The organism is Halogeometricum pallidum JCM 14848 (genome assembly GCF_000337095.1).
GTDB classification, from domain to species: Archaea; Halobacteriota; Halobacteria; order Halobacteriales; family Haloferacaceae; genus Halogeometricum; species Halogeometricum pallidum.
This window is the reverse complement of record NZ_AOIV01000042.1, coordinates 1-55886: the sequence shown is the minus strand read 5'-3', so window position 1 is coordinate 55886 and position 55886 is coordinate 1. Positions and strand designations below refer to the sequence as shown.

Below are 55886 nucleotides of genomic sequence, written 5' to 3'. Positions count from 1 at the left end.
ACGAAGCCGCCCGCCCCGCGAACGTCGACCCGTGAACCACGGACGACGGCGGACCGCGACTCGTTCTCGAACGCGACGTCTCTCTGTCCTGAGTTTCCGGCCCGGCGTCCTAAATACCTTTCTTCACAGGCACGCACCGTCCCGGAGACGCCGGCGACTCGTACGCCGACGGGCGAACCGTTCACCTCGGAGATGCAGGCCAGCGCCGCTCGGGCCCGTCCCTCCCGCCCGCGATACGCCCGGACCACCGTCTCCCCGTCGCCGTCCGCGAACGCGAACGAGAGTACGGTTAGGTCGGACGCGGCGCTCCCGGCGTCGCCGTAGAGGTTCTGCGCGGCGTACCACAGTTCGCGCTGGAAGTCGCCCCTGTCGATGCGGGCGTCGGGGTGTGACTCCACCTCGACGGCGAGATAGCGCCACCGCGGTTGGAGATGCTTCGGGAGATGTTTCATCTCATTCCTCGACGGGGATTCGGTCGCCCGCGTCACCAGATTGCATCTGGTGGGCTGTCGAGCTTCGCTCGACAACGTCGCCGAACCGTTCGGCCACGAGGACGCCGACCTGGTCGTGGACGCGTTCAACGGCGGTGAGGACGAACCCCTCGTCGGTGAGGGCGTCCGCGAGTTCTCCCACCGTCGCCGGGTCGTCGACCTCGGGGCTGTAGAAGGGCTCTTCGGGGTTCGGTTCGCCGAAGAACATCACGTCGCCGAGGACGAACCGGTCGGGGTCGAGGTCCGCGATGACCGCGATGGCCTCGCGTTTCTCCTCGTCGGAGAGGTGGTGCATCGCGAAGTTCGTGGTGACGATATCGACGTCGCCGTCGTAGTTCGGGTCGCGGAAGCGGCCCTCGCCGAACTCCACGTTCTCGATACCCATCTTCTCGGCCTTCTCTCTGGCCCGTTCGAGCATCCCCTCGCTGATGTCGCGGCCGACGACGCGCTTCGCCGTCTCGGCGAGTCGGAGGGCGATGGCGCCCGTGCCGGTGCCGAGGTCCAAGACCACGTCCTCCTCGGTCGGCGCGGCGTGTTCGACCACGAGGTTCGCGCAGGCGCGGTACTCCTCGGAGTCCTGGTCGTCGTCGTAATCTGCGGCGGCGGCCGAAAAGCGGTCGGCGTGTTCCTCAATCGTCTTCTTCATACCGACCCCGTTTGACGCCCGGGGCTATGAACGACTCGGACAGTCGCTCGCGGTTGCGGGCGGCGACCCGCCCCCACTCGGCGAGGCCCCCGCGGACCCACTCGGCGCCGAGACCGATCTCCTCGCCCACCGCCGCGAGTTCGCGCGGGGCGCGGAGTTCGAGGTGCGACCGCGGGTTCGCGCTGACGACGTACGGGGTCTCGTAGTGGTCGAGGATGCGCTTCAGTTTCCGCAGGTCGTCGAGGTGGCGGACGCGGTGCCCGCCGGTCGCCCGGAGGGCGGGGGCGAGGTCGAACTCGATGCGGACGCCGTTCCGCTTTGCGGCCTTCGCCAGCACGTGATTTACGTCGCCGTCGCCCGCGAACGGCCGGGAGAGCACGTCCACGCGGTCCTGTTCGACGGCGAACCGGTTCAGCTGATTCGTACCGCCGCGGACGACGACGACCGTCCGGTCGGGTCGGAAGTTCCCCACCGCGCCGCTGGCCCGGTCCGGTCCGTCGGCGACGATTTCGACGCCGTCGACCACGTCGCAGTCGGCCTCTTCCAGACCCTCGTAGTCCGGTCGGGCGTCGTCGGCGCGGACGACCACGCCGTCGTACCCCTGCCGCGCGGCCGTCTCGGCGAACCGCGCCGCGGTGCTGTCGCCGTCGGGGTGGGCGTGGACCGCCTCGTACATACGGGACTCGACTCCGTCGACGGATATGGCAGTTACGCTTCGAGGAAGAACAACGTCTACTCGGCACCGACGAGTTCGCTCGCGGCGTCGGTCAGCGCTTCGGCGGCGCGGCGAACATCCGCGACGCGCACGTACTCGCGGTCGGCGTGAGCCACCGCCCCCTCGTCGTCGGCGAGGACGCCGGGCCCGAAGACGACGACGGGCGCCGGCGAGAAGTACGACGCCTCCGTCGCCGCCGCGAACGGTCGGACGGCGCCGGACCCGCCCGCGCGCCGGGAGGCCGCGGCGAGCGTCGAGACCAGGTCGTGGTCCTCGTCGGTGGCGAACGCCTCCAGGAACGGCGTCTGACGCTCCGTGAGGGCGAACTCGACGCCCACCTCGTCGGGGACGGCCGCCCGAACGGTCGATTCGAGCGACGACCGGAACCCCTCGGCCGTCTCAGGCGGGACGCTCCGCCGGTCGAGCACGAGGCGGCACGCCGCGGGCACCTGATTCGTCGAGTCGCCGCCCTCGACGACGGTGGGCGTGAGGGTCGCAGCGCCCAACTGCGGGTGTTCGTCGCGGCCGTCGTCGAAGGCCCGAATCGCCGCGAGTACCGGTTCGAGGGTGAACACCGCGTTGACGCCGGCGTCGGGTTCGGCGGCGTGGGAGGCCACCCCGGAGAGCGTCAGCGTGCCCTGAAACCGTCCCTTGGCGGCGGTGCAGACGTCCAGCCCGGTCGGTTCCCCGACCACGTACAGGTCCGCGTCCAAATCGAGCGCCGCCGCGCCCGTCGACAGCACCTCCTCGTCGGGCGTGACGGCCAGCGTCACGCGGGCGTCTTCGGCCGGGTCGGCGGCGAAGAACGCGGCGAGGAGGGCGGCGAGCGGTCCCTTGGCGTCGCAGGACCCGCGACCGAGAATTCGGTCCCCGTCGTCGGAGCGCTCGAAGGGGACGTGCGGCGAGACGGTGTCGATGTGCGTGTTGAACGCGAGGTGCGTCTCCGGGTCGTCGGCGCCCTTCGAGGCGAGCGTGTTGCCCGCGTCGTCCACCGTCGCCTCGACGCCGTTGGCTTCGAGCGTCTCGAGGAGGAACCCGCGCATCTCTTCGACGCGTTCGTTCGAGGCGAGTGGGACGGCGGCTTCGAGGAACGCTATCGGGTCGAAGTCGGCCGTCGTCCTCGCAGTCGTCGCTCCGTCGGCGTCGGCGTCCGAGTCGGACCCGGCCATCTACCGCGAGCGGACGGTCACGTCGAGTTCGGTCTCGAACTCGTAGGCGGCGGGGCCGGCCAGCGTCGCCGGTCCGACGTCCGGGACGGTGATTTCGAGGTCGCCGCCCGGCGGCGAGACGACGACGGAGTCGTCGCCCCCAACGCGGCCGAGGCGCTTGGCGGCGGCGACGACGGCGACGGCACCCGTGCCGCACGAACGCGTCTCGCCCTCGACGCCGCGTTCGAAGGTGCGCTGTCGGAACGTCCCGTCGTCGCTTTGGGAGGCGACGGTGACGTTCGCCCCCTGCGGGAACGCGTCGGCGTGGCGGACGGCGGGCGCGACGGCGTCGAGGTCCACGTCGTCCACGTCGTCGACGAACGCCACTGCGTGCGGGACGCCGGTGTTCACGGCGGTGACGGTCAGTCCCTCGACGTCCGCCTCGATCAGTTCCTCGTCGCCGGCGAGGGGGACGTCGCGGGGGTGAAAGGAGGGGACGCCCATCTCGATGGTCACCCGGCCGCCGTCGACGGTGGCGCGGCGGGTGCCGGCGGGCGTGTCTATCATCAGTTCGTCGCTACCGGTGCGCTCGGCGGCCCACGCGGCGGCGCAGCGCGCGCCGTTGCCGCACATCGCCGCGACGGAGCCGTCCGGTTGGACGAGCGTCATCACGACGCGCGGCGGCGAGTAGCGGCCTTCGAGCGCGAGAAAGAGGACGCCGTCCGCGCCGCGCCGACCCGAGTCGTCGGCATCGACGGTATCGGCGCCGTCGACGTCGACGCTCGCGCCGTCGACGCCGGACTCTCTGCTGCAGTGCGTCTTCGCGAACGCGGGTCGGTCGGGGACCGACTCGTCCGCGTCGACGACGATGAAGTCGTTTCCGGTTCCGTGGTACTTTGCTACAGGTATCTGCTCTTCGAGTACGCTCATTGTTCTAGCTCCGTGAGGTCAGTCAGGGTCTCGCGCCGTCGCACGAGGCGGGCGTCCCCGCCGTCGAGCGCGACTTCGGCCGGTCTGGGCCGCGAATTGTAGGTGCTCGCCATCTCGTATCCGTAAGCCCCCGCGTTTCCGACGGCGAGGTACGCCCCCCGCCGAGGGTTCGCAAGGGACCGGTTCTCACACAGTACGTCGGCGGACTCACAGATAGGACCCGCGACGGTGGCAGATATCGCCTCATCACTCTCGTCGGCTGATAGATTACGAATCTCGTGGTAGGCGTCGTACATCGCCGGGCGGAGTAGAGTCGTCATCCCGGCGTCGACGCCGACGACGGTGGCGTCGGCCGCCTCCTTCACGGTGTTAACCCGCGCGAGGAGGACGCCCGCGTCCGCGACGACGTACCGTCCGGGTTCGACCGCGAGCGTTCCCGACACGTCGCCGAGGGCCTCTCGCGTCGCGTCGGCTACGTCCGCCAAGTCCAGGGGCGGTTCCTCCTCTCGATACGGAACGCCGAACCCGCCTCCGACGTCGACGAACTCCAGGGGGCCGACGCGCGACTCCACCTCGCGGGCGAGGGTGCCCATCCGCTCGACGAGTTCGCGGTGGTTCGAGAGGTCCTCGCCGGAGATTCCGCTCCCGGCGTGGGCGTGCAGGCCGACGAGTTCGAACGCCTCGGCGACGGACGCCGCGAGGTCGGCCACCTCGTCGTAGGGGACGCCGAACTTCGCGTTCGCGCCCGTGCGGACCTTCTCGTGGTGGCCCGCGCCGACGCCCGGGTTCGCGCGGATGCAGAGGCGGCCGTCGAACCCCCGTTCGCGGAGGCGGTCGACGGTGTCGGCGGCGCCGACGGTGATTGTCATCTCGGGGTGCTCGCGCCAGCGGTCGACGACGTGGTCGAGGTCTCTCGCGGGCGGGTTCACCGCCGTGTACTGCACCTCCCGGCCCTCGTACCCGGCGGCGAGGGCGCGTTCGACCTCGCCCGCGGAGGCGCACTCGGCGGCGAAGCCGGATTCGCGGACCGCCTCCAGGACGGACCGCCCGGTGTGGGCCTTCACGGCGTAGCGGACCTCGGCGTCGGGGAACGCCTCGCGGAGGCGCGCGCAGTTCTGTCGGACCCGGTCGCGGTCCATCACGTAGAGGGGCGTGCCGTACTCCTCGGCGAGGCCGCGGAGTCGGTCGGCGTCCCACTCGGAGAGGCGCCGGACCGACGGGTTCTCGGCGTCGCCCCCGGCGACCGTCATTCCCGAAGCGCCTCCTCGCGCCGCGTGTTGTCGAGGGTGTCCTCCTCGATGTCGAGGGCGACGACGGCGGGTTTGTACGCGCCGCCGGCGAACAGGTCGTGGTCGCCGAGCGAGGACTCGACGTAGCGCGTGAACGCGCGGCGCTCCGGGGGCAGGTGGCCGTACAGCACCTCGTCCTCCACGAGGTCGTACACCGGGATGCGCGGCGACAGCAGCGTGTTCTCGCCGACGACGGTGTTCTCGCCGACGTGGAAGCCGGAGGTGACGCGACAGCCCGCGCCGAGGGACACGCCGTCCTCGACGATGACGGGCGCGTCCTCGACGGGTTCGAGCACGCCGCCGATCAGCGTGTTCGCGCCGAGTTTGACGTTCTTGCCGAGTTGCGCGCAGGAGCCGACGGTGTCGCAGGAGTCGACGAGGGTGCCGTCGTCGACGTGCGCGCCGACGTTGACGAACGAGGGCGACATCATGATGCAGTCGGAGCCGAGGTAGGCCCCCCGGCGGATGGTCGTCCCGTCCGGCGTGTTCCGCGTTCCGCGCTGGCCGAGGTCGGTGGTGTCGCGGAGGGGGAGCACGTCGTAGTAGCGCACGCCGCCGTACTTCCGGGCGGTCGTCTCGCGCAGGCCGAAGTTCAGCAGAATTCCCCGCTTGACCCATTCATTGACGGTCCAGCCGTCGGGGCCGGACCCGCCCACGGGTTCGGCCGCGCGCTCCTCGCCCTGTTCGAGGGCGACGAGGAACGCGTCGAGCGTCGCCAGCGTCTCGGAGCCGGCGGTGTCGGCGGAGAGTTCATCGTCTTCGTAGCGCTGCCACAGGTCGTCTATCTCGGTCTGGATGCTCATGCGTCGAGTACCTCCTCGAAGTCGTAGCGGCCGGCGTCCCGTCCGGAGAGCCAGACGGCGGCGTCGAGGGCGCCCGCGGCGAACACGCCGCGGGAACCCGCGCGGTGCGTCAGGCTAAGCGTCTGGTGGTCGTCCGCGAGGAGCACCTCGTGCTCCCCGGTCACGCCCCCGGCGCGGCGGGCGTGGACGCCGATTTCGCCCTCGCTCCGGGGCTGGTCGCCCTCGCGACCGTACACGCGTCCGGCCTCCCCGCGCACGTCGTCGATGTCGTCCAACAGCGTGTTCGCGGTGCCCGAGGGGGCGTCGCGCTTGCCGTTGTGGTGCGTCTCGGTCAGTTCCACGTCGTAGTCGGGGAGAGCGGCGACGGCCTCTCGGACGGCCCGCCGCAGGGCGGCGATGCCGCGCGAGAAGTTCGTCGCGTGCAGGAGGGGAACCGATTCGGCGGCGTCGTCCAACGCGGCCCGGCCGTCCTCGTCGAAGCCGGTGGTGCCGACGACGACGGCGACGCCCATCTCGGTGCAGGCGGCGACGTAGTCGACGCTGGAGTCGGGACCGGTGAAATCCACCAGCACGTCGGGGTCGGTCTCACCGAGGTGACCGGACAGGTCGCCGGCCTCGCGCACGTCGACGCCCGCCACCGGGTCGACCGGACTCCGGTTGACGGCGAGAACCACTTCGACGTCGTCGCGGTCGGCGGCCACGTCGAGCAGTTCGCGGCCCATCCGACCCGCTGCGCCCGTGACGGCGACGCGGACGGTATCGCCCATCTACGCGCCCTCCGCGGCTTCCAAGCCAAGCGACTCCGCGCGGCTCTCTTCGAGGTCCGCGAGGAGCGAGTCGAGCGTCTCCCGGTGCTCCGGCGAGAGGTCCGTGAGGGGCGAGCGAAGCCTACCGGGTCCGTAGCCGCGAATCTCCGTGGCGGCCTTCACCGGGATGGGGTTCGTCTCGACGAACAGGTGACGGTTGAGCGGGGCGAGTTCGTGGTGGAGTTCGCGGGCGCGGGCGTAATCGTCCGCGGCGGCGGCCTCGACCATGGCGACGGTTCGCTCGGGTTCGACGTTGGCGGTGACCGAGATGGTGCCGTCGCCGCCGACGGACATGACGGGGAGGGTGAGGGCGTCGTCGCCCGAGAGCACCGAGAACTCCTCGTCGCGCGTCCGCTCGACGACCTCCGATATCTGGCCGAGGTCGCCGCTTGCGGCCTTGTAGCCCGCGATGTTCTCGTGACCGGCGAGCAGTTCGACCGTCCCGGGTTCGATGTTTCGCCCGGTGCGCGACGGGACGTTGTAGACGATTTGGGGCACGTCGACGGCGTCGGCGATGGTGCGGTAGTGCTCGACGAAGCCCGCCTGCTCGGGCTTGTTGTAGTACGGCGAGATGAGAAGCAGGCCGTCGGCGCCGACGTCGACGGACCGCCGCGAGAGTTCGAGCGCCTCGCGGGTGGAGTTCGAGCCCGCGCCCGCGATGACGGGCACGTCGACGGTGTCCACCACCGTCTCCACCACCTCGACGTGTTCGTCGTGGGTGAGCGTCGCGCTCTCCCCCGTGGAGCCGACGGGAACCAGTCCGTCGACGCCGGCGCGTTCGAGTCGTCTGGCGTTCTCGGCGAGCGTCTCGTGGTCGATTCGTTCGTCCGGGGCGAACGGCGTCGTCATCGCCGGGAACACCCCTGTCAGGTCGAAGTCTGTCATGTGCTGTGTGTCGTGTCTGTGAGTCGGTCGGTTACCTGCGCACCGCGTCGGTCCAGGGGTCGCCAGAGACGGGTCGCCACTCCCGCCTAGAGCGTCAGGGCGCGCGTTTTTTCGGTTTCAAAAGAGCGCCACGCGTCGCTACCGGCCGGCGAACGGCGGACGGGGACGACGTGGTGTTCGTCACGTTCGACGGACGGCGCTACGCGGGCATATAGCTTACGTCGCTCGCAAGAACCGCCGCGCGCGGGTCGCTCCGACGCGTCACGACGCTCCCTCGCGGGAAGGAGTCCGCGTACGAGGGGTCAGACACCCCCATTGATAAGGAACCACGCCCGGGATTGTACTATGACCGACATCCACCCGGGGCAGCGCGTCGCCGTTCTGGCTGACGCGCAGAACCTCTATCACTCCGCACAGAGTCTCTACTCACGGAACATCGACTACTCGTCGCTGTTGGACAAGAGCGTCGCCGACCGGAATCTGACGCGCGCTATCGCCTACGTCGTCCGGGCGGACTCGCCCGACGAGGAGACGTTCTTCGACGCCCTCGTCGACATCGGCTTCGAGACGAAGATACGCGACATAAAGACGTTCGGCGACGGGTCGAAGAAGGCCGACTGGGACGTGGGAATGAGCCTCGACGCGGTGACGCTGGCGAACCACGTCGACACCGTCGTCCTCTGCACCGGCGACGGCGACTTCTCCCGCCTCTGCTCGCACCTCCGACACGAGGGCGTGCGCGTCGAAGTCATCGCGTTCAAGGAATCGACGGCCGACGAACTCGTCGAGGCGGCGGACAACTTCATCAACATGTCCGACCGACAGGACACGTTCCTGCTGTAGACCGGGTCAGAACCGGTCGTCAGAGCGGTCGTTCTCGGACCGGCGGACGGAGCGGTCCGCGTCGCCGTCCCGCTCTTCCGACCAGCCGTCTTCGGTCGTCTCGTCTACTCGGTCGGCGGACCAGCCGCCCTCGTCAGTGGCGTCGGTCGTTCCGGGCGTGCCGGCCACGCCCGTCGCGGACTCGGGGTTTTCCGGTCCGAGCGGCGGAACGTGGTCCCGGTAGAACGCCGTCGCGTACGTCTGCCGGAAGGTGAACACGAGCATCATCGACGCCAGCGAGATGACCGAGAGGAGGAGAATCTCCTGCGTGGAGAACTGGAACATCTCCATTCCGGTCGGCATCCCGCCGGGCCCGACGCCGGTGCCGGCGCCGCCCTGCGGCATGTCCTGTAACTGACTCAGCGTCTGGAACTGCTGGTAGTAGATGGGGCCGGCGGTGACGAGGGAGACGGCGGCGGAGACGAGGAACGTGAGGACGGTGTAACCAAGCGTGCTGAGGAGGTTCTCCCGGACCAGTCGGAGGCTCACGCGGAAGCTGTCGATGGCGTCCGCGTCGCCGAGGGAGACGGCGACGGGGAAGAACTGGATGAAGAACTGGAGAATCAAAGCCCCGAGGAAGAACAGCGCGAGGGCGAGGACGGCCAGGAGCGGCACACCGGCGGCGAATCCGATGGCGGCCACGATGAGCGCGGCGATGCCAGCGGCGATGGCGTACGCGATGTAGACGCCTATCTGGACGAACTTGGCGATGAGCAGGGGAACGTACCGGTCCTTCCCGACGCGGGTGAGTGTCGACAGCGACGTGTCGCCGCCGGCCGTCGCCTCCGCTGCCATGCCGATGATGCCGGCGATGAGGAACGGCGTGACGAAGAACGTGAGAAACTGGAGCGCCGTCCCGGCGAGTTGCATCCCGGCCAGCGGGAGCACCGACTGCGGGAGCACGACCACGGCGTACGCGAGGCCGGCGAGGAACAACACGGGGTTGCTCGCGAGCGACCCGAACGCGGTTCGAAGCGATTGGAGAGCGGACATGAACGCAGGGTTTGTCAGACACCTTGTTAAAATCACACGTCTCCCGCGCCGGTTCCGTCGCTCGATTGGGCGGGGAACCGACCCGCCTCGGGGAGTCCGCGCTCGGCCGGTCGGCGTTCAGGCGGCCCGGCCGTCGGTGCCGCCGAGGAGGCGGACGACGGCGAGGCCGAAGGCGCAGACGCCGATTCCGACGAGGAGGGCCGAGACGCGGCCGTCGATGCCCGTCTCCAAGAAGAGGGCGCTGCTGGCCAACAGCAGCGAGGTTCCGAGCGCGACTTGCCGCACGTCCGTCGACATACTCGTCTCCGAGTACCGTCCGTTACTTATCCCTTTCTTCGTGAACCGAGCGTGATAGCAGTTCGCAACCGGCCGCCGCGGACCGCGAGTGACTTCACGGACCGACCGAAAGGGGCGGGCATGAGCGACGACACCGACGGGAGCGGCGACGGCGGCGACGCGACGCTGTCGGACCTCCGGACCGTCGCCGACTACCAGTTCGGCGCGGGGGCGGGGCGGGCGCTGTTCCCCGACGACGACCTGACCGTTCGGCGGTCGACCAGCGGTCGGCCGCGGCAGGTGCTCGACGACGAGGGCCGCGTCGTCTCCTACGGGACGGACGGCCGGTTCACCCTCGGCGTCGAGGGCGGGCGGCGACTGACCGAGGCGTTCCCGGCGCCGGCGAACCGCGTCGCCGTCGGCGAGGAGAGCGAACCGTTCGTCCGCGACGGCAAGAACGCCTTCGCGAAGTTCGTCACGGGCGTCGACCCGGCGGTCCGACCGGGCGACGAGGTGGCCGTCGTCGTCTCCGAGGACGAGGTGGTCGGCGTCGGCCGCGCGGAACTCTCCGCCGAGGCGATGGACGACTTCGAGTCGGGGATGGCCGTGTTCGTCCGCCACGGGGCGGGCGAGACGGAGTAATTAGAGGCCGAGCGCCGTCAGCAGCGGCACGCCCGAGAGGAGGGCGCCGACGAGGTAGCCGCCGATGGTGCCGCCGTTCAGGAGGGGGAGGCCGGCGTGGGCGCGCCCCTTCAACACCAGCCACAGCAGCGCGAACAGGCCGGCGAACGTCCCTATCATCGCCGTCAGGGCGGGGAGCGTCAGCGCCGGGAGGAACGAGACGCCGAGCGACGGGGCGAGCGACCGCGGCAGGAAGAACGCCCCGCTGGCGACCATCACGGTCGGCATCACGGCGTCGCCGAGTCCGATGAAGAACGCATCGCGCACGTCGCCGTCGTCGGTCAGGTCCTCGTCGATGTCGGCGCCGGCGCCGCGGCCGCCGTCCGCGTTCGCGCCGGCGTCGCCTCCGTCCCCGTCTTCGTGGACGTCGTTCGCGCCGGAGAAGTCGTCGTCGAGCAGCGAGTACGACAGCGTCGTCGGGATGACCAGGACGACGGGGATGCGCAGGTCCATCACGCCCTCCGCGAGGTCCAGCATGTGCTTGGTGCCGTAGACGCTGACGGCGTCGTAGACGGCGAGGGCGACGAGGAGGACGACGGCGGGCAGGAGCCCGAAGCTGATACCGAACAGGGCGGCCGCGCCGGCGCCCATGAGGACGCCCGCGGCGTCGATGACGTACCACTCGGGGTACGCGAGCAGGGCGCCCGAGACGCCCGCCGCGGCCGCGACGGCGACCGCTCCGGGGAGGAACACCGAGAAGACGTACCACGAGAGCATCCCGCTGGTGACGACGACGAGCGCGCGGACCGCCCAGTCGAAGTCGTACTTGAACGCCGCGAGCATCACGCCGGTGGCGACGAGGATGGCGGCGAGGTAGGCGAGGCTGTTCGTCGGGTCCGTCGGGTCCTCGACGGTCTGGTAGCCCGCGTCGTAGAACGTGGGGACCAGCGCCAGCGCCCCCAACTGGACGAGGAGGAAGACGAGTGCGGCGAGACCGACCGCGAAGGCGACGCGTTTGCGCATGTCCGTGCGTTTCGCGTCGGGGGCTATGGGGATTGTGTTCTCGCGTTATCGCGCGTACAGCTTCTTCCCGACGAGCGTCGCAGGCGCGATGCGGTCGTCGGTCGTCACGGCCACGTACGGGCGCTCGACCGGTCCGAACACGTCGACGACGCGACCGACCGTCGAGAGCGATTCGTCGACGACTTCCCGACCGATGTCGGGGTGCTCCGCCCCCTCGCAGCGGGCGATGGCGAGGTTCTGGGCGGTCCGGGAGACGGTGCCGACTCGCTGCATCGCTATCAGTCCCGCAGGATGCCGACGTAGGCGGCGACGGCCTGCACGAGGTCGTTCTTCGTCGAGTCCTCGGCGCCCTTGACGACGACGCGGCCGCGCGTCTCCCACTCCCGGGGGTGTCTCACGTCGCGTTCGATGACGGCGTCGTAGCCGATCTGCTGGACCGCCTCGGCTATCTCGTCTATCGTCGGTTCCACGACGGCGTCGTCGAGCGGCACACGACGGCCCGCCGAACGCGACATCTCCGCGTCGAGGTAGCGAGGCCAGATGACGTTCTCCACAGCCATAGTCGAACGACCGCGACGCGCCCGTAATACGGTTGTGGTCCGCGATTATCGTTCGATTCCGGTTCTCCGGTCGCGGGCGTCGGCCTCAGTCGCGCCCGACGGGCGACGCCGCGAGCGAGGAGAGACGGAGCGTCGCTACCGGCGCGCCGCCAGCATCGCGGCGCCGACGAGGGCGACGAGGCCGGCGAGGACGCCGAATCCGGGCGAGTCCGCGTCCGTCTCGGTCCCGGTTCCGGTCTCGGCCCCCGTCTCCGGAGGCGTGTCGTCGACGACCACGGTGGTCGTCGTCTCGGCGGCCGTCGTCGACTCACCGGTCGCCGTCCCGTTCTCCGCCTGCATCGCCCGGTACTCCTCGTACGCCTCGGGGTGGACCGCCTGCATGATGGTCTCGGCGGCGTCGACAGAGCGCGGCGCGGGCTGTTGGAGGTAGTTCGTGTCCACACGGATGACGTTGTTCTCCCGAATCGCCGTCGTGCTGTTCCACGCCTCGTTCGCCGGGACGGGCGACTCCTCGGGCGCGACGACGTACTCGGGGTTCATCTCCACGACCGTCTCGTCGTTGATCTGCGCGAATCCAGTGATGTTCGCCTCCGCCGCGCCGTTGCGCAGGCCGGCGGTGGTCATCACGTCGCCGATGAACGTCTCCGACCCGGAGGTGTAGCCGTAGAAGTAGTTGAGACCGACCGGCTTCTCCGCGCCGGCGAGGACCTCGCGCATCTGGCTGACGGACTCGCGGATGTCGTCGGCGGTCGCCCGTCCGGCCTCGCAGTTACCGGTGAGCCGACCGATCTGTTCGGTCTTGTTGGCGACGTACGCGAGGGAGGTGCCCTCTCCGAAGACGAACACGGGGACGCCCTGCGCGCGGAGTTGGTCGACGCGCTCTTTCGAGGCGCCGTAGGAGGAACTCGGGACGAGGACGAGGTCGGGGTTCGCCGCGAGCACCTTCTCGACGTTCGCGCCGTTGGCCCCCGAGACGTTCGCCTTCTCGGAGGCGCCGTCGAGGTAGGCGGCGTACTGGGAGACGCCGACGACTTCGTCCCGCGCGCCGATTTCCCACATCGTCTGCGCGGCGCTGGGGTTCAGCGTCACGACGCGTTCGGGGTCCGATTCGAGCGTCACCTCCGTCCCCGTGGCGTCCGTCGCCGAGTACGGGAACGAGCAGGCCTCGGCCTGCGTGGTCGTCGACTGCTGTTCGACCGCGCTCGCCCCGGCCGCCGCGGCGCCCGAGATAGGCGCGGCGGCCGCAACGAGAAGGAGCGTCACGAGCGAGAGTGTCCTGAGTCGCATGTACTCCGGCGTGCGCCCTATCGCAACAAGTATTTACCTAAACCAACTGCGATTGCATACCCACATGACCGTTCGAACGCGGGCCCTCGCGTGGTGCGGGGGACTGTGCGTCCTCCTCGTCGCCGTCGTCCTCGGGAGCGCCGGCGTCGGACCGGTCGCCATCCCGCCCGCGACGGTGGCGAAGGCGGTGCTCGGGGCGTTGGTCCCCTCGATCGGGTACGCCGTCGAGCGGACCGTCCGCATCATCGTCGTCGACGTCCGCCTGCCGCGCATCCTGCTGGCGGCGCTCGTCGGGTTCGCGCTCGCGACCGCGGGCGTGGTGATGCAGGGGTTCTTCCGCAACCCGATGGCGGACCCCTCCATCATCGGCATCTCCTCGGGCGCGGCCGTCGGCGCTGTCGCCAGCATCGTCTTCCCGTTCGTCCTCCCGTTCGGTCTCCAACTGCAGGGCGCGGCGTTCGTCACCTCGGTTCTGACGGGGTTCGGCGTCTACCTCCTCGCCACGCGCGACGGGCGCACGCCGACCGCGACGCTGCTCCTCGCGGGCGTCGCCGTCCAGACGTTCCTCGGCGCCGTCATCTCCTTTATGATGCTCAAGAGCGGCTGGAGCCTCCAGCGCGTCGTCTTCTGGCTGATGGGGCATTTGAGCGGGACGACGTGGCGCGAGGTGAGCGTCGTCGCCGCCGTCCTCCCGCCCCTCTTCGTCGTCCTGCTGTTCTACGCCTCCGACATGAACGTCCTCCTCCTCGGCGAGGCGGACGCCCACAGCCTCGGAATCGAAGTCGAGCGGACGAAGCGAATCCTGCTCGCGGTGTCGAGCGTCGTCACCGCGTCGGCCGTCGCCGTCTCCGGCGTCATCGGCTTCGTCGGCCTCATCGTTCCACACGCGATGCGCCTGCTCGTCGGCCCGGACCACCGAATCCTCCTGCCGACCAGCGCCCTCGCCGGCGCGTCGTTCCTCGTCGCCACCGACACGCTCGCCCGGTCCGGCGCGGCGGAGGTGCCCGTCGGCATCGTCACCGCCGCCATCGGCGCCCCCTTCTTCCTCTATCTGCTCCGCACGCGGGAGGTGCATCGGCTGTGAGTCGGGGAGAGCGAGAGCACGCAGAGCCGCTGATTCGGGCGACGGACCTCTCGGTCGAACTCGGGGGGAACGCGATTCTGGACGGTATCGACCTCGCCGTCGACCGGGGGACGTTCGTCGGCCTCATCGGGCCGAACGGCGCGGGGAAGACGACGCTTCTCAAGACCGTCAACGGGTCGCTCACTCCCTCGCGCGGGCGCGTCGAAGTCGACGGCGAGAACGTCCACGCGCTCTCCTCGAAGGCGACGAGTCGCCTCGTCGCCACCGTCCCGCAGAACACCTCGCTCACCTTCGATTTCGACGTGCGCCAGACCGTCCGCATGGGACGAACGCCCCACCGGTCCAGACTCGGCGGGTGGCGCGGCGGCGACGAGTCGGCGGTCGAACGCGCCCTCGAACGCACGCGGACGACCGAGTTCGCCGACCGGACGGTGAGCGACCTCTCGGGCGGCGAGCGCCAACGGGTGCTCATCGCCCGCGCGTTGGCGCAGGAGACGCCCCTCCTCCTCCTCGACGAACCGACCGCCAGCCTCGACATCAACCACCAGGTCAGGACCCTCGAGCTGGTGCGGGAACTGGTTGGGGAGGGGAAGACGGCCGTCGCCGCCATCCACGACCTGAACCTCGCCGCCCACTACTGCGACGAACTCCTCTTGCTCTCCGGCGGCCGCGTCGTCGCTACCGGCCCGCCGGAGTCGGTGCTCACCGAGGCGCATCTGGAGGACGCCTTCGGCGCGAACGCCGTCGTCGCGCGCCACCCGGTCACGGGGTCGGTGTACGTCACCGCCCTGCCGGACCGCAGCGTCAGCGCCGGCGGCGAGTCGCGCGGCCGCGTCCACGTCGTCGGCGGGGGCGGTACCGCCGCGCGCCACCTCTACCTCCTCTCGGCGGCGGGGTACGACGTCTCCGTCGGCGCGTTGAACGAGGGGGACACGGACACCGAGACGGCGCGGAGTCTGGGGATAGAGGCGGTGACCGTCGACCCGTTCTCCCCCGTCGACGACGAGGCGGAAGCGAGCGTGGCCGAACGCGTCGCCGCCGCGGACTGCGTCGTCGTCGCCGACGTGGAGGTGGGAATGGGCAACCTCGCCAACCTCCGGGCCGCCGCGGGCGCCGAACGCCTCGTCCTCGTCGAGGAGCGACCGTTCGCCGAACGCAACTACGCGGGCGAGGCGGGCGAGGAGGCGTACCGGACGCTCCGCGAACGCGGCGTCGTCGTCTCCTCGAAGGACGTGCTCGCCGCCGTCTCGAACCGACTCGGCGGCCGCGGGGACGGCGGAGACGGGACGTCCCGCGACGCGGGCGAAGACGGCGAGCGGAGAAACGGCGAGTCGACGCCGGCGTCGGACGGGGCGTCCGTCGACTCCCCCTTCTCACGGTGAGGGCGGGACGCGTTCGCCGCGACCCGGGGTCACGACGCGGAGCGTCTCGCGAGCGGGCGCGGGAGAACCGGCGGGCGTCGCCGACGTCCTCGACTTCCGTGCCGCCACCACCAGAACCGACCGCTGCACCCCCTCTCACCGGCGTGCGACCGCCGCCGACGGCCGTTCGTCGCCTTGATTATACTTGCCCGAGTTAATTAATGAGAATAATGTCCTGTCGGTGCCGACGCATTTTTGTGCGCGCGGCCGTTACGTGAATACGAGTGAGGGTCGGGACCCCCGTTCTCCCCGACCTGCGACCTACTAATGAGTGACTCCGTCACCGAGCGCGCGCGTCAGCGCGTCCCGACCGACTCCCAGGAGCGACGAACGGAGAACACACGCGACGAGACGGAGGACGAACGCGAGCGACCGGACGAGGAGACGTTTCGCTGCCCCGAGTGCGGTTCGACCGATCTCGCCACCGACGAGGGACGCGGCGAGACGGTGTGTGAGAACTGCGGCCTCGTCGTCGATGAGGACGCCGTCGACCGCGGTCCCGAGTGGCGAGCGTTCGACTCGAAGGAGAAGGACCAGAAGTCCCGCGTCGGCGCGCCGACGACGAACATGATGCACGACAAGGGGCTGTCGACGAACATCGGCTGGCAGGACAAAGACGCCTACGGCAACTCCCTGTCCTCGAACCAGCGTCAGAAGATGAAGCGGCTCCGCACGTGGAACGAGCGGTTCCGCACCCGCGACTCCAAGGAGCGCAACCTGAAGCAGGCGCTCGGCGAGATAGACCGCATGGCCTCGGCGCTCGGCCTCCCGGACAACGTCCGCGAGACGTCGTCGGTCATCTACCGCCGCGCGCTCGAGGACGACCTGCTGCCCGGCCGCTCCATCGAGGGCATCGCGACGGCCTCGCTGCACGCGGCCGCGCGGATGGCGCAGGTGCCGCGCTCGCTTGACGAGGTGGCCCGCGTCTCCCGCGTCGACGAGGACGAGTTCGAACGGGCCTACCGCTACATCGTCCGCGAACTCTCGCTCGAAATCAAGCCCGCCGACCCGGTCGAGTACCTCCCGCGGTTCGCCTCGGACGTGGAGGTGCCGAAGGAGACCGAACGTACCGCGCGGGAACTGCTGGAGAACGCGAAGCGCGAGAACGTCCACTCGGGCAAATCGCCCGTCGGCCTCGCGGCCGCCGCGCTCTACGCCGCCGCGCAGTTGACGAACGAAGACGTGACCCAACACCAGGTCAGCGGAGTCACGGACATCTCGGAAGTGACCATCCGCAACCGCTATCAGGAACTGCTCGAAGCGTGGGACGCGACGCCGTTCGTCGGCGGCGGCGAGTCCGGCGTCGAGGCCTAAGCCGAAACTCGGTCGCCCGGTGACGAGTCGCCTTCTCTCCGCCGTCGCCGTCTCGACGGCCGAACCGACGCCCGACGCGACCGCTTTTTGGTGCCCGCCCGTCGACAGGAAGGTATGACCGATGGCTCCCGCGAGGGCGTCGTCCTCTGCGGCGGGTACTCGACCCGTTTCGGCGACGGCGACAAGGCGCTGGCCGACCTCGCGGGGACGCCCCTCGTCCGCCGCGTCGCGGACCGACTGGCGACGGTCTGTGACCGACTGGTCCTGAACTGCCGGGACGAGCAGGCGGAGGCGCTCCGCGCGGCCGTCGATGGCTGCGGCGTCCCCGTCTCCGTCGCCACCGACCCCGTCCCGGACCGCGGGCCGGCGGCCGGCATCGCCGCGGGACTCGCCGCCGTCGACGCGACGCACGCCGCCGTCGTCGCCTGCGACATGCCGTTCGTCGACCCCGCGTTCGTCGCGTATCTCTTCTCGCGGGCGGACGGTCGCGACGCCGCGGTGCCGCGACCGGACGAGTGGTACCAGACGACGCAGGCGGTCTATCGTGCCGACGCGATGGTCTCGGCGTGCGAACGAACCCTGAACCAGGGAGAGTCGCGAGTCGTCGACGCCCTCGACCAACTGGACGACTGGGTGACGGTGACCGAGGAGGAGGTGCGGGCGCACGCGACGCCGGAGACGTTCGAGAATCTGAACACTCGGGCGGAGTTGCGCGCGGCGGCGCGGCGGTTCGAGTCGTCCTGACTCAGTCGCGTTCTAGCACGTCGACGACAGGGTCGTCGTGGATGAGTCGCGTCACGAGGACGCGCGGGACGGAGCGCGCTCGTTCGAGGACTCCCGCTGCGATTTCACGCGCCGTCTCGACCGTCTCCTCCGTGTCGGCCATGTTCACGACGGGGACGGCGTCGGCGCCGTCGGGGACGTTCTTCAGGCCGCCGTCGGGGTGTGCGAGGACGTCCGCGACGTGCTTCGGGCGTATCTCGTTGCCCGCGGCCACGTCCGTGAGTTCGGCGACGCGCTTGGGTCGGTGGACCGCCTCCTCCGTGAGCGGTTGGCCGACGACGCGGACGGAGGCGAGGGGGGCGACCACCGTGGCGGCGTTCGGAATCGGCGGTTCGCCCTCCTTCGGCGCTTTGAGAAGCCGAGTCCGCGCGCCGTCGCCTTTCACCAGCAGGGGCGTCGCCCCCGACGCGGCGAGGTCGTCCACGACTTCCGGGTCGTAACCGAGATACCGGTCGCTCCGGTCGCCGTCGCGGGCGAGTCCGAGGGGTCGCTCCGTCGCCTCCCGCGCGGCCGAGACGGGGTCGTCGGTGAGGACCGTCCGTTCGACGTGCCCGCCGAACTTCGGCATCTTGACCGTCGCGGTGACGACGGCGTCGGAGAGTTCGTCGGCGAGAGCGTAGATGAGCGTCTTCTTCCCGCCCGCGCCGACGGCGACGAATACGGAGTCGCCATCGACGCCGAGGGCGTCCGAGAGCGTGGGTGGCATAGTCGGGGTGACGGGTGGCGCCGGTTTCAACGCCACGGCCCTCCCGTTCGTGTTCGGGTGGCGCGGGCGGGCGCCGGCTCGGTCGAGTCGCCCGGAGGCGGCGAAGCGTCATGCTTACTCGCCCGCGCGGTCAGCATCGGACATGAACGTCCCCTGCGTCCGCGTCCCCACGAGTGAGGGGGAGGCGACGCGGCGCGCCCTCGCCGAACGCGACCTCGTGGACCGGACCTACGAGATAACCGTCCGCGAGGGGTCGCTGTACATCCCCGTGACCGACGCCGCGGCCGTCCGCGCGGAGTTCGACGTGGTCGAGTTCGACGCGGAGGCCCGCGAGACACAGACGATGCCCGCCGACGTCCTCGGCTTCGACCCGACGTACGAGCGACTCGGCGACGTGGTCATCCTCGACGAGGACGACCCCGACCGCGCCCGGAGAATCGCCGACGCCATCGCGGAGTCTGACCTCCGGGCCGAGACGGTTGTCAACCGCGCCTCGAAGGTGAAAGGCGAACTCCGCGTCCGCGAGTGGGACGTACTGATCGGAGATTCGACGGAGACGGTCCATCGGGAGTACGGCTACGAGTTCCTCCTCGACATCGCCGAGGTGTATTTCTCCCCCCGCTTGGCGACCGAACGGCACCGCGTCGTCGAGCAGGTCCGGGAGGGCGAACGCGCCTTCGATATGTTCGCCGGCGTCGGCCCGTTCGCCGTCCCCATGGCCGGGCACGGCGCGGAGGTTATCGGCTGTGACCTGAACGCCGCCGCCGTCGACTATCTCCACGAGAACGCCCACCGAAACGGCGTCGCGGACCGTCTGACCGCCGTCGAGGGCGACGTGCGCGAGGTGGCCGACGAGTACGAGAACTGGGCGGACCGACTCGTGATGAACCTCCCGCACAGCGCCGACGACTTCCTCGACGCCGCCGTCCGCCTCGCGAGCGAGGAGTGCGTCCTCCACTACTACGACATCCAGCACGAGGACGACCCGTTCGGACCGGGAATCGAGTCCGTCCGCGAGGCCGCGGAACCGGCGTACGACGTGCGGGTAGACACCGAGCGAGTCGTGCGGTCGTACGCGCCCCACGAGTACAACGTCTGCCTCGACGTGACACTCACCGCGCGCTGATTCGGAAGCCTTTTCTTCGTCATGCGAATACGGTAGGATGCGTTCGACAGCACCCCGCGCCGGTGTAGCTCAGCTGGCAGAGCGATTCCTTCGTAAGGAATAGGCCGAGGGTTCAAATCCCTCCACCGGCTTTCTACTTCAGGTTTACATCCCACAGAGACATTACTCTGTGCGGGATTTGACCGCGACCCTGTTCGGGGGTGGTGCGCGTGACGGTCTTCGTCGAGACCGCACCCCACGAGTTCGCTGCAAACTTCCTATTCAACGAGCGAGGGCTGTTTCCGTTCTTCGCCGCTGATAGGCGCGTGAAACGTGGCGGAGGCTCCGCGACGGGGACATTCACCTACAACGGCGAAGAGTGGCAGAGCCGTCTGTCGTACCAGGAGAGCGGTATCAAACATCCGGGAGAGCAGACTCCCGAAGGGACGCGCTTCGAGATCGACACGATTCGTGAGTACCGTCTGAATGTTCGGAGTCTCGATGACGAGGTGGGACAGCGGAAGTTCAACGTCCACCTCGCTCCGCGTTGGCCCGGAATGCGGTCAAAGGGTGGTAAGGAGATTCCCGTTCCGGAGGGTTTCGGGGAGGGTGTCAATCTCCGCGTGACCGGAGCGAACATCGAGTTTACTGACTACCAATTCCTCATTCGCCGCGGCTTCGGCGCGGTCGACGTGCAACCGGAGTACTTCACGGAGCCTCATCCGTACAGTAACGTACAGGATGCCGAGAGGTACGTCCGACTTCAACGGGATGTCAGTGGACCCATCCATGCGAGGAGCGGTCCTATCGCTCAGCTCGGCCATCTCCTCGAAAACGACCGGAGTGGGTACCGAAAGGTGGTACAGAACGATCAGGCTGGACGAGGAGAATCCCTCCCAGGTTACTACCACACCGTCACACTCGGACAGAAGCGTATCCAGGAGGCGCTGCCTTCTCACGAACTCCCGAAGGAGATCAAGCACTACTACGCACGGGAGGCACAGGCGTTTCCCGACGATCACCCGCTAAGCCACCCGAAGGTCGGAGCGTCCTATCAGGTCAATCGATGGGACGGTAAGATCGGAGTCTCCGCCGAAGAACTCCACCGACTTGATCGGGAGCTCGACGAGACCGTACTCAGTACATTAGCAAACGCCGGTCTCGATATTCGGACCGGAGGGAACACCTACGTCTCGGATGCTTACTTCACGGCTTCCGAAAGCGAGCGAGACCGCGACATCATCGATCTCAACACGACGCGAATCCGTCAGACGCAGGAGAGCGTCGTGATCAAGCACATATCCGATGGTCTGAGTCCGGTCGAATGGGAGAGTTTGGAGCAGCTGGTTTCGGACGGTGGCAAAGTGTCACCGACCGATATTGCGGAGGAGTACGGTCGCCATCCCGATAGCGTTCGGCGCGCACTCGATCGGATAGACGATCTCGTGAGTCGTGAGTACGGTCAGGTGAGCCTACAGTCAACGTACATTGCGGAGCTAGTCCATGATGCCGTAGAGGAAGCCCGGAGTGCAACCCGGCGAGCGACGGAAGCCGCTGCAAAGGCGGTCGAAGCCGCGCAACGAGGAATTGACGAGCGTACCTCCGCGTTCATCGCGTGGGCTGCAAAGCACGACATCAACTTCGAAGAGCGAGGTGACGGAGTAACACTCCGCTTTGGAGAGCTCGAAGCGGAGGATCACCGTGAGGAGGTTCGCCGTCTGCTCCGGGAGGGTCTAGATCTGTGGGAACGGGCGAACCGTGATCCAGCTAAGTACCGGTGTGGTCGATACCGGTACCACTACCGAGAGACAGCGCATTCGCTTCGGTCTCTCGATGCAGATCTAGTCACCAAAACGGTCGGTGGGAGGGTGTGGGAAACTCTCAGATAGAGCACGACTGCTGAGTGGCAACACTACCGAGTAGGTCAAATACCGGCATTTTCTGCGGGTGTTCCTTGGTTTTGTGAGTACGTTTGGGGCTGAGTTCGGTGTTCCGACGCTACTCGTCAGTCACCGTCGAGAGAATCCGACCGCAAGGCTCGGATTCTCTGTTAGAGGTGTGCCTAAGGGCACGAATCCAAAACACCCTCACCCCTCCAGGAGGACCCGGTGCCTCTGCTGTACAAGACCGTCTAAGCGGACCTCAACAGTTGCCGAAGATTCAGAAATCTCAGATCGACCTTCGGTACGCTGAATTTGCATCTCCAGTGTCATACCAGCATCAGGCTGAATAGGCATATATGGCTGCCAAACCCTGTCATTTACCCTTCTGGCACCATCAATGTCAGTCACCTCTATGCCAGATTCGGTCCAGATCTCTATTTCGACGTTAGTCGGATCGATTTGATTTGCAGTAGGGTTCTCAATCCGGAGAGGTAGAGAGCTGTCGCTACTTCCGCTTGTAAACGTGAACCGCACTTCCGGGACTCCGGATTCGATAACGGACATTGATTTGCCACTTCTCCAAGCGTACCATCCACTCGATACGATTATGAGTAGAGTGTAGAGGTTGATCAATCTGTCTTTGTATAAATATGCTCTGACGAACTCAGAGATTTGGCTCAATATAACCCCTAACACCGGTGTGGGAATTTCTACAAGAGTGGCGAATAAGAGCCCACCACTACCGAGAAAACTGCCCGCAAATAAGAACGGCAGTAGCACGAAATCTACTCTCTTAAGCCAAATATTGTCGTAAAAGGGCCTCAGTGTAGCTAAAGTCAGCTTGCCGATCAGGAATAGAGAGGGCACAACCGTAACCAACCTAAGTGGATATCCCTGTGGAAATATTGGGTTGCCAGCAGATACACTGCTTAGGTAGACAGATATTATGACGGTAGTTACAGCAAGCTGTAGATTTTCTACTCTGGTTCGGTCTTCTTTCGACGGAATCTGTCGTAGTTTGACGAGAATTTGATCTGCTTCTTCGGACGATTCCCCGCGACGAATCAAATCCGATATCAAGCCATCCATCAGGATTCATTGATCGGATTTAAGTTTTAGCATATTATCAGGTAGATCAATGAGTGGCTATGGTTCTCGCGCTATGACGATTGTCGGTGATTACGTTAAACCGAATTCAACTCTGACAACGATGAATCGTATCCACCGAGAACTGACCGGGACACAGGGCGAATTCGGCCGCTGGCAACAGGTGCAGGAAGAATATGGTTCGCAAGAGTGGGACGATAACTCATTCGAGGAGTTTCTCCGGGTTTGTCGCCAATACGTGGAAGGAGATATCGAGGAGATTTCTGAGGCGTATCTCGACATACTCGAACCAGAAGAGCTGTCACAGGACCTGATCACAGACACTCTCAAATCAAATTTGGCAGGAGACGAGGTCAATCGCAGAGAAGGGTTTCAGTATCGTAGACGTGATGATGGACGTGTTAGCGCTTCTTACTACTATTTCACCACCGATATTGAGATAACGGAGAACCTAGAAATTGAAGATATACCAAATCAGAAAAGGATTCCGCTGAAATTTGATCCGGAAAGGCGGTTGATCATCGTAGAGACAACCATGCCAGCAAGAGTGCAGAAGGCGAAATCAGTAATCAACGAAAAGACGATTCTGGACGTAGCAACGACAGGGAATCTAAACCTAGTTGAACAAGAGGCAGAATCCAGAGTCCGTTCGTTTATAGACTCTTTTGAGCGTGCGGATACCGATTCAGCGGAGGAACAGAATGAGTGACGAAAAACCAGAGCCTGTAATAGAAGAGATTAGTGAAGTGAAGATGTACAACCCACAAACTGACCAAGACCGACCCATAAAAAGAGCGGATTTCGAGGGAATATCAGATATATTCGAAGATGACCAAGTGGAGGATCTGAGAGACGAAGGGTGGTTTACACGAGGAATAGGTGCGAAGGTGTCCTACCGAAATAGAATATACAAGGTCACAGTGTCAGGAAACAGCCGTATCGGATACGTGAAGGTTGAAGACGTGGAGGACGCAGAGATTGGGCGGGAACTACACGACATCATCAAAGACCGCTATCTGGATAATTTCCGAATCTATCCGCAGGTACAGTAGCTCGCACTTTCCCACGGGGTCAGACGCCAATGTATTCAGTGGACCCGATGTATGCACGTTTCCGTATGCAGTGGCGGGTCCGATGTGCATAGATTCGGGTAGTGGAGAGACAGTAATCGAGAGTGCTTTGCCCGGATTGGCTGGTACTATATAAACAAACTCGCTTTGAGTACCCTGAGCGCAACGCTTTCGAAGGTGGGGGCATACATCAGTACTTATGGGGAGCACGAAACGGACAACAATTCGCCTCAGTGATGAGCGCCAGCGACTCTTGGAGAAAGCAGAGGAGATCGTTGCAAGCGGACCAAACGATAACCCACCGACCTCCGACGTGATCGATGCCGCGCTAACCCACCTCATCGAATCGGAGGAGAACATCCGAAAACTACGTGAGGAGCTCCCACCGTCGACGGTACAGAGATTCAATACATCAGTACTCGGTCTCCGCTACAGAACCGCGATAGAGAGTCAATGGCGATAGACAGAGTAAGAGCGGAATCACCGGGGGTCAGTGTTGAACCGACGTCCCACGATGGCTGTGCCCATCTTGACACCCGGTCCGTTAAGTATACTTAGTGCGGCTCACAGATGGAGTGCTTATGTGATCCCCCCGTCCCTACGTCGACGAGGAGGAAAGCGCATGACTCGAAAAGAGACACCATACCGATACCAGTCACAGTGCCAAGAGTGCAACCGCGACTACACCTCAACCGTCGAATATACCGAGTATAGGGCCATGTACGGGGACTACATCTCGGTCGCAGGCTATACCGTTCCGGCGTACTGTCCAACATGCCGCGAGCAACCCGGCAATTCGAAACACGACCGTCGCGAGGTCCGCCTCTCCTCCGGCGCCGAGCTCACGGGGATCGGATGGATCATGCGCCTCCTTGATCGTCTTGAGCATCCTAAGGACCCCGTACCGCCGCAGGAGGAACAAGTTGAGATATTCCTCGATATGGTTGCCGAGTTGGAAGACTCCAGCACTGGAGAGTTTGATATCAGGGGCTTCCACGACCGCGATGCCGCGCCGTTCTATTATGCCTACTGTCGGCTTGATGAGTGGCATTTCAATAATCTGTGTACTCGAGCTCAGGAGGAGTACCAGGTCCAAATCAAGGGGCTCGCGTATCGTGGTGAGCAGTACATGCGAGAAAACAGCCTCATAGAGGAGATGGAGATTGAGCCCAAACAGTGTCCCCAGGGCTACGATATCGTGCCGCATGTAGACTTCCTCGATCAAATGGGGGCCTACATAGGAGTCCTACACCATCACACCGAGGTGACGGATGACGGGCATGAGTACACCGTGAATGAAGTGATCTTCGACGGAGAGCCTATCCCACACGTTGCTTATACCCCTTCGTCCGAGGACGACTTGACCTGGGGATACAATGGAGCAGGGCCTGCAAACACTGCCCGGTCAATCCTTGAACACGCGATTACCGTCTCAGAGGATCCGCCAGATGTTGACCCGGCTGCGGCGTGGAGAGACCTCCTCGGATTTGACGCGTATAGGGAGCCAGCGGCCAGTGGAAAAATCATCACGTACGATGAGGTGATGGAGTTCCTGCGGCAACATGAGGCCGAATCCGAGGATTAGGCTTGCGTCGATGAGAACCGTAGCTCTTTCGAGCCATTTTCGATTACTCTACGATAGCAAATACGCCTCTTTTTCCTGTACGATAGCTTTCCCTTCCGTACAAGATGGAGCATGCAGCGACCGCCACACTCAGGGGCACCTAATCGCAACTCACGCACTGTTCTCTCAATCTATAGATTCATTATCTATAGGGAGAAGACGAACCGGTGTGAGCTACAGGTCTATACGCTCTAAGCTGAGCAGGTTCTCCCTCCCAAGTCGAAGTTTGTAGAGTTGGCCTGATCTGTCCATATCTGAAACCACTCGACTAACCTTCGTATCCGACCAGGGAATCTGACTGACAACAGATTGTTGCCATGCGCTACCACCCTGACTCCGAAGTATCCGCACGACTTCCTCGAAGTCGGACTCAGAAGGCACAGCCACTACCCCTGACAATCGCGCGAATAGCTTTGTGCACACGAGCAGGGAACTTTTGTCCCCACGCAGTCTGTCGATTCCTCTCTAAAATAGTCGTAAGAAAGGAGGAATTGACATTCTGGTATAAACCTCGTGTGCAATTTCGACCAGCAGCGGAGAGAAAATAACTCTCCAAAGCGCTGATCGTACCTCCGTCTGCTATTTTTCTCGTGTGCACAAAATCACACCCAACACGCCGCTGTCTGTCGATTTTCCCGGTATCTACTTGTAGCATGCGTCTCTTTTGGCGACGTAAGGAGTAGAGAACTCTAACCAACGAGACAGCCCGCCGGGGAGCGGTGAACGTGCCAGCGTACCACGCTCCATACCGGCGGTGGAAAACCCGACGCAAGCAGGGAGAACTGCCTGCGCCTGAGTGGTAGGGAGTACTGTTCCCTGCGATTTAGTCGTTTTGATAGTTCACACCTCTGCTTCATCGGGCCTGTCGCGTCGAAATCAAAGAACGCGAACCGATGCATACGACCCACCTACAGATCAGGGGCACAGTGGAGCAGACCAATGGCTGAGGACGGAGTTCCTCGTGAGCTACGGAGCTACGTCGAAAATCACCGAGAGGAGCTCGCGTACGTACTCAAACATGGAGAGGATGAGACGGTCCGAGGGCTGGCCTTGGCCGTGCTCCTCCGAGGCGGAGACGAACGCGACCGCGAGGAGGTAAAACGTGAAATCGACTCCTTGGAGGGGAAGCTCGATCTATGAGCTCAGCCGTCATTCAGAGCGGCGACAAACCTCTCGGCATCGTCGAAGAGTCCGGGGTATTCGTCTGCGAGAGTCATAAGGTCACTAATGCGCTCTCGTTCTGTGAGGATTCCGGGGTCCTCCTCGACCAGGTGGAACACCGCTTCCCGTACCTCCCGCTCTCGCTCTTTGACCGTCTCGACCGCACCAGGTTCGAGGGCCTGTCCGCACCAGACGCAAAATTCCTCGTGACGGGGAGTTTCCCGCTGGCAACGGGGGCATTCGTTCGGAGCGATGGGGTCGGGAGTTTCGTCTTCAACGTCGAGACCGTGAGCACGCGCGAGTGCACGGTCACTCTCTCCGCCGAAGATGGCAATGTAGCGAGAAGCCACGCTACTCCCACGAGTCCATCCGTGGTGATCCTCAATGCGGGCCTGATTCACGTTCTGGCTAGCGAGGAAGGACGCCGACGACTTCCGGAAGTTCGTGATCGTGACCGGTTTGGTAACGCCAGCTCTGTCAGCGGCTTCAATGAGGAGTTTCCGGAACATCTGATAGGACATCTCCTCACCGGATTGGAGCTTGCACCACAGGGGAGCCCCCGAGTCGCCTTTTCGTGGATGGTCCTGAAGCCAGCGCTGGAGGTAGGGGACGCTGGGGATGAGGGTGATAGTTCTCTGCCCCGTCTTTCCGTCGACGGTGATCTGGAGTCCGTGCTTGTGGTCGGTTACGTCTCCAACACGGAGTTCTCGGAGCTCCCCACTGCGTGCACCCGAGTCCCAAGCAACCGCGATGAACGCGGCATCTCGGGCGTTCATCGTGGCGTCGATCATGGGGAGGATATCTCCCTCCCAGCGGAGCATTTCGCCGGGGGACGGCTTCGGATCGTAGTTGCGACTCGTGTCGGCGGGCACCCACTCGATACTCGGCGGAATCTCGTCGTCTTCCGTGACGCGCTTTGCGAACATTCGGAGCGCAACGCGGTAGTCGCGATTAGTCTCCTCGTTGTCGTAGTTTCGGTTGATCCATCCCACGAGGTTCTCCGCAGCGTTGCGACTCTCCAGAGCGTCCGTAAGGCCACCTACCTCCTCGGCCATGCGAGTGCAGTGACGGAGGAGCTTCACGTGCCGGTGGAGCCCGTACTCAGACTTCAAGAGGTACATCTGATCGCTAAAGGCGATCAGGCGTTCCTGATCGTCCGACGAGATTTCGTCGGAAGTCGTGACCCGATCACGGAGACGGTCGACTTCTTGTTTGGGCTTCACTCCCATAGTGCTCTGAACGCACAGATAACTTATGGGGATGTAAACCTTAGGTTATCCGCCCTCCACCGGCTTGCGCTTCGCGCATACCGCTAATTTCTACACAGCACCTCTGTACCATAAGTATTCGGTCGATTATCGGCCTGATTTGTTGCGCTCTGACTGCGTACTTTGCCGGTAAGTCTCTCGTTCAATTGGTTGCGGTGACCGACGTACCCCGTCGACGTATGTATGTTAGTTTAATTTACACAGTATTCCTGTCATTTTTGACGAGAATTCAACGCAGTCGAACGTATAATCGGTGCAAGATAACACATGACAATACTATTGAACCGTCTCCGACAAGAGTTAAGTAGTATATGACAATCAGTAGTGATTCAATCGCATCTGCAAATCGTCGTCTTTTTGACGCGAACAAGCGACTGGCCCAGGTCGACGAATCAATCAGGAATTCCACGGAATCAGATTTTCAAATCGTCATTTCGACAGGGGGCGAGCTACAGAAATGTCAAAGAGCAATAGAACTGTACGCAAAGTCAATATTAGAGCTATCAGGGGTATATTACAAGCCGACCCACGATTTTCAGCTCAATGAGGAGTACATCTCTGACTGCGTCAAAGCCATAGACAACAATTTGGGCTCATCGTACGGGGATGCTGCTTGTCGAGCTTTTGCAGTAGCGAATATCTGGAGTGGCGCATATCCCGCAACCGAATACGGTTTTGCTAACCGAAGTCCTGATTCAGTGTTCTCCACTGACGATTCTGTCGTGGCCTCCGCCTACGCTAAGGAATTGAAAGAAAAAGTGACAGAGATGATAGACGAAGCAGAGTCACAGTATGGGCCAGCGAACTCTGATTCCGATGCATAGCTCCTCACACGATTAAGACTACGAAATGACTCATGGCGACCGAGTCAACCCTCTAAAAGGTGAAAAGAGCACCAGGGGGAGACCTCAGTTAGTGCAGATGAAAGTGCTAATGCTAATCAAGTGAATTTGGACCAGTCACTATACTCCGTTTCTCCGGTTCTCACAGCGGCCATGCAGAATAAAATCCAGTGGCTTCGCGCGAGTTCTATCGAGGCGTCGCTCCGAGTATCCGATCGAAGGCGGGCACGAAACGACTCACGGCAAATCGTAGTCGTACTCGAACTGGACAGTCGACTCGTCCACCCGCACGTATCCGTCCTCGTACGGGAAGGCGATATCAACGTCCGTTTTCGGCTCCGTGAGGAGCGTTTCGAGGGATTCGGGGTCAACCACCTCCGAGACGGGTCGAAGCGACAGGGGGTCATCCTCCTTCACCTCGGCGACGAGGGTGATAATCTCGTACAGCACGTTCTCTCGGGAGGGCTCTCCGAGCGAGCGTTCCGCCGTACCGGCGCGTGAGGTTTTTCCGGGCATTTGTGTCACCGCATCCCATCGTCGGTCCGTCGTCTCCGACGCGATGGATCTTCCGACCGTGCGTGGTAGTACCTGTCTTACTTTGGTAAACGCTTCGGCCGGGTCAAAAACGCGCGATAGGCGGGGCTCGTAGCCCGCGCCCCATCCGTCGCGGCAGGACACGGCACTTATCGGGCGGGCCGGCCGAGGAGTGGTATGCTCACCTTCATCGGACTCGGTCTGTACGACGAGCGGTCGATAACCGTCGAGGGGCGCGACGCCCTCGCCGACGCGGACCGCGCGTTCGCGGAGTTCTACACCAGCCACCTCGTCGGCGCGACGGTCGAGGACCTCGAATCGTACCACGGTATCGACGTCGAGGTGCGGGACCGCGCGGGCGTCGAACAAAATCCCGAGGACATCCTCGACGCCGCCGAAGACGGGCACGTGGCGTTTCTCACCGCCGGCGACACGATGATATCCACGACGCACGTCGACCTGCGACTCCGGGCCGTCGAACGCGGTATCGAGACGCGACTGATCCACGGCGTGACCGCCCAGTCGGCCGCCAGCGGCCTGACCGGACTCCAGAACTACCGGTTCGGGAAGGCGGTGACGCTGCCGTTCCCGTACGCCCACGGCGCGGACGGCGTCCCGAAGAGCGTCACCGACTCCATCGAGGCGAACCGCGAACGCGGCCTGCACACGCTGGTCTATCTCGACATAAAGGCCGACCGCGAGGAGTACATGACCGGCGATTACGCGGCCGAGATGCTCGCCGAGGGCTGGGAAGACGTGTTGGGCGTCGTCGTCGCGCGGGCGGGTAGCGAGTCGCCACTCGTCGCCGCGGACCGGTTGTCCGCCCTCGCCGAACGCGACTTCGGCGACCCCCTCCACATGCTCGTGATTCCCGGCGACGTCCACCACGTCGAGGCCGACGCGCTCAGAGCGCTCGGCGGCGCGCCGGACGACATCGTCGAGGAGAACGAGGCGTAGCGGAACGCGCGCTCAGACGCTTTCGCCGCGACCGGGTTCCTCTAAGTCCAACGCCTCGCGGAGGTCGTACTCGTCGCCGGTGACCATGTAGAGGACGTCCTCGATGATGGTGAGCAGTTCCGGCACCTCCTGGACGACGAGGTAGGTGATACCCACGAGTGCGAGGACGGCGAGGAACTGACTGATGATGCGGTCGGAGATGAAAAAGGACACCATGTACGGGTCGCTCGACCCGAACAGCAGGAGAATCTCGTCGACGAAAAACTGCATGTACTGCTCGCCGAACGCGATGGTGATGAACGTCGTCCGCGCGAGGTTCAGCGCGTAGATGATGGGGACGGCGATGGCGAGCGCCCGAACCTTGCGTCTGATGGGAGCGTCGACGGCGGCGATGAGACCGCCGAAAATGGCCATGCTGCCGAGTCCCGTGCAGGCGAGGACGACCGAGACGGTGATGCGGTGGGTACCCTCCATGAACACGAACATGTTGTGGTAGCCGAGGTCGCCGGTCGTCATCTCGGGGTAGTAGCCGAGGGCGTTCACGAGGAACTGGGTCTGAGCGGCGACGGTCTCCATGAGGACACCCCTCGGCGCTGGGACGGCCAGTCCGAGGAGGGTGAACGCGGGAATCGTCTCGAACGGGAGGTAGATGACCCCCATGGCGGCGACGGCCTTCGAGAGGACGAACAGGCTGTCGCGTCCCGAGTACAGCAGGTACCCGGCGTAGAGACACGCCGGAACGGCGGCTAAGGAGAGGAATCCCTCGATGTAGCTCTTGTGCTCGAAGGCGAAGTGCGGGACTAACTGCAGCCAGAAGACGGCGAAGAGGCCCCACGCGGCGGCGGACACGTACCGCGCCAGGCGGTCGTTTCGGCGGTACAGGAGGGCGCCGGCGACGAAGGTGAGGATGGACACCCACGCGAGGAGATCAGAGAGCAGTCCGGGCATAGACGATAGATGGGCGTACCGGACTAAATTCCTTGTCGTTCCGTGCGTCCGTCAAATCGAGGCGCCGGAGTACCGAGAAAAGCGTCGTAGCGGTTCAGATCAGAAGTGCAACGGGTCTCGGTCGAACGCGGTCGATGCAGTCGTCGCGGTTAGCGCGACTGAAGACGATCACCGCGTCGGTGACGCGACGACCCGCCCTGAGACTCGCAGAACTAGCAGTTGCGTCGAACCGCGAGAGCCGCGAGCGACGCGCCGAGGAACAGCGCTGCGGCGGCAGCGCCGACCCCGAATCCGGGTACTTCGGTACCGGTCGCCGTGCCCACACCGGATTCGGACGGCGTGGCGGATGTCACCGCAGGGGAGGTCGCCGCGTCCGTAGCAACGCTCGCCGTCACGGACCGCGTCCTCTCCGCCGCGCCGGATGCCTCGTCAGCGGTCGTCTTGTTTTCCGCCACACTCCCGACATCTGACGCGTCGTTCGCGGCCGTCCCGCCCGACGACTCCGTAATCGGACCCGCATCGGCGGTCGGTCGTTCCGTCGACGACGGTGTCGCCGTCTCGGTCGGCGTCGGGTCGCGGTAGTCGCCGTACTCCGAATCGCCGTCGCCGTCGTCGCTCGGCGGTCTCGAGACGGCAACCGGACCGCTCCGACTCTTCGCACCGGACGCGTCGTCGACCGCGACGACCGCGTAGTCGCCGGTCGCGAGACCGGCCGCGTCGAACGCGTAGTCGTACTCACCCCGGCCGTCGAGGAGGGCGACGTCGGTCGCCACCATGTTTTCGCCCGCATCCCGAAGTTCGACCGCAACCGACCGCCCGCCCGCGTCCGCCGAGACGGTCCCCGCGATGACTGCGCCGTCGTCGTTCGTGACTGTCGCGTCGTCCACGCCGACCGCGAGACCGAGGCTCTCGACGTCGAACGTGGCGTTCCGGTCCCCATCGCCGCCGTAGACGACGTCGTACGCACCGCGGTTGAGCGTCCCGGTATCGAGGAGGAACACCTTGCTGTTCGCGCCCGTCGACTCGGACCAATTAACCGAGTCGTTCGCGACGTCAACGCTCGCGTTCGTCCGATCCGTCAGGACGGCGAGCGTCGACCCCTCGTAGACGGTGTCGTCGTCGCCGACGCGCGTCGTCACGGCGGCCGACTGGACCGCCGCCGTCGGGTCCGCCGCGTACCCGTTTCCGACCTCGTCGACAACGTCGTACGTGACCCGCAGGTCGTCCGCGTAAGCGCCGTTCAGCGTTGCGACGACGCGTCCCTCGGAGACGCTGACGGACTCCGTGAGGTTCGCGTCGCCGCCGACGGTCGAGACGTTCAGCGTCCGAACGACCGAGACGTTCTCGTCGAAGGCGAGTTCGACCTCGGCGTCGGTACCGTTGTCGTACCGTACCGCTGACCGAAGTTCTGGTGCGACACCCGGGACGACTTTCAGTTGGTCTTCGACGGTTTTGTTGGCTGAGAGCCCTTCCGTAATGGGGTCTGCTGTTTCTACAGCAGATACATTGTATGTATTAGCAGATAATGTCGAGAGATTGAAATTTACGAGTAGTATTTCAGATATCTCACTTGATCCCATGTTGTACGTTGTGTTCGGCTCCCCAATGTCCCAAACACTGTCTCCATCTTTGTCGATCCAAACTGCATAGTTATCATTCGATTCAGAATTGTTGTCCTGAACGGTCGCGTTAATCACGACGTCAGAACCCGCTTCAACAGTTACCTGCGTTCCGTTCCCCGCCCCGAGGTCGATTTCGGACGCGTCCGCGGCGGCAGTCCCCGTGAACGCGACGGTGCCGGCGACAGTCGAGAGAGCCACCAGTAGGGCGAACGTGACAGCACGGAACCGTTCTGATTTACCTTTCATTTTTGAGTTTGCGCTCGCGGCCGCGGGCGAGGAGACTCACAGAGATACCTCTCAACCCCTACTCGGGGTGTTCTCGAACAGTCTCGACCGCGCCGTAGCGCAGTTGCACCAATTATCGTTCCTAATAAATGTCTTTCTTTCCTGTATTTGTGGACGGACCGATACAGTCGTTAGCGACCGTAGTACCCGGTTATCGTCGTCGGTCGTCCGACGTTGGCATAACTATCACATTCGATAACAAACGCCCGGCTCGGGGGAGTTGTCGCCTTCGCTCGAAGAAAAACGGGCTTGCGGCGTTCTCAGTCGTCCGTGACGATCTCTATCTCGTGGCCGTCCTGGTCCTTCGTGAACGCGTAGCGGTTGTCGCAGGACTCGGGGTCGCGGTAGTCCTCTGCCTCGCGTTCCATCAGCGTCTCCCAGGCCTCGTCCAGGTCGTCGGTGCGCACGGCGAGGTGGCCCCAGGCGTCGCCCAGGTCGTACGTCTGACCGCCGTAGTTGTAGGTGAGTTCGACGGTCATCGCGTCCTCGGAGGCGTCCGACGGCGCCATGAAGTAGTTCGCGAAGGAGTCGGACTCCCAGCGACTCGTGTGCTCGTACTCGAACTTGCGGGTCCAGAAGCCGAGGGCCTCGTCGGCGTCCTCGACGCGGATCATCGTGTGGTCGAGACTCCACTTCGCGCCGTGGTCGCGCTTGACGATCTCTATCTCGTGGCCGTCGGGGTCCTTGACGAACGCGTAGCGGTTGTCGTTCGACTCGGGGTCGCGGTAGTCCTCGACTCCCTCCTCCATCAGTTGGTCGTACGAGGACTGGAGTTCGTCCTCGGGGACGCGCACGGCGATGTGCCCCCACGCGTCGCCCATCTCGTACGTTCGGTCGTCGTGGTTGTACGTCAGTTCGAGCAGCGCGTCGTCCTCGCCGGCGTCCTCCGGACCGAGGAAGACGTTCGTGAAGCTATCGGCCTCCCAGCGACCCTTCTCCTCGTAGTCGAGGTGCGTGGTGTACCACTCCAGCGACTCATCGAGGTCTTCGACGCGCATCATCACGTGGTCGAGTACGTCGGACATGTGCGGGTGGTGGGTCGGCGCGTCGAAAAGCGTACCGAACGCGGAAGGCCCTCTCGACGGTGACGGCGCGCGAACGACACCTCGTTTCGACACGCACAAGACGGTCGACTCGGAAGGGAGGGTATCGAATCGAAATAGGTGTCCCCGTTCCCGTGTCAATCGTCCCCAACCCAGTCAGACGCTGCATCCTCTCGGTCGGTCTCCTCCTCGCCCACTTCGGTCTGGTCGACCGCGACAGAGCGGTCAGAACCGCCGAACTCGCGTGGCCCCGCGTCGTCACCGGTATCGCCCGCATGTCGAAGAACGCCGTCGACGTGGCGATGGTCGGTAGCGCCGTCGGCGTCGCCGCTATCAACGGCGTCGGGTTCGCCGGTCCCTACTGGGGCCTCGCGTTCGCCCTCGGCGGCGGCGTCGCGGCCGGGACGCTGGCGCTCGTCTCCCAGCGCTACGGCGCCGGTCGCTCCGACGGCCTCGGCGTCGCCGTCCGGTCGAGCGCCGTCCTGACGGTCCTCGCGACGCTGCCCGTCACGGTGGTCTTCTGGTTCTTCTCGGAGCCGCTCATCTCCGTGCTGACAGACAACCCGGAGGCGATAGCCCTCGGCGCGCGCTACCTCCGAATCGTCGGCCTCGGCGTCCCGTTCGCCGGCCTGAACCTCGTCGGGAGCCGTACGCTCGTCGGCGCCGACGACGCCTACATCGCCATGGTGCTCCGCGCCGGCGGCGCGGCCATCAACGTCGTCGTCAACGCCGCGCTTATCTTCGGTCTCGGACTGGGCGTCGAGGGAGCGGCCGTCGGCACCGTGCTCTCGAACGTCGTCGTCACGGCCGCGTTCGCCCTCGGACTCGCGCGGGGCGGCCTCCCTGGCGTCGGCGCGTTCCCCGTCCAAATCGACCCGTTCGGCCGCTACGCCGCCGTCGATGCGATGAGCGACATCGTCTCAATCGGCCTGCCCGTCTTCGGCCGGTCGCTCGTCTGGACCGTCGCCGAGTTCCCGATGCTCTTTTTCGTGAGCGCCCTCGGGCCGAACGTGACGGCCGCGTTCATCATTGCGCGGCGTATCTGGGGCATCATGAACACGCCCGGGTGGGGCTTCGGACTCGCCTCCTCGAGCCTCGTCGGCCAGTCGCTCGGGCGGAACGACGAGGAGACGGCGGAGGCGTACGGCCGCGAAATCGTCCTCCACTCCGTGGCGACGTACGTCGTCTCGGCCGCGCTGATCGCCGCGTTCGCGGAACCCATCGTCCGCCAGTTCGCCGAGAGTCCGTCGTCGCCCGCGGTTCCCATCGCGGTATCGTTCGTCTACGCCGCCTGCGTCGCGGTCCTCATGCAGGGCGTCTCGGGCGCCGCGGCCGGACCGCTGGACGCCAGCGGCGACACGCGCGTCCCCTTCCTCAGCCAACTGCTCGGCATGTTCGGCTGTTCGATTCCGCTGGCGTACCTCGCCGCGCAGACGAATCAGATCGAACTGCTGTACCTCTCCTTTCTCGCGGAGACGACGATTCCGGGGGTCATCAACTACTACCGGTTCTCCACGGGCAAGTGGAAATCCGTGAGCCAGCAGTACCGCCCGGACGCCGCGTCGAGCGACTAGCGCTCGGTTGATGCGTCGTTCGACCCGCCGAGGTAGACGTACGCGGCGACGGCGAGCAGAAGCGCCGTCCCGACCGGCCACGCCGTCCGACCCGGTTGCACCGAGAATCCGCGCGCTAAGGAGAGTTGCGCGACGCTCGCGGCGGCCAGCAGACCCGCGACGACCCGTCCGTCCTCGTAACCGAGGGCCGGGCCGACGGCGGCGACCCCGAGCGCGGAGAGATAGAGGAGGACCGAGAGCGGCCACGCGTAGATGTAGTCGGGCAGGCCCGCGGTGTAGACGAACAGGAAATCGGAGAGGGTGGTCACGCCGAACGGGTCGAGGTTGAGGAGGCCCCACGGGAAGATGTACGTCGAACCGCCGCGGACGAACGTCTGCACCGACCACGGGACGGCGAGGAGGCAGAGGAGGAACGGAACGGTGAGCGGGGGGACCGACCGGACGGGTCGGGACGCGCCCCGAGAACTAGACACGGCGTGTCACTTCCGCGCGATGACTCGGAGGACGTCCTCGTCCATCAGTTCGTGGTCGCGGCCGACCTGCTGCTCGTCGTGCTTGGCGCTCGGGCCGGTGACGCGGGCGAAGCGGAACCGCTCGTCGAGGGTGCCGCCGAGGTTGTGCAGGGCGTCGTCGACGGTGTTCTCTCCCTCTTGGAGGACGAGCGGTTCCTCGTAGTCGACGCCGCGGCCGGGTTTGTCCATGTAGACGCGAATGAGACCCAGCCGCTCCCACATCGTCTCTTTGAGCCCTTCGAGGCCTTTCTCCGTCTCGGCGCTGATGAAGATGGCCTCGTCGGGGTCGATACCGAACTCGCGGAGGTTCTCCTTCACCGTCGGGAGGTAGTCCTTCTCGATGAGGTCCGCTTTGTTCACCGTGACCATCGACGGCAGATACTCCCGATTGTCCATGATGCCGTCGATGAGTTCGTCGATGGTCAGGTCGCCGCGGATGGTCACGTCGGCGTTGACGTAGCCGTACTCGCGGAGCACCTCCTTGATGGTGTTCTCGTCCAAGGACACGTCGTCGGTCGCCGTGACCTGGATTCCGCCTTTGTGCTTCTTGGAGATGGAGAGACTGGGCGGCGTCGTGTCGAGGCGTATCTTGTTCTCGTACAGTTCCTCGCGCAGTCGCTCGTAGCGCTCTATCTCGAACACCGAGAGCATGAACACCACGAGGTCGGCGGTGCGGACGACCGACAGCACCTCCTTGCCGCCGCCGCGACCGCTCGCGGCCCCCTCGATGAGGCCCGGCACGTCGAGAATCTGGATGTTCGCGCCGTTGTAGTGGAGCATGCCGGGGTTGACGTCCAGCGTCGTGAATTCGTACTCGCCGACCTCGCTGTCGGCGTTCGTGAGGGCGTTGATGAGCGTCGATTTGCCGACGCTGGGGAATCCGACGAGAGCCACCGTTACGTCGCCCGTCTTCTCGACGGCGTAGCCGTGGCCGCCACCGCTGGAGGATTGGTTCTCCAGTTTCTCCTTCTTCTCCGAGAGCTTCGCCTTCAGCCGACCGATGTGCGACTCGGTCGCCTTGTTGTACGGCGTGTTCGTTATCTCCTCTCGGAGGTCGTCTATCTCCTCCTCCAGTCCCATCGCCTAAGCCTCGGCCACGTACGTCGAAAAAGTTGTTCCTTCCGTCCGCCCGACCGCGACGTGTTCCGTGACAAGCACTTCGATACCGTTATCAATCGAACTCGTGAGGGACGCAGTGAGGAGTATGCCCGACCCGTCCAACCTTCGGGACAGCACCCAAATCGTCGTTCCGTGCGCTTCGCTGGAAGACGTTCGCGAGGAGTTGGAACGGGAGTTCACCGTCACCGTGTTCCCGAACGACGGCATCTGTAAGATAATCGGGAGCCCAGTCGAGATAAAGACGGTCAACGATTTCCTCACCCGGCACGGCGTCACGGTCCCCTGACCGCTCTCTCGCATCGGTTCATCGCTCCGTGACCGGGGGAGGGACGCTCGAATCCTTCCGAAGCGCTTTGTACGACGGACCACCAACGGTTCGTATGGACGATACGCCGGGACTTTCCGACCAGTACCGGACGGCAAGCCCGTGGCCGATATTCGTGGCACTCGGCATCCCCGTCTCCGAGATCGGAATCCTGTTCGACCTCTTTCCCGTCGCCGTCGGCGGCCTCCTCCTGTTCTCGGGGAGCGTCGCCGGGATGACCAAAGAGTCCGGCTACGCGGAGACGCCGTGGGGTCCGCTCGCCGTCCTCGGGGGCGTCTTTCTCGTCCTCGGCGCCGCGTTCGCGTTCGCGGCCGCGAACCTCCAGACGCGCGGCTACGCCATCATCGCCGCCGCCGTCATCCTCCTGCTGGCGGGCGCCGCCGGCCACCTGTTCGGTCCGCGGGAGGAACCGTCTCTCTGAGCGCGCCGGACGGACGAACCAACAACCTATTTGATTCCGCCCCGAAACGAGCGACCATGGCGAACGAGATATTCGACAGGGAGACGCTCCTCGACCTCACGGTCAACATGATCCCGCTGTTCATCATCGCCTTCTTTATGGTCGCGTTCGCGGTCTTCCCGCTGTTCGGCCGGGGGGACCTCCTCGCGATGGCGGTACAGTACGGACTGCTGCTCGTTCCGTTCGTGGCTCTCGCAGTCTTGACGTACCTGTCGGGCAAGGCGATAGCGGGCGACGAGAAGCGCTCGACCGTGTTCCTGCAGGGGCAGGCGACCGTCGACGAACCGACCGAACTCCACGAGTACGAGTCGCAGGCCGAGGCGGCGGCGGTCGACGACGACAGTCCCGCGGAGTTGGAAAGCAGCGACGGCGAGACGACGCAGAACGACGACGAGACGACCCGAAACTGAGACGACGCGTGCGCCCGGCCGGCGTTCGATTTTCGTACCCCGCGGAGCGTTCCCGAACCTTTCATTACCCTCCGTTCCCGAGTCACAGCCATGCAGGTTAACGGACAGCTAGCACTGACGGTTCTGATGGGGGTTTTCCTCGTCGCCGTCGCCGCGTGGCTCGCGCGGGTCGAAAACTGGCGCACCTACACCCCGCTCGCGGGGGGTGGCGGAGCGTACGGGCAGGAGGGATACACCTCCGAAGAGAAGCCATCCGGACTCATCCGGTGGCTGACCACCGTCGACCACAAAGACATCGGACTTCTGTACGGCACCTACGGACTCATCGCGTTCGCCGTCGGCGGACTGATGGTGGTGGTGATGCGAGTGGAACTGGCCGACCCCGGCATGACGCTCATCTCGAACACGTACTACAACTCGCTTCTCACCAGCCACGGAATCACGATGCTGTTCCTGTTCGGGACGCCAATCCTCGCGGCGTTCTCGAACTACCTCATCCCGCTTCTCATCGATGCCGACGACATGGCATTCCCGCGCATCAACGCCATCGCCTTCTGGCTTCTACCGCCTGGCGCGCTGCTCATCTGGGCGGGGTTCTTCCCGATTCCGGACATCATCCCCGCACAGACCGCGTGGACGATGTACACGCCGCTGTCGGCGGGCCTCGGGAACGGGAACCAGGCGAACGCGGGCGTCGACCTGATGCTCCTCGGTCTGCATCTCACCGGCGTCTCTGCGACGATGGGGGCCATCAACTTCATCGCGACCATCTTCACCGAACGCGCCGAGGAGGTCACGTGGGCGAACCTCGACATCTTCTCATGGACCATCCTCACGCAGTCGGGGCTCATCCTGTTCGCGTTCCCCCTGCTCGGGAGCGCTCTCATCATGCTCCTGTTCGACCGGAACCTCGGAACGGCGTTCTTCGTCAACGGCGGTGACCCCATCCTCTGGCAGCATCTGTTCTGGTTCTTCGGCCACCCCGAAGTGTACATCCTCGTGCTGCCGCCGATGGGTATCGTCAGCTACGTCCTCCCACGGTTCTCGGGGCGCCGGCTGTTCGGGTTCAAGTTCGTCGTCTACTCGACGCTCGCCATCGGCGTGCTGTCGTTCGGCGTCTGGGCGCATCACATGTTCACGACGGGCATCGACCCGCGCCTGCGCGCCTCGTTCATGGCCATCTCGTTGGCCATCGCCATACCGAGCGCCGTCAAGACCTTTAACTGGATCACGACGATGTGGAACGGGAGAGTTCGGCTGACGACGCCGATGCTGTACTGCATCGGGTTCGTCTCGAACTTCATCATCGGCGGCGTCACGGGCGTGTTCCTCGCCTCCGTACCCATCGACCTGGTGCTGCACGACACCTACTACGTCGTGGGTCACTTCCACTACATCGTCATGGGCGCCATCGCCTTCGCCGGGTTCGCGGGGCTGTACTACTGGTTCCCGCTCTACACGGGCCGAATGTACCAGCGCACCCTCGGGAAGGCGCACTTCTGGCTCTCGATGGTCGGGACGAACGTCACGTTCTTCGCCATGATCCTGCTGGGCTACGGCGGAATGCCCCGGCGGTACGCGACGTACCTACCCCAGTTCGCCACGCTCCATCAGGTGGCGACGCTCGGTGCGGTCATCCTCCTGGCCGGCCAGATCATCTTCGTCTGGAACTTCGTCCAGTCGTGGCTCGAAGGCCCCAAGGTCGAGAACGGCGACCCGTGGAACCTCAAAGAGGACAACCTCTACACGGCCGAGTGGAACTGGTACGACCGGAAGCTCAAGACCGCCGTCGCCGACGGGGGCGAGGAGGAGGAGGAAGAGGCCCTCACCGACGGCGGACAGGCGGCCGACGCGACCGAGACGGACGACGACGCGAACTAGCGACCTCGCCTTCGCGGTCTGCGGTTTTTCTTTCGACGCGACCTGACGAGCGGCGAGCAATAGCGACGGCCGGCGACCGACAAATCGCGACCGCGAGCGCGGTCGCTCGGCGGGAGAAAGGGCGTCTCGCGAGGCGTCCGCTCAGATGGCGAGAAGGACGCCCGTGAGGGCCATCAGCACCGCCACGGCGGCGAGCAGGAGGCCGAGTAAGTCTCTGTCGGACATACGCGTCGGTTACGGTCGCACGCCCAAAGAGTCGTCGGTGCGCGTCTTCGGGAGTCGCCGTCGCTCGGGCACGAGGGGAGAACGGAACGGCTAACTCACCGGCCGCCCGAACCCGAACGTGAGCGACTCCGCAGTCGAGGACGCCGACGCGAACGCCGAATCGGGACTCCGCGGTCCGCGGATGGTCGGTATCCTCTACGTCACTCTCGTCGCCGTCGCCGGCGCGGCCGGCCTCCTCGTCGGCGTCTTCGTCGACGGCCTGCGCGCCCCCCGATTCCTGTTTCTCGTCCCCTTCCCGCCGACGCCGCTCGGATTCGGCGCCTACGGAGCGCTGACCATCGCGCTCGTATTGGGGCTTCCGTTGGTGCTCGTCGTCTACGTCTCTCGGAACCTCGACGACGAGGCGGTATAGCCGGCCCCGCACAATACCGACGGTGGTCGCACGACCGGCGACGAGAACTCGTTCTCCGTGCGTGCGAGCGTCGAACACCGCCGCCGTCCCCCAAAAGACTAAGCTCCGCGACGCGGCATTTGTTACTATGTATCACGTGGTAGTCGGCGTCGACGAAGAGGAGGAACACGCCCGCCGGTGCGTCGAAGAGGTGGTGAACCTGCCGGGCGAGTCGAGCGAGAAGCGGGTGACGCTCGTCCACAGTTTCGTCGACAACCCCAGCGGCGCGTCGGCGACGCAGGTCCACTCGGTCCGAGAGGCGTCCGAGATGCTCGAAGCTGCCGGTATCGAGTACGAAGTGGAGGAGTCCAGCGGCGACCCCGCCGACGTCATCGTCTCGACCGCCGACGACGTCGACGCCGACCTCGTCATCGTGGGCGGGCGGAAGCGTTCGCCCGCCGGGAAGGCGCTATTCGGCAGCGTCACGCAGTCGGTCATCCTCGGCGCGGCCCGACCGGTGATGGTCACCGGCGTCGCGAACTGAACGTCGAAAGAAGGGTTCCCGCCGTCGGTCCGGCTACGCCGACTCCCCGTAGATGGTCGCGAACAGCGTCGCCAACTCCGTCGGCCGTTTTCTCCCGGTTTCCAGCGCCTCCAGCGTCCCGTCTTGGAAACACAGCACCGCGGGCGCGGCGCCGACGTCGAACTCGCGGCGGAACGCGCCAGCCTCGTCGCCGTCCACGCCGACGACGGCGACGCCGTCGGGCACGGCGGCAAGGATATCGTCTATCTCCCGCTTCATCGCCTCGCAGGGGTCGCAGTGGTGCTTCCAGACGGTCACCACCGCGTCCGGATGCTCGTCGAGGAACGCCTCGTAGGCGTCGTCCTCGACCGCTTCGATGGCCTCCGGGACGGGCGTGTCCGGGCCGATTCTGACGAGCAGTTCCGCCATCATCGCGTGCTCTGCGGTATCGAGCGGTTCGTCCGCGAACGACCGGACCGCGAGGTAGGCGACCACGTCCTCGGTGGTCACCTCGCCGGCGTCGAGAAGGTCGAACGCCTCGCTCCGGTCGACGCCGAACAGGTCCGCGACGGTGTCGGCCACCCCCTCCCGACCCATGTAGTCGTACGTGTCCCGGTAGATTCGCCGGTCGTTCTCGAAGGCGGCCGTCGTCGAGAGGGCGCCGTCGTCGTCTTCGGTCACGGCGCCGAGTTCGATGAGTCTGTCCAGCGCCGCCTCGGGGTCCGCGCGGCCGTTCGCGGGTGCGTCTGCGGACACCGTCACACCCCCAGATACCGCTCGCGCGTCGCCTCGTCGGCGCGGAGTTCGTCGGCGGTGCCGTCGAAGACGATGCCGCCTTGGTCGATGACGTAGGCGCGGTCGGCGAGTTTGATGGCCGCCGCGGCGTTCTGTTCGACGAGGAGGATGGTCGTCCCGTCCTCGCTTATCTGACGGACCGCCTCCTCCACGTCCTCGATTATCTTCGGCGCGAGCCCCTCGTACGGTTCGTCGAGGAGGAGCAGGTCGGTGCTCTGCTTCAACGCGCGCGCGATGGCGAGCATCTGCTGTTCGCCGCCCGAGAGCGTCCCCGCCCGTTGGCTCCGTCGCTCGTCGAGGCGGGGGAACTGCGCGTACACGTCCTCGGTGGACATCCCCTCGTGGTCGAACGAGAGCGACCGCCCCCACGTGTTGGATTTGTTCCGCACGACCTCCGCGAGGTGGAGGTTCTCCGCGACCGTGAGGTTCGGGAAGATGCGTCGCTCCTCGGGGACGAGCGAGATGCCGCCCGCCGAGACGTCCTCCGCGGGCGTCCCGGTGATGTCGCGTCCCTTGAACGTGACCGTGCCGTCGCGGACCTCCGGCGGCGTCGCGCCGGCGATAGAGCGGAGCGTCGTCGTCTTGCCCGCGCCGTTGCGGCCGAGCAGCGCGCATATCTCGCCCTCCTCGACGGACATCGTCACGTCGCGGAGGATGTGGCTCTCGCCGTAGTAGGCGTCGACGTTCGAGAGATCCAGTAAACTCACAGCTCGACACCTCCGAGATAGGCCTCCTGAACGTCCGGATTCCCCCGAATCTCGTCGGGGGTTCCCTCGGCGATGACGCGTCCCCGGTTGAGCACGACGATGCGGTCGGAGACGCTGAAGACGATCTCCATGTCGTGTTCGACGAGGACGAAGGTGAGCCCGAGTTCCTCTTTGACCTCCTCGATGAGGTCGACCGTCGCCTGCGTCTCCTCGGGGGACATCCCCGCCGTGGGTTCGTCCATCAGGAGGAGGTCGGGTTCGGCCGCCAGCGCGATGCCGATTTCGAGGCGGCGCTTGTCGCCGTACGGCAGGTCGGCCGCCGTCGTCCCCGCGCGCGAGAGCAGGCCGACGGATTCGAGGGTGTTCTCGGCGAGTTCGTGGACGCTCGTGAGCTTGTCGCGGTGGGTGAGGAAGTTGAAGCCGAATTCGCCGTTCTCCGCGGCGAGCGCGGCTATCTCCGCGTTCTCCATCACCGTGAGGTCCGGGAAGATGGAGGCGGTCTGGAACGACTTCGAGATGCCGCGCTGGACCACCTGGTGCGGTTTCAGATTCACGATGGAGTCGCCCTTGAACACGATGTCGCCGGCCGTCGGGTCGAGGCGACGCGTGATGAGGTTGATGAGTGTCGACTTGCCCGCGCCGTTGGGGCCGATGACGGAGACGCGTTCGCCCCGCTTGACGTCGATACTCACGTCGTCGGTGGCGACGAGGCCGCCGAACTCCTTGACGAGGCCGCGCGTCTCCAGGAGCGACGGGGCGTCCGACCGCGACTCGGAACCGGAACTCATCGGCGGTCACCCCCGACGCGGTCCCAGACGAACTCGCGGACGTCCGAAATCGCCCCCCAGATGCCGCGGGGGGCGACCCAGATGACGACGACGAACACGAGGCCCAACAGGAGGTGCCAGTACGTCCCGAAGTCGTTGACGAGGACGATGTCGGTGAAGGGAACCGTCAGTTGTTGGACGCCGCTGACGATGTTCTCGACGTAGAGGTAGAGACCCGCGCCGATGATCGGACCGAACAGCGAGGCGGTGCCGCCGAGCACGGACATGATGACGATTTCGCCCGACTCCGTCCAGTACAGCGACTGGAGCGGGACGTACGAGCCGTGGATGGTGAACAGGCTGCCCGCGACGCCGGCGAACGCCCCGGAGATGATGAACGCCATCAGCTTGTACCGCCAGACGTTGAGGCCGACGAACTCCGCGCGCTGTTCGTTCTCTCGGATGGCGCGGAACACCATCCCGTACGGCGAGTTGAGGATGCGGTAGGCCGCCGCGACGGCGAGGACGGCGAAGACGCCGACGAACAGGTAGAGCCACGTGCCGAGCAGTTCGCCCGCGAACGTCGGGAGGTCGGATTCGAGGTGGAACAGCCCGAACAGCGGCGTCACGGTGATGCCGGTCAGGCCGTTCTCCCCGCCGGTGAGGAACGCCAGCGGCGCGGCGGACATGTAGTAGAGCATCTGCGCGAACGCCAGCGTGAGGATGCTGAAGTAGATGCCGCCGCGACGCAGCGACAGGAAGCCGAGCAGCCACGCCAAGAGGACGGCGAACAGCGTCCCCGAGACGACCATCACGATGGGGTCGGCGGAGACGTTGTTGGCGACGACGCCGGCCGCGTACGCCGCGCCGCCCCAGAACGCCGCGTGGCCGAACGACAGCAGACCGGTGTAGCCCAAGAGGAGGTCGAAGCCGACGGCGAAGATGCCCCAGATGAGGATGAGCGTCGCCAGCGACTGGTAGCCGAGCAGGACGTCGCTGACGACGGGCGCGCGCGCGAACAGCCACGGGAACAGCGCCACGGCGATGGCGGTGAGACCGACCACCGTCGCCTCGCGTTCGCGTATCCGCTCCCACCGCGAGACGAGGCTCTCGTCGGCGACGACGGTGCCGCCGTCGCTCGTCGTGTTGGGGTCGCTCACGGCGCCACCTCCTCGTCGCCGAGGATGCCCTGCGGTCGGACGAGCAGGATGATCGCCGCGATGGCGTACAGCCCCACCTGCGCCCACGGCGAGAAGTTCAGCGTGAACGATCCGATGGTCAGCGCGGGGAGGCCGATGAGCGCCGCCTGCGTCAGCCCGATGACGAGGCCGCCGACCACCGCGCCCGCGATGGTGCCGACGCCGCCGATGACGACGGTGAGGAACGCGGGCACGAGGATGTCCATTCCGACGGTCGGGTTGACGACGTTCAGCGGGCCGCCGACGACGCCCGCGACGCCCGCGAGGGCGGCGCCGATGCCGAAGACAACGAGGTACGGCCGCGATATCTTGATGCCGAGGAGGCGGACCATCTCGGCGTCGCGCGTCCCCGCGCGGACGACGAGGCCGAAGTCGGTGTGCTCGACGAGCAGGTAGACGAGGCCCACGAGGACGGCGGTGATACCGATGACCCACAGCCGCCAGCGCGGGAACTGCCCGACGATGGGCAGCGTCATCGGACCGGAGACGGGGATGACCGAGAGGATGTACTCGGGTTGGTTGAACGGGAGGCTGTTGCTGCCGAACAGGACGCGGAACAGCTCCTGGACGACGATGGCCAACCCGAAGGTGACCAGAATCTGGTCGGTGTCGGGTCGGTCGTAGAACGACCGCGCGAGCAGTCGTTCCATCAGGAGGCCGATGGCGAATACCAGCATCGGAACCAGTATCAACGCCGCGAGGAAGCCCCAGCCGAGACCGATGTCGGCGTAGCCCCACTCCTGGAGTTTCCCCGAGGAGAGGGTGACGTCGAGGGCGATGAATAGCCCGGCGTACGTCCCGATGAGGTAGAGCGCACCGTGCGCGAAGTTGACGAACTTCAGCGTCCCGAGGATGATGGAAAGGCCGACGGCGAGGAGCACGTAGATGGCCCCCTGCTGAAGCCCGTTCAGCAGGATGACCATCAGTTCCGAGAGGATGCTCACGGCCGCGCCCCCGCCGCCGCAACCGGCCGACGTGTCGCTAGAGTTGTGATGTGTGATGTCATGGCAGTATCGGATTCGAATTTCGGTCTAAAGATTATGAAGGTATCGTTACGAGCGAAGGTAACTACTTCGCGGGCCCGAGTTCGCACTCCGCGGCGGGGCCTTCGTCGCAGGCGTAGCCGAGTTCGTCCCGGCTGGTAATGTTGACTATCTTGAAGTACTGGCCCTGAGACTGTTCAGACGCCGACAGCCCCTGCACGACGGGGACGTCGCGCTGCGCCTGGTGGTCGCAGGCGCGCATCGTTTCCGACCCCATGCCGATGTTGCTGTACTCGTAGCCTTCGAGCTGTTTGATGACCTCCGGCGGGTAGAACGTCCCCGCGCGCTCGGCGGCGGCGGAGTACTGGAGCGTCTGGGCGTACGCCAACTGCGCCGGTCCGGACGGCGTCCGGTCGTACTCGTCTCGGAACGCCTGCGTGAACTGCTTGGACGGCTCGTTGTCTATCTGTGAGTCCCACGCCACGGTGCCGTAGATGCCCTCGATGGCGCCGCCGGCGGCTTCGGCCATCGGTCGGTTGTACAGCGGGACGAGAATTTCCATGTCGCTGTCGATGCCGGCGTCGATGGCCTGCTGGACGGAGTTCGCGCCGTCGAGGCCGTAGTGGTTCAGGATGAGCACGTCCGCCCCGGAGTTGGCCGCCTCCGAGAGGTACGACTGGTAGTCGCTCGTCCCGAGCGGCGTCGCCACGCTCTTGACCTGCTCCCAGCCGGCGACTTCGGTCATGAACTTCTTCATCGACGCCTGCTGGGTCTGCCCCCAACTGTAGTCGGCGTACAGTTGGTAGAACTTCAGCCCCTCGCCGTAGGCCTCTTTCACCACGGGGGCGAGCGCCTGTCCGGTCATGTAGGCGTTGAACATCTCGCGGAACCCGTAGCGCGCACAGTCCTTCCCCGTCGTGTCGTTCGAGTGGGTCAGACACGCCATGAACAAGACGTTCTCGTTCTGACAGAGCCCCTGCACCGCGATGGCCACCGCCGAGGACGACCCCCCCGAGACCATGATGGCGCCGTCGCGCTGAATCATCCGCGAAGCGGACTGTCGGGCGGTGTCTGCGTCCGTCGCCGTGTCCCCGTCCACGTAGTCTATCTGATAGCCGAGAACGCCGTCGCCCGACAGGTCGTCGAACTGGCTGTCGACCCAGCCGCCGCCCTCGTTGAGGTGCTTGACCGCCAGCTGATAGGCCCGGAGTTCGTCCTGCCCCTCGGAGGCGTACGGTCCGGACTGCGGGACGTTGAACCCGTAGGTCGCCGTGTTGCCGTCGATGGGAAAGTTTCCGAGCGCCGGGTAGTCCTCGCTGCCGCCACCACCGCCACCGTCACCACCCGACCCCTCACCGCTCCCCGTCCCGCCGTCGCCGCCACCCTGTTCTCCGCCACCGCCGGAACACCCCGCCAATCCAGCGATGCCGACCGTACTCACACCCGCCGCCTTCAACACGTCTCTCCGATTGAGAGACTTGTTATTTCGTGCCATGACTCTACGCATGGATGGTTGTTAATAATTGTTTTGTATAATGGTCCTTACCGTGTGATTATTATAATTAAAGGTGTTCGGAATATCTGGTATGATAATATTTACCAAAGAAACGTCTGGGAGGCCCTTCTAGCAGGCGAGTCGTCGTATTCACACGACGGTGTCCGTCGATTCCTGCGGTGAGGGGCGTTCGCGCCGTCGAGAACGGCACCTCGGCCGAATCACATACGCGTTACAATCCACCCACGGACGGACGCTACAACAGGGTATCGGCAGGCGTGGCTTCGACCGAACGGGCGGAACGTCCGCGGCGGCACGACAGTCACACATGCTAGCACGAGCCACGAACGTGAAGTGGACCGCCGGTGTAGCGGTGTGCATGGATCTCCGAGACGCCACGACGGACGACGCAGCGCAGATTCGGTCGGTCGCCGACCGTTCGATGGTCGCCTCCTACGGACACGCTATCGAGGAAGCGACCATCGAGGACGCGGTGGAGGAGTGGTACGACGCCGAGACGATGAACGACGCCGCCGAAGACGAGGAGGCGGTGTTCGTCGTCGCCGTCGACGACGGCGAAGTGGTCGGCTTCGTCCAAGCGTACGTATCGACGGGGCGCGTCGTCGTCGGCGAGATAGACTGGCTTCACGTCCTCCCGGAGCACCGCGGCGAGGGAGTCGGCACGCAACTGCTCAAGCGCGTCGAACAGGTGCTCAGCGACCGCGGGGTCGACCTCATCGAGGGCCGCGTGCTGACGGACAACGAGGCGGGCGCGAACTTCTACGCCGAACAGGGGTACGAGAGAGTGAGCGAACGGGCCGTCGGAATCGGCGGGGAGGAGTTCGAGGAGGTGGAGTACGTCAAGCGCCTCGGCGACACGGGGGAGGCGGCGCTCACCGAGGAACGAACCACCGAGGACGGGACCACGGTGTACGTGGCGTACGACGACGCCGTCCGCGGGTCCAGAGCGCCGTTCTACGCCGTCTACATGGACGCGGAGCGCTCGGAGCGCTACGGGTGGATGTGCGGACAGGACGAGAGCTTCGACCTGGCGATGGACACGATGGAGCGCATCGAATGTAACAGCTGTCGAAACCGCCGGAAGGCGGCCCGGTGGGACGCCGCGTACCTCTAGCCCTGCCCGACCATCCGGTCTTCGTCCGCCCACTCCTCCTCGCGGAGTTCGTACTTCTGTATCTTCCCGGTGGCCGTCTTCGGTAGTTCGGCGACGAACGCGATCTCCTTCGGCACCTTGTACGTCGCGATGCGTTCGCGCGTGAACTCGATGAGTTCCTCGGCGGTCACGCCCGGGTTCGCCGCGTCGCCGCTGGCCGGCACCACGAACGCCTTCGGCGACTCGCCCCACTCCTCGGAGGGCATCGGAATCACGGCCACGTCGCCGACCGCCTCGTGGTCGAACAGGGTGTCCTCCAACTCGATGCTGGAGATGTTCTCGCCGCCCGAGATGATGATGTCCTTCTTGCGGTCCTGGATGGTGACGAAGCCGTTCTCGTCGACGACGGCCAGGTCGCCCATGTGGTAGTACCCCTCCAGGCGGTCGGTGAACGCCTCTTCTGTCTCCTCTGGCTTGTTCCAGTAGCGGTCCATCACCTGGTTGCCGCGCACCACTATCTCGCCGACCGTCTGCCCGTCCGGCGTCACGTCCTCGCCGTCCTCGTCGACGACGCGCACGTCCGTGCCGAGGTAGCCGATGCCCTGCTGTTTCTTCACGGCGAAGCGGTCGTCGCTGTCGTCCTCGAAGAAGCGGCGCGCGTCGGAGGTGGTGATGAGGGGTCCGGTCTCCGTCGCCCCGTAGACGTGCATCAGATACCAGCCGAACTCGTCCTCGACGGTGCGGATGGTCGCCTCGGGCGGGGCCGCCCCCGCCGTGGCCGCGCGGACGGGCGCCTCGCCCGCCGTCTCGACGCCGTCCTGCCTATCGTAGTAGTCCATCAGCATGTTGAGCACCGTCGGCGCGGCGCACAGGTACGAGACGTCCTCCTCGCCGATGGCGTCGAATATCCACTCGGCGTCGACGCCGCGGGTACAGACGTGCTTCGCGCCCGCGCCCGTGACGGCGTAGAGATGCCCCCAGCCGTTGACGTGGAACATCGGAAGCGTCCACAGGTAGACGTCGTCGTCGGAGATGTTCTGGTGGACGGAGACCAGATAGGCGTGCAGCGTCTCCGTTCTGTGGGTCCGGCAGACGCCCTTCGGGTCGCCCGTCGTCCCCGAGGTGTAGTTGATGGTTATCAGGTCCTCCTCGGCCATCTCCGGGCGGTCGTACTCCGTCGACTCGGCGACGAGTTCATCGAACGAGAGCCACTCGCCCTCGACCTTCTCGGGGTCGTTCGTGATGAACGTCTCCGTCGGCACGTCCTCGCGCACCGCCTCTATCTTCCCGGCGTACGCGTGGTCGGCGTACACGGCTTTCACCCCGGCGTCGTTCAGGATGTACTCGTAGTCCGCGGGGACGAGTCGGTAGTTCAGCGGCGTGTGCACCGCCCCGAGTTGCATCGCCCCGTAGGCCGCCTCCAGATGGTAGTGCGTGTTCGGGTCCAGCACGGCCACCCTGTCGCCCTTCACGACGCCGCGCGCCGCGAGGGCCGCCGAGTACCCGTCGGCGCGTTCGCCGAGTTCCTCGTACGTGTACCGCTCACCGGTCGTCGCCACGACGGCCTCTCGGTCGCCGTAGTGCCGCCGCGCACGGTCCAAAAAGTCCGTGACGAGCAGTGGTTTCTCCATTGCGTCTGTAGGTCATCAACGTCAATGATAAAATACGCGGGTCGACGCGAATCTCCCGACCGCTCCCGAGCGGTACCGACCGTTCGGGTCACGTCTATTCTCCTGGTGATATGTCCGAAGTAAGTAACTTCACGCGGCGCGTCGTACGGGGTCTCGATGGCGCTCTCAGAGTACGCCGGCCAGTCACCGCGGAAGAACGAGGAGGCGACGGTGGTCCGCGTCGTCCCGCACCGACTGTGGCGTCCGGGACGGACGCGGACCGAACCGTGCGCGAACTGCGGTGACGAGATGGTCCTCTCGGAGGAACACCTCCTCGTGGTCGTCGACGAGGGCGGGAAGCGGACCCGCCGCTACTTTCGCGAGGAGTCCTGCGTCCGCGAGTGGCTCGGGGAAGGGTGAGCGAAGCGGAAGGGTAGCCGCGGCGCCGACCGCTTCAGTCCTGGCTGACCTTCGTCTGAATGTCTTTGACGATTTCGGGGTTACGCAGGGTGGTGGTGTCGCCGATTTCCTCCTCGTTCGCTATCTCCTCGAGGAGGCGGCGCATGATCTTCCCCGACCGCGTCTTCGGCAGTTCGGGCGTGAAGACGACCTGTTCGGGCCGGGCGATGGGACCGATGGCGTCCTCGACGCCCTCGATTATCTTCTCGCGCATCTCCTCGCTTTCCTCGTAGCCGTCTTCGAGGATGACGTAGGCGTAGACGGCCTCGCCTTTCACCTCGTGGTCGCCGCCGACGACGGCCGCCTCCGCGACGCCCTCGACGCCGACGATGGCCGACTCAATCTCCATCGTTCCTAATCGATGGCCCGAGACGTTCAGCACGTCGTCGACCCGCCCAAGGATGGTGATGTAGCCATCCTCGTCTATCTTCGCGCCGTCCTCGGGGAAGTACACCCACTCGTCGGCGTCGGGGTCGGAGTACTCCTGCCAGTACTCCGAGAGGAATCTGTCGTCGTTGTCGTACAGCGTCCGGAGCATCCCGGGCCACGGCTTGTTGACCGTGATGTAGCCCGCGCGCCCGGCCTCGACTTGCTCGCCCTCCGTGTCGACGATGCGGGCGTCGATGCCCGGAAGCGGCGGCCCGGCGGACCCGGGTTTCATCGTGCCGATGCCGGGGAGAGTGGTGACCATCATCCCGCCGGTCTCGGTCTGCCACCAGGTGTCGACGATGGGGCACTCCTCGTCCCCGATGTGCTGGTAGTACCACTTCCACGCGCGCGGGTTGATGGGTTCGCCCACCGTGCCGAGCAGTCGGAGCGACGACAGGTCGTGGTCGTCGGGGAACTGCGAGCCCCACTTCATGAACGCGCGGATGGCCGTCGGCGCGGTGTAGAACACGTCGACGGAGTACTCTTCGACCATCTCCCACAGGCGGTCGCGTTCGGGGAAGTCGGGCGTTCCCTCGTACATCACCGTCGTCGTGCCCAGCGCAAGGGGGCCGTAGACGATGTAGGAGTGACCCGTGATCCACCCGATGTCCGCCGAGCACCAGTAGGTGTCCTCTGGCTTCAGGTCGAGGACGGAGTGGGAGGTCCACGCCGTGTACGCGAGGTAGCCCGCGGTGGTGTGTTTGACGCCCTTCGGTTCGCCCGTCGTCCCCGAGGTGTACATGAGAAACAGCATGTCCTCGGCGTCGCGTTCGACGGGGTCGACCGTGTCGCCGCTGTGGTCGTCTATCAGTTCTCCCCAGTCGTGCTGGTTGCCCTTCAGGTCGTGGTCGAAGCCGTCCTCGCCGAGTCTGTCGACGACGACGGTCGCGTCGACGCCGTGGTCGACGCCTTCGAGGCCCTCGTTGGCCTTCTCCATGTGGTCGAGGGCGTCGCCGCGGCGGTAGTAGCCGTCGCAGGTGACGAGGAACCGCGAGTCCGCGGAGTTCATCCGCGTGGCGAGGGCGTCCGCGGAGAACCCGGCGAACACGACGGAGTGGGGGGCGCCGATGCGGGCGCACGCGAGCATGGCGATGGGGAGTTCCGGCACCATCGGCATGTACAGTGTCACCACGTCGTCCTCCTCGACGCCCAACTCGCGGAGCGCCGCGGCGAACTCGTTCACTTCGCGCTGGAGGTCCTCGTAGGTGTACGTGCGCGTGTCGCCGTGTTCGCCCTCCCAGTTGATGGCCGTGCGGTCCCCGTTCCCGTCCTCGACGTGTCGGTCGACGCAGTTGTACGACGCGTTCAGCGTGCCGCCCTGGAACCACTCGTAGAACGGTCCCTCGGAGTCGTCCAGCACCGTGTCGTAGTCGTCGTACCAGTCTAACATCTCGGCCGCGCGCTCCCAGCACTGCGGCCAGTTTTCCTCGAACTCCTCGTAGATGTCCGGGTCGGAGACGTTCGCCTGTTCGACGAACTCGTCAGATGGTTCGAACTCCTCCTGCTCAACTAATCGAGCCTCTAATTCTCCGTCTCCGTCTGACATAGGTCGTGCTATGCTACCGAATCCTCCATGATAAATCTATGCGAACGCACAATCGGGATAATCGGTCGACGGCGGCGGGATGACTAAGCTGTTGCGGCCGATTCGGACCGGCGAGCGACGGCGTGCGCGTTCGGTATCCGCGAGAAGGCCCGCCGGAAGTTCGGACGACGGGAGACCCGTCGAACCGCACCCCGTTCAGTCGCTGTTCGACGACGACGACGCGGACGACCCGCCGAACGGCGTCCCGCCGAGGGGCACCTTGGAGTCGGCGAACGTCCAGTTGGTCACCTCGGCGAAACTGGTGTACGCCGCCGCCAGCGACGTCACCAGCGCGAGGTAGCCGCCGACGACGTTACCCCACGAGAGACCGAGCCACGTGCCGAAGCCGACGAAGTAGAACGTCAGGGCCAGCGTGAGGAACACGAACCAGAGGGCCCAGTTCAGGTTGAACGTGCTGAACCAGAGATAGGTCGTGATGACGCCGAACCCGACGAGTACGACGCCGTTGGCGGTGGCGCTCGGGTCGAGGACGCCGTTGGCCGCGAACAGTTCGGTGAGGCCCCACCACCACCAGTACGCGCCGTACGTACAGAATCCGGTCGTCTCGAAGGTGTTGCCCGTCCGGAACGCGAGCAGTCCGGCGAACAGTTGAATCGTCCCGCCGTACGCCATCGCGAGGGGAATGAGCGTGTGGATGGCGCCCTCGGAGGTCAGCCACCCGGACTCGATGAGTCCGATGACGAACGTGGTGAGCGCGAACCCGATGAGGCCGAGGGGCGCGGGATTCGCGAGTTTGGTATCCCGCGGCATCTCAGCGGACCTCCGCGCTCGTCCGTCGCCCTCGGCCCGCCGCCGAGTCGTCTCTCCCGTCCGAGTCGGTTTCGTTCACAGACATAACGCAGAAAGGATAGGTCGAGAGCGGGGTAGCGTCCGTGGCTGTACTGGCAAGCCGTTTATTAAAGCGAGTCGACCACGGCGACGGCGATGGCCCCGTGCGCGAGTGAGACGCCGCCCATGAGGGCCAGCGAGAGGTGGTGTTCCCCCTCGGTGGAGGGAACGGTGAGTCCGGTGTGCGAGACGGTCCACCACAGGCCCGCGCCGACGAGGAGGACGGCGCCGACGGCCACGAGGAGGACGCCGACGGTCCGCATCGCCCACCGCCGAGCCGACGGGGGGCGCAACTCGTCGGGGAGCGTCTCGTACGGGTCAGTGCGCATCTCGTGGGAGACTATCCAGCCACCTACTTACGTGTGTGGGAGCGCTTCTCGAATACGAGAATCGGCCGCGGGTCAGACCACTCCCGCCGTCTCCCGGTAGCTTCCGTGCTTCGCCTCGAACACGTCCATTATCTCCCCCATCGTCGCGTACGCCTTCACCGCCTCGACGAGCGACGGCATGACGTTCTCGCCCGCTTCGACGGCCGCGCGCACGTCGTCCAACGCCGCCTCGACGGCGTCGTCGTCGCGTTCTTCCTTCACTTCGGCGAGGCGCGCCAACTGCCGCTCCTGAGTGTCCTCGTCCACGGTGAGGATGTCCGGCCGGGAGTCGCCCTCCGAGGCGTACTTGTTGACGCCGACGACGATTTCCTCCCCCTCCTCGACGCGCTCTTGGTACTCGTAGGACGCCCCCTGAATCTCGCGGTGGAAGTAGCCCTGTTCGATGCCGACGAGGACGCCGTCGCGGACGGAGCCTTCGCCCATCTCGCGTATCTCCTCGATGTACGCCATCGCCTCCTCCTCCACCTCGTCGGTCAGCGACTCCACGAAGAAACTCCCGCCGAGGGGGTCGATAACGTCCGCCGCACCGGACTCCTCGGCGATTATCTGCTGGGTCCGGAGTGCGACGCGCACCGCCTCCTCGCCGGGGAGGGCGAGCGCCTCGTCGAAACTGTTCGTGTGGAGACTCTGCGTGCCGCCGAGGACGCCCGCCAGCGCCTGAATCGTCACGCGGACGACGTTGTTCAGCGGCTGCTGCGCGGTGAGCGACTGCCCCGCCGTCTGGGTGTGGAACTTCAGCCGCTTCGATTCGTCCCGTTCGGCGTCGTACCACTCGTCCATCACGCGCGCGTAGATGCGCCTCGCGGCGCGGAACTTCGCCACCTCCTCGAAGATGGAGTTGTGCGAGTTGAAGAAGAAAGACAGCAGGGGGGCCACCTCGTCGACGTCCATCCCGCGTTCGAGTGCGTCCTCGACGTAGGCGAAGCCGTCCGCGAGGGTGAACGCGAGTTCCTGAACGGCCGTCGACCCGGCCTCCCGGATGTGGTAGCCCGACACCGAGATGGGGTGGAACTTCGGCGTCTCCTCGGCGGCGAACTCGACGGTGTCGGTCACCAACTCCAGCGACGGCCCGGGCGGGATGACCCACTCCTTCTGCGCGATGAACTCCTTGAGCATGTCGTTCTGGAGGGTGCCGCGAATCTCCTCGCGCGGGACGTCCTGCCGGTCCGCGAGGGCGACGTACATCGCGTACACCACGGGCGCGGAGGGGTTGATGGTGAAGGAGGTGGACACCTCGCCCACGTCGATGCCGTCGAACAGAATCTCCATGTCGCGCAGGGTGTCGACGGCGACGCCCTCCTTGCCAACTTCGCCGTCCGAGAGGGGGTCGTCGGAGTCTTTCCCCATCAGCGACGGCATGTCGAACGCCGTCGAGAGGCCCGTCTGGCCGTTCTCGACGAGAAAGTGGAACCGCTCGTTCGTCTCCTCGGCCGTCCCGAACCCGGCGAACTGCCGCATCGTCCACGTCCGCCCGCGGTACATCGTCGGGTACGGGCCGCGGGTGTAGGGGAACTCGCCGGGGAAGCCGAGGTCCGACTCGAAGTCGAGGTCGGCCACGTCGTCCGGCGTGTACAGGTCGTCGACTCCGAGGTTCGAGACGGTGGCGAACCGGTCTTTCCGTTCCCCGAATCGCTCCCGCGCCGGGTCGCGCGTCTCGGCCTCCCACTCCTCGCGGGCCTCGCGTATCGCCGCGAGTTCGTCCTCGTCGTACATAGCGCGGATTTTGCCGGGCAAATGATTAAGGATTCGGGTGCCGGCCGCCGGCGGGCCGCCTCGGGGCGCAGGTGGAATCGACGCGGCCGTGGCGTCGACTCAGCCGAAGTTCTCGACGCTCGCCGCGTCGAAGTCGCCGCCCGTCGCCTCGACGGCCGACTCGGCCGCCTCGACGAACGCCGCGAAGCCGTAGACGAACACCTGTTCGCCCTCGGCGTTGGTCACCGCCTCGGCGACGGCGGGACCGATGTCGCCGCCGG

At 65.3% G+C, this 55886-nt stretch carries 60 protein-coding genes and 1 tRNA gene (1 of these 61 running past the window's edge); 25 read left to right on the top strand and 36 right to left on the bottom strand.

What is annotated here, in order from left to right:
- The 9 genes in view from C474_RS18290 to dapA are tightly spaced (at most 56 nt apart) and all read right to left on the bottom strand, a layout consistent with a single transcriptional unit that may run on beyond the window.
- Positions 1-452: the 5' portion of an Rpp14/Pop5 family protein gene (locus tag C474_RS18290; RefSeq protein WP_008389479.1), read on the bottom strand. The gene continues 28 nt to the left of window position 1, outside the view; the window shows 452 of its 480 coding nt (coding positions 1-452); its start codon is at positions 450-452; its stop codon lies beyond the left edge, outside the window.
- A gap of 1 nt (position 453) precedes the next feature.
- Entirely contained in the window at positions 454-1137 is a 684-nt protein-coding gene (locus tag C474_RS18285) for a class I SAM-dependent methyltransferase (protein ID WP_008389478.1), read from the bottom strand.
- Positions 1121-1813, bottom strand: a complete 693-nt coding sequence (locus tag C474_RS18280; RefSeq protein WP_008389477.1) for an RNase P subunit p30 family protein — start codon at positions 1811-1813, stop codon at positions 1121-1123. The genes C474_RS18285 and C474_RS18280 overlap by 17 nt, the downstream gene beginning before the upstream one ends.
- Before the next feature lie 56 nt (positions 1814-1869).
- Complete coding sequence (locus C474_RS18275) at positions 1870-3021, bottom strand: M20 family metallopeptidase (RefSeq protein WP_008389475.1); 1152 nt, start codon at positions 3019-3021, stop codon at positions 1870-1872.
- On the bottom strand, positions 3022-3930 hold the full coding sequence (gene dapF, locus C474_RS18270; protein WP_008389474.1) for a diaminopimelate epimerase: 909 nt from the start codon (positions 3928-3930) through the stop codon (positions 3022-3024).
- Positions 3927-5180: a diaminopimelate decarboxylase gene (gene lysA / locus C474_RS18265; protein ID WP_008389472.1), complete on the bottom strand. Its 1254-nt coding sequence runs from the start codon at positions 5178-5180 to the stop codon at positions 3927-3929. The genes dapF and lysA overlap by 4 nt, the downstream gene beginning before the upstream one ends.
- Positions 5177-6022, bottom strand: coding sequence for a 2,3,4,5-tetrahydropyridine-2,6-dicarboxylate N-succinyltransferase (locus tag C474_RS18260; protein WP_008389470.1), 846 nt, complete (start codon positions 6020-6022; stop codon positions 5177-5179). Before C474_RS18260 ends, lysA begins: the two co-directional genes overlap by 4 nt.
- Positions 6019-6789, bottom strand: a complete 771-nt coding sequence (gene dapB / locus C474_RS18255) for a 4-hydroxy-tetrahydrodipicolinate reductase (protein ID WP_008389469.1) — start codon at positions 6787-6789, stop codon at positions 6019-6021. The genes C474_RS18260 and dapB overlap by 4 nt, the downstream gene beginning before the upstream one ends.
- Entirely contained in the window at positions 6790-7713 is a 924-nt protein-coding gene (dapA, locus tag C474_RS18250; protein WP_008389467.1) for a 4-hydroxy-tetrahydrodipicolinate synthase, read from the bottom strand.
- A 345-nt stretch (positions 7714-8058) separates the two neighbouring features.
- Between dapA and C474_RS18245 the strand changes: the two genes are divergently transcribed.
- Positions 8059-8556, top strand: a complete 498-nt coding sequence (locus C474_RS18245; protein ID WP_008389465.1) for a LabA-like NYN domain-containing protein — start codon at positions 8059-8061, stop codon at positions 8554-8556.
- Positions 8557-8562: 6 nt separating this feature from the next.
- Here C474_RS18245 and C474_RS18240 read toward each other — a convergent pair whose 3' ends face one another.
- Positions 8563-9588 (bottom strand): DUF7847 domain-containing protein, encoded by a 1026-nt coding sequence (locus C474_RS18240; RefSeq protein ID WP_008389463.1) that lies wholly within the window; start codon positions 9586-9588, stop codon positions 8563-8565.
- Between the two features lie 117 nt (positions 9589-9705).
- Positions 9706-9885, bottom strand: a complete 180-nt coding sequence (locus C474_RS18235) for a hypothetical protein (RefSeq protein WP_008389461.1) — start codon at positions 9883-9885, stop codon at positions 9706-9708.
- Between the two features lie 120 nt (positions 9886-10005).
- Between C474_RS18235 and C474_RS18230 the strand changes: the two genes are divergently transcribed.
- Positions 10006-10506 (top strand): PUA domain-containing protein, encoded by a 501-nt coding sequence (locus tag C474_RS18230; RefSeq protein WP_008389459.1) that lies wholly within the window; start codon positions 10006-10008, stop codon positions 10504-10506.
- On the opposite strand, the gene C474_RS18225 is transcribed toward C474_RS18230, so the two are convergent.
- The 4 genes from C474_RS18225 to C474_RS18210 all read right to left on the bottom strand — a co-directional run bounded on the left by C474_RS18225 (position 10507) and on the right by C474_RS18210 (position 13355).
- Positions 10507-11508 (bottom strand): presenilin family intramembrane aspartyl protease PSH, encoded by a 1002-nt coding sequence (locus C474_RS18225; RefSeq protein WP_008389458.1) that lies wholly within the window; start codon positions 11506-11508, stop codon positions 10507-10509.
- Between the two features lie 45 nt (positions 11509-11553).
- Entirely contained in the window at positions 11554-11781 is a 228-nt protein-coding gene (locus C474_RS18220; RefSeq protein ID WP_008389456.1) for an H/ACA ribonucleoprotein complex subunit GAR1, read from the bottom strand.
- A 5-nt stretch (positions 11782-11786) separates the two neighbouring features.
- Positions 11787-12068, bottom strand: coding sequence for a signal recognition particle subunit SRP19 (gene srp19, locus C474_RS18215; RefSeq protein ID WP_049917170.1), 282 nt, complete (start codon positions 12066-12068; stop codon positions 11787-11789).
- Between the two features lie 135 nt (positions 12069-12203).
- Positions 12204-13355 (bottom strand): PGF-CTERM-anchored ABC transporter substrate-binding protein, encoded by a 1152-nt coding sequence (locus C474_RS18210; protein WP_008389452.1) that lies wholly within the window; start codon positions 13353-13355, stop codon positions 12204-12206.
- 64 nt (positions 13356-13419) lie between these two features.
- Here C474_RS18210 and btuC point away from each other — a divergent pair, with 64 nt between their 5' ends.
- The 4 genes from btuC (at position 13420) to C474_RS18190 (ending at position 17918) form a co-directional block, all read left to right on the top strand.
- Positions 13420-14439 carry a vitamin B12 ABC transporter permease BtuC gene (gene btuC / locus C474_RS18205; protein ID WP_008389450.1) on the top strand — a complete coding sequence of 340 codons (1020 nt, stop codon included), beginning with the start codon at positions 13420-13422 and terminating at the stop codon, positions 14437-14439.
- Positions 14436-15821: a heme ABC transporter ATP-binding protein gene (locus C474_RS18200; RefSeq protein ID WP_008389449.1), complete on the top strand. Its 1386-nt coding sequence runs from the start codon at positions 14436-14438 to the stop codon at positions 15819-15821. Before btuC ends, C474_RS18200 begins: the two co-directional genes overlap by 4 nt.
- 306 nt (positions 15822-16127) lie before the next feature.
- Positions 16128-17174 (top strand): transcription initiation factor IIB, encoded by a 1047-nt coding sequence (locus C474_RS18195; RefSeq protein WP_008389447.1) that lies wholly within the window; start codon positions 16128-16130, stop codon positions 17172-17174.
- A gap of 114 nt (positions 17175-17288) precedes the next feature.
- Positions 17289-17918: a molybdenum cofactor guanylyltransferase gene (locus C474_RS18190; protein WP_008389445.1), complete on the top strand. Its 630-nt coding sequence runs from the start codon at positions 17289-17291 to the stop codon at positions 17916-17918.
- Position 17919: 1 nt separating this feature from the next.
- Here C474_RS18190 and yqeC read toward each other — a convergent pair whose 3' ends face one another.
- The gene (gene yqeC, locus C474_RS18185) at positions 17920-18663 is read right to left on the bottom strand and encodes a selenium cofactor biosynthesis protein YqeC (RefSeq protein WP_049917169.1); all 744 of its coding nucleotides are present in this window, start codon (positions 18661-18663) and stop codon (positions 17920-17922) included.
- A 142-nt stretch (positions 18664-18805) separates the two neighbouring features.
- Between yqeC and C474_RS18180 the strand changes: the two genes are divergently transcribed.
- The 3 genes from C474_RS18180 (at position 18806) to C474_RS18170 (ending at position 21657) form a co-directional block, all read left to right on the top strand.
- A complete protein-coding gene (locus C474_RS18180; protein WP_008389442.1) occupies positions 18806-19789 on the top strand; it encodes a class I SAM-dependent methyltransferase in 984 nt (327 codons plus the stop codon).
- A gap of 58 nt (positions 19790-19847) precedes the next feature.
- Positions 19848-19920, top strand: a tRNA-Thr gene (locus tag C474_RS18175).
- A 69-nt stretch (positions 19921-19989) separates the two neighbouring features.
- The gene (locus C474_RS18170) at positions 19990-21657 is read left to right on the top strand and encodes a DUF7845 domain-containing protein (RefSeq protein WP_008389440.1); all 1668 of its coding nucleotides are present in this window, start codon (positions 19990-19992) and stop codon (positions 21655-21657) included.
- A 198-nt stretch (positions 21658-21855) separates the two neighbouring features.
- Here the strand turns inward: C474_RS18170 and C474_RS22240 are convergent, their stop codons facing one another.
- Positions 21856-22740 (bottom strand): hypothetical protein, encoded by an 885-nt coding sequence (locus C474_RS22240; protein WP_152421713.1) that lies wholly within the window; start codon positions 22738-22740, stop codon positions 21856-21858.
- Between the two features lie 49 nt (positions 22741-22789).
- Between C474_RS22240 and C474_RS18165 the strand changes: the two genes are divergently transcribed.
- From C474_RS18165 to C474_RS18160, 4 genes are all read left to right on the top strand, one after another.
- A complete protein-coding gene (locus C474_RS18165; RefSeq protein ID WP_152421712.1) occupies positions 22790-23467 on the top strand; it encodes a hypothetical protein in 678 nt (225 codons plus the stop codon).
- Positions 23460-23810, top strand: coding sequence for a hypothetical protein (locus tag C474_RS22235; RefSeq protein ID WP_152421711.1), 351 nt, complete (start codon positions 23460-23462; stop codon positions 23808-23810). Before C474_RS18165 ends, C474_RS22235 begins: the two co-directional genes overlap by 8 nt.
- Positions 23811-24027: 217 nt before the next feature.
- Positions 24028-24291, top strand: coding sequence for a DUF7386 family protein (locus tag C474_RS23630; RefSeq protein ID WP_083862083.1), 264 nt, complete (start codon positions 24028-24030; stop codon positions 24289-24291).
- Between the two features lie 159 nt (positions 24292-24450).
- Entirely contained in the window at positions 24451-25413 is a 963-nt protein-coding gene (locus tag C474_RS18160) for a DUF6166 domain-containing protein (RefSeq protein WP_152421710.1), read from the top strand.
- 213 nt (positions 25414-25626) lie between these two features.
- Here the strand turns inward: C474_RS18160 and C474_RS23700 are convergent, their stop codons facing one another.
- Positions 25627-25833 (bottom strand): helix-turn-helix transcriptional regulator, encoded by a 207-nt coding sequence (locus C474_RS23700; RefSeq protein WP_449404856.1) that lies wholly within the window; start codon positions 25831-25833, stop codon positions 25627-25629.
- 558 nt (positions 25834-26391) lie between these two features.
- Here C474_RS23700 and C474_RS18155 point away from each other — a divergent pair.
- Positions 26392-26592 carry a hypothetical protein gene (locus C474_RS18155; protein ID WP_008389435.1) on the top strand — a complete coding sequence of 67 codons (201 nt, stop codon included), beginning with the start codon at positions 26392-26394 and terminating at the stop codon, positions 26590-26592.
- Positions 26593-26594: 2 nt separating this feature from the next.
- On the opposite strand, the gene C474_RS18150 is transcribed toward C474_RS18155, so the two are convergent.
- Positions 26595-27842, bottom strand: coding sequence for a site-specific integrase (locus C474_RS18150; protein ID WP_008389434.1), 1248 nt, complete (start codon positions 27840-27842; stop codon positions 26595-26597).
- Positions 27843-28192: 350 nt separating this feature from the next.
- Between C474_RS18150 and C474_RS22230 the strand changes: the two genes are divergently transcribed.
- Positions 28193-28705: a HEPN domain-containing protein gene (locus tag C474_RS22230; protein WP_152421709.1), complete on the top strand. Its 513-nt coding sequence runs from the start codon at positions 28193-28195 to the stop codon at positions 28703-28705.
- Positions 28706-28960: 255 nt separating this feature from the next.
- Here C474_RS22230 and C474_RS23210 read toward each other — a convergent pair whose 3' ends face one another.
- On the bottom strand, positions 28961-29401 hold the full coding sequence (locus tag C474_RS23210) for a HalOD1 output domain-containing protein (protein ID WP_239640460.1): 441 nt from the start codon (positions 29399-29401) through the stop codon (positions 28961-28963).
- Between the two features lie 33 nt (positions 29402-29434).
- Here C474_RS23210 and dph5 point away from each other — a divergent pair, with 33 nt between their 5' ends.
- Positions 29435-30214 (top strand): diphthine synthase, encoded by a 780-nt coding sequence (gene dph5 / locus C474_RS18140; protein WP_008389431.1) that lies wholly within the window; start codon positions 29435-29437, stop codon positions 30212-30214.
- Between the two features lie 12 nt (positions 30215-30226).
- Here the strand turns inward: dph5 and artA are convergent, their stop codons facing one another.
- From artA to C474_RS18125, 3 genes are all read right to left on the bottom strand, one after another.
- Positions 30227-31162, bottom strand: a complete 936-nt coding sequence (gene artA, locus C474_RS18135) for an archaeosortase A (RefSeq protein ID WP_008389429.1) — start codon at positions 31160-31162, stop codon at positions 30227-30229.
- A 212-nt stretch (positions 31163-31374) separates the two neighbouring features.
- The gene (locus tag C474_RS18130; protein WP_008389427.1) at positions 31375-32742 is read right to left on the bottom strand and encodes a hypothetical protein; all 1368 of its coding nucleotides are present in this window, start codon (positions 32740-32742) and stop codon (positions 31375-31377) included.
- A gap of 587 nt (positions 32743-33329) precedes the next feature.
- Entirely contained in the window at positions 33330-34094 is a 765-nt protein-coding gene (locus tag C474_RS18125; protein ID WP_008389425.1) for a VOC family protein, read from the bottom strand.
- A gap of 152 nt (positions 34095-34246) precedes the next feature.
- Between C474_RS18125 and C474_RS18120 the strand changes: the two genes are divergently transcribed.
- The gene (locus tag C474_RS18120) at positions 34247-35686 is read left to right on the top strand and encodes an MATE family efflux transporter (RefSeq protein ID WP_008389422.1); all 1440 of its coding nucleotides are present in this window, start codon (positions 34247-34249) and stop codon (positions 35684-35686) included.
- On the opposite strand, the gene C474_RS18115 is transcribed toward C474_RS18120, so the two are convergent.
- Entirely contained in the window at positions 35683-36159 is a 477-nt protein-coding gene (locus C474_RS18115) for a TIGR04206 family protein (protein ID WP_008389420.1), read from the bottom strand. The genes C474_RS18120 and C474_RS18115 overlap by 4 nt on opposite strands.
- 6 nt (positions 36160-36165) lie before the next feature.
- Complete coding sequence (locus C474_RS18110; protein WP_008389412.1) at positions 36166-37278, bottom strand: OBG GTPase family GTP-binding protein; 1113 nt, start codon at positions 37276-37278, stop codon at positions 36166-36168.
- Between the two features lie 124 nt (positions 37279-37402).
- Between C474_RS18110 and C474_RS18105 the strand changes: the two genes are divergently transcribed.
- The 6 genes from C474_RS18105 to C474_RS18080 all read left to right on the top strand — a co-directional run bounded on the left by C474_RS18105 (position 37403) and on the right by C474_RS18080 (position 41553).
- Entirely contained in the window at positions 37403-37603 is a 201-nt protein-coding gene (locus tag C474_RS18105) for a VNG_1110C family protein (protein ID WP_008389410.1), read from the top strand.
- Between the two features lie 94 nt (positions 37604-37697).
- Positions 37698-38063 (top strand): DUF7541 family protein, encoded by a 366-nt coding sequence (locus tag C474_RS18100; RefSeq protein WP_008389409.1) that lies wholly within the window; start codon positions 37698-37700, stop codon positions 38061-38063.
- 56 nt (positions 38064-38119) lie between these two features.
- Entirely contained in the window at positions 38120-38512 is a 393-nt protein-coding gene (locus C474_RS18095; RefSeq protein WP_008389408.1) for a DUF6684 family protein, read from the top strand.
- Between the two features lie 90 nt (positions 38513-38602).
- Positions 38603-40393 carry a cytochrome c oxidase subunit I gene (gene ctaD, locus C474_RS18090; protein ID WP_083862082.1) on the top strand — a complete coding sequence of 597 codons (1791 nt, stop codon included), beginning with the start codon at positions 38603-38605 and terminating at the stop codon, positions 40391-40393.
- A 343-nt stretch (positions 40394-40736) separates the two neighbouring features.
- On the top strand, positions 40737-41030 hold the full coding sequence (locus C474_RS18085; RefSeq protein WP_008389406.1) for a DUF7520 family protein: 294 nt from the start codon (positions 40737-40739) through the stop codon (positions 41028-41030).
- A gap of 127 nt (positions 41031-41157) precedes the next feature.
- Positions 41158-41553 carry a universal stress protein gene (locus tag C474_RS18080; RefSeq protein WP_008389405.1) on the top strand — a complete coding sequence of 132 codons (396 nt, stop codon included), beginning with the start codon at positions 41158-41160 and terminating at the stop codon, positions 41551-41553.
- A 33-nt stretch (positions 41554-41586) separates the two neighbouring features.
- Here the strand turns inward: C474_RS18080 and C474_RS18075 are convergent, their stop codons facing one another.
- The 6 genes from C474_RS18075 to C474_RS18050 all read right to left on the bottom strand — a co-directional run bounded on the left by C474_RS18075 (position 41587) and on the right by C474_RS18050 (position 47478).
- Positions 41587-42288: a thioredoxin family protein gene (locus C474_RS18075; protein ID WP_152421708.1), complete on the bottom strand. Its 702-nt coding sequence runs from the start codon at positions 42286-42288 to the stop codon at positions 41587-41589.
- Between the two features lie 2 nt (positions 42289-42290).
- Positions 42291-43034, bottom strand: a complete 744-nt coding sequence (locus tag C474_RS18070) for an ABC transporter ATP-binding protein (RefSeq protein WP_008389401.1) — start codon at positions 43032-43034, stop codon at positions 42291-42293.
- Positions 43031-43822, bottom strand: coding sequence for an ABC transporter ATP-binding protein (locus C474_RS18065; protein WP_008389399.1), 792 nt, complete (start codon positions 43820-43822; stop codon positions 43031-43033). The genes C474_RS18070 and C474_RS18065 overlap by 4 nt, the downstream gene beginning before the upstream one ends.
- On the bottom strand, positions 43819-44961 hold the full coding sequence (locus tag C474_RS18060) for a branched-chain amino acid ABC transporter permease (RefSeq protein ID WP_008389397.1): 1143 nt from the start codon (positions 44959-44961) through the stop codon (positions 43819-43821). The genes C474_RS18065 and C474_RS18060 overlap by 4 nt, the downstream gene beginning before the upstream one ends.
- Complete coding sequence (locus tag C474_RS18055; protein WP_008389395.1) at positions 44958-45944, bottom strand: branched-chain amino acid ABC transporter permease; 987 nt, start codon at positions 45942-45944, stop codon at positions 44958-44960. The genes C474_RS18060 and C474_RS18055 overlap by 4 nt, the downstream gene beginning before the upstream one ends.
- A 124-nt stretch (positions 45945-46068) precedes the next feature.
- The gene (locus tag C474_RS18050; protein WP_083862081.1) at positions 46069-47478 is read right to left on the bottom strand and encodes a substrate-binding protein; all 1410 of its coding nucleotides are present in this window, start codon (positions 47476-47478) and stop codon (positions 46069-46071) included.
- 379 nt (positions 47479-47857) lie between these two features.
- Here C474_RS18050 and C474_RS18045 point away from each other — a divergent pair, with 379 nt between their 5' ends.
- Positions 47858-48613 (top strand): GNAT family N-acetyltransferase, encoded by a 756-nt coding sequence (locus C474_RS18045; protein WP_008389387.1) that lies wholly within the window; start codon positions 47858-47860, stop codon positions 48611-48613.
- Here the strand turns inward: C474_RS18045 and C474_RS18040 are convergent.
- Positions 48610-50223 (bottom strand): long-chain-fatty-acid--CoA ligase, encoded by a 1614-nt coding sequence (locus C474_RS18040; protein WP_008389382.1) that lies wholly within the window; start codon positions 50221-50223, stop codon positions 48610-48612. The genes C474_RS18045 and C474_RS18040 overlap by 4 nt on opposite strands.
- A 156-nt stretch (positions 50224-50379) precedes the next feature.
- Between C474_RS18040 and C474_RS18035 the strand changes: the two genes are divergently transcribed.
- Positions 50380-50622: a DUF7576 family protein gene (locus C474_RS18035; RefSeq protein WP_008389381.1), complete on the top strand. Its 243-nt coding sequence runs from the start codon at positions 50380-50382 to the stop codon at positions 50620-50622.
- Between the two features lie 34 nt (positions 50623-50656).
- On the opposite strand, the gene acs is transcribed toward C474_RS18035, so the two are convergent.
- The 4 genes from acs to C474_RS18015 form a co-directional block, all read right to left on the bottom strand.
- Complete coding sequence (gene acs / locus C474_RS18030; protein WP_008389380.1) at positions 50657-52636, bottom strand: acetate--CoA ligase; 1980 nt, start codon at positions 52634-52636, stop codon at positions 50657-50659.
- A 195-nt stretch (positions 52637-52831) separates the two neighbouring features.
- A complete protein-coding gene (locus C474_RS18025) occupies positions 52832-53446 on the bottom strand; it encodes an acetate uptake transporter (protein WP_008389379.1) in 615 nt (204 codons plus the stop codon).
- A 146-nt stretch (positions 53447-53592) separates the two neighbouring features.
- Positions 53593-53853 carry a hypothetical protein gene (locus tag C474_RS18020; RefSeq protein WP_008389378.1) on the bottom strand — a complete coding sequence of 87 codons (261 nt, stop codon included), beginning with the start codon at positions 53851-53853 and terminating at the stop codon, positions 53593-53595.
- 72 nt (positions 53854-53925) lie between these two features.
- Positions 53926-55626 (bottom strand): acyl-CoA mutase large subunit family protein, encoded by a 1701-nt coding sequence (locus C474_RS18015; protein WP_008389377.1) that lies wholly within the window; start codon positions 55624-55626, stop codon positions 53926-53928.
- Positions 55627-55886 lie beyond the last annotated feature (260 nt).

Coding starts and splice junctions, on each gene's coding strand:
- C474_RS18195 (WP_008389447.1), top strand. CDS start 16,128: ATGAGTGACTCCGTCACCGAGCGCGCGCGTCAGCGCGTCCCGACCGAC.
- dph5 (WP_008389431.1), top strand. CDS start 29,435: ATGCTCACCTTCATCGGACTCGGTCTGTACGACGAGCGGTCGATAACC.
- C474_RS18280 (WP_008389477.1), bottom strand. CDS start 1,813: ATGTACGAGGCGGTCCACGCCCACCCCGACGGCGACAGCACCGCGGCG.
- C474_RS18240 (WP_008389463.1), bottom strand. CDS start 9,588: ATGTCCGCTCTCCAATCGCTTCGAACCGCGTTCGGGTCGCTCGCGAGC.
- yqeC (WP_049917169.1), bottom strand. CDS start 18,663: ATGCCACCCACGCTCTCGGACGCCCTCGGCGTCGATGGCGACTCCGTA.
- C474_RS18035 (WP_008389381.1), top strand. CDS start 50,380: ATGGCGCTCTCAGAGTACGCCGGCCAGTCACCGCGGAAGAACGAGGAG.
- C474_RS18260 (WP_008389470.1), bottom strand. CDS start 6,022: ATGAGCATCCAGACCGAGATAGACGACCTGTGGCAGCGCTACGAAGAC.
- C474_RS18045 (WP_008389387.1), top strand. CDS start 47,858: ATGGATCTCCGAGACGCCACGACGGACGACGCAGCGCAGATTCGGTCG.
- C474_RS18040 (WP_008389382.1), bottom strand. CDS start 50,223: ATGGAGAAACCACTGCTCGTCACGGACTTTTTGGACCGTGCGCGGCGG.
- lysA (WP_008389472.1), bottom strand. CDS start 5,180: ATGACGGTCGCCGGGGGCGACGCCGAGAACCCGTCGGTCCGGCGCCTC.
- C474_RS22240 (WP_152421713.1), bottom strand. CDS start 22,740: ATGGATGGCTTGATATCGGATTTGATTCGTCGCGGGGAATCGTCCGAA.
- ctaD (WP_083862082.1), top strand. CDS start 38,603: ATGCAGGTTAACGGACAGCTAGCACTGACGGTTCTGATGGGGGTTTTC.
- C474_RS18100 (WP_008389409.1), top strand. CDS start 37,698: ATGGACGATACGCCGGGACTTTCCGACCAGTACCGGACGGCAAGCCCG.
- C474_RS23630 (WP_083862083.1), top strand. CDS start 24,028: ATGGGGAGCACGAAACGGACAACAATTCGCCTCAGTGATGAGCGCCAG.
- C474_RS18190 (WP_008389445.1), top strand. CDS start 17,289: ATGACCGATGGCTCCCGCGAGGGCGTCGTCCTCTGCGGCGGGTACTCG.
- C474_RS18095 (WP_008389408.1), top strand. CDS start 38,120: ATGGCGAACGAGATATTCGACAGGGAGACGCTCCTCGACCTCACGGTC.
- C474_RS18110 (WP_008389412.1), bottom strand. CDS start 37,278: ATGGGACTGGAGGAGGAGATAGACGACCTCCGAGAGGAGATAACGAAC.
- C474_RS18285 (WP_008389478.1), bottom strand. CDS start 1,137: ATGAAGAAGACGATTGAGGAACACGCCGACCGCTTTTCGGCCGCCGCC.
- C474_RS18015 (WP_008389377.1), bottom strand. CDS start 55,626: ATGTACGACGAGGACGAACTCGCGGCGATACGCGAGGCCCGCGAGGAG.
- C474_RS18020 (WP_008389378.1), bottom strand. CDS start 53,853: ATGCGCACTGACCCGTACGAGACGCTCCCCGACGAGTTGCGCCCCCCG.
- C474_RS18050 (WP_083862081.1), bottom strand. CDS start 47,478: ATGGCACGAAATAACAAGTCTCTCAATCGGAGAGACGTGTTGAAGGCG.
- C474_RS18235 (WP_008389461.1), bottom strand. CDS start 9,885: ATGTCGACGGACGTGCGGCAAGTCGCGCTCGGAACCTCGCTGCTGTTG.
- C474_RS18105 (WP_008389410.1), top strand. CDS start 37,403: ATGCCCGACCCGTCCAACCTTCGGGACAGCACCCAAATCGTCGTTCCG.
- C474_RS18065 (WP_008389399.1), bottom strand. CDS start 43,822: ATGAGTTCCGGTTCCGAGTCGCGGTCGGACGCCCCGTCGCTCCTGGAG.
- btuC (WP_008389450.1), top strand. CDS start 13,420: ATGACCGTTCGAACGCGGGCCCTCGCGTGGTGCGGGGGACTGTGCGTC.
- C474_RS22230 (WP_152421709.1), top strand. CDS start 28,193: ATGACAATCAGTAGTGATTCAATCGCATCTGCAAATCGTCGTCTTTTT.
- C474_RS18125 (WP_008389425.1), bottom strand. CDS start 34,094: ATGTCCGACGTACTCGACCACGTGATGATGCGCGTCGAAGACCTCGAT.
- C474_RS18180 (WP_008389442.1), top strand. CDS start 18,806: ATGAACGTCCCCTGCGTCCGCGTCCCCACGAGTGAGGGGGAGGCGACG.
- dapF (WP_008389474.1), bottom strand. CDS start 3,930: ATGAGCGTACTCGAAGAGCAGATACCTGTAGCAAAGTACCACGGAACC.
- C474_RS18155 (WP_008389435.1), top strand. CDS start 26,392: ATGGCTGAGGACGGAGTTCCTCGTGAGCTACGGAGCTACGTCGAAAAT.
- C474_RS18210 (WP_008389452.1), bottom strand. CDS start 13,355: ATGCGACTCAGGACACTCTCGCTCGTGACGCTCCTTCTCGTTGCGGCC.
- C474_RS18220 (WP_008389456.1), bottom strand. CDS start 11,781: ATGCAGCGAGTCGGCACCGTCTCCCGGACCGCCCAGAACCTCGCCATC.
- dapA (WP_008389467.1), bottom strand. CDS start 7,713: ATGACAGACTTCGACCTGACAGGGGTGTTCCCGGCGATGACGACGCCG.
- dapB (WP_008389469.1), bottom strand. CDS start 6,789: ATGGGCGATACCGTCCGCGTCGCCGTCACGGGCGCAGCGGGTCGGATG.
- C474_RS18150 (WP_008389434.1), bottom strand. CDS start 27,842: ATGGGAGTGAAGCCCAAACAAGAAGTCGACCGTCTCCGTGATCGGGTC.
- C474_RS18130 (WP_008389427.1), bottom strand. CDS start 32,742: ATGGGATCAAGTGAGATATCTGAAATACTACTCGTAAATTTCAATCTC.
- C474_RS18025 (WP_008389379.1), bottom strand. CDS start 53,446: ATGCCGCGGGATACCAAACTCGCGAATCCCGCGCCCCTCGGCCTCATC.
- C474_RS22235 (WP_152421711.1), top strand. CDS start 23,460: ATGAGTGACGAAAAACCAGAGCCTGTAATAGAAGAGATTAGTGAAGTG.
- C474_RS18080 (WP_008389405.1), top strand. CDS start 41,158: ATGTATCACGTGGTAGTCGGCGTCGACGAAGAGGAGGAACACGCCCGC.
- C474_RS18165 (WP_152421712.1), top strand. CDS start 22,790: ATGAGTGGCTATGGTTCTCGCGCTATGACGATTGTCGGTGATTACGTT.
- acs (WP_008389380.1), bottom strand. CDS start 52,636: ATGTCAGACGGAGACGGAGAATTAGAGGCTCGATTAGTTGAGCAGGAG.
- C474_RS18160 (WP_152421710.1), top strand. CDS start 24,451: ATGACTCGAAAAGAGACACCATACCGATACCAGTCACAGTGCCAAGAG.
- C474_RS18230 (WP_008389459.1), top strand. CDS start 10,006: ATGAGCGACGACACCGACGGGAGCGGCGACGGCGGCGACGCGACGCTG.
- C474_RS18275 (WP_008389475.1), bottom strand. CDS start 3,021: ATGGCCGGGTCCGACTCGGACGCCGACGCCGACGGAGCGACGACTGCG.
- C474_RS18225 (WP_008389458.1), bottom strand. CDS start 11,508: ATGCGCAAACGCGTCGCCTTCGCGGTCGGTCTCGCCGCACTCGTCTTC.
- srp19 (WP_049917170.1), bottom strand. CDS start 12,068: ATGGCTGTGGAGAACGTCATCTGGCCTCGCTACCTCGACGCGGAGATG.
- artA (WP_008389429.1), bottom strand. CDS start 31,162: ATGCCCGGACTGCTCTCTGATCTCCTCGCGTGGGTGTCCATCCTCACC.
- C474_RS18245 (WP_008389465.1), top strand. CDS start 8,059: ATGACCGACATCCACCCGGGGCAGCGCGTCGCCGTTCTGGCTGACGCG.